Here is a 48,967-nt window from a genome sequence, read left to right as displayed (position 1 = left end):
AGCGCCGTAAGGTTTCCATCCCGATGCGTCCCGACCACGGTCACCAGATGGTGGATGACTTGAAGAAGAAAACCAACCCGGGGTACTCCTGCATCGGCCGTCTGAGAGGATTGGCAGAGTTGAGAGGACTGGAAATGGGAATTGCTAAATCACTATATGATTAGGAAAGGCTCAATACATAATGTAGCTTCTTAAAATAAAATAAGCCGTTGTGAAAAACAACGGCTTATTTTTTTACTTGTGTCGGAATGAGGCGACTTGCAACCTGATTTTCTTCTTTTTCTTCTATTTTGCTGATGTTTGTGTAAATTGTATGTTTATCAGTGTGTTATAAAAACGGTATCAACAAAGAGAAACAAAGATAAAACAAATAAAATAAAGATTTTGCGGAACAAAAACGGAACAAATGTAGGAATTGTTCCGCTAATCATGTATCTTTGCTTTTGGATTTAAAAGTGAAGAACATGGCAAATATAAAATTTCTCATCCGTGATATGGATGCTGACAATGAGCAAACCATATACATAACTTCCCGCTTTGGTAGAAATGAAAAGCTCATGTATGCCACACCATTGAAAATTGAACCTTTGTTTTGGGATGAAAAGAAAGAGTGTGTTAAAAAATCAAAGTATTGTGTTAATAAGGACGAGATTAATGTAGCCCTTAAAAGTATTGAAGGGAAAATAAACTCTTTCATTGCGGAAGCAACAACAAAAGGTGAACCAATTACTAAAGACAGCATTAGAAATTTTCTTGATATTCACTTCGGAAAGAAAGTAGCGGCTGCACATGATTTTCATTCGTTCTTTGAGGAGTTTATCCGGTTATGTGATACAAGAGTAAGCCCACGTAGAGGCGGTCAGACTATCGACTATAAAACAAAACGTGAGTACGCCCGTACCTATTACTACATTCAAGAATACGAGAAGAAAAGGAAAATACGGTTGGAGTTCCGAAGTATAAATCAATCTTTCTTCAATGATTTTGTTGCTTTCTTGCAAGAACTAGGATTGAGTACTAATACTATTTGGCACAAAACAGTAAGCCTTAAGGCTGTAATGAAAGCAGCTAATGAGCAGGAACTAACAGATAACACTAAATATCAACTATTCAAAAATGTATCAGAGGAGAGCCAGGCTATCGCATTGAGTGAGGATGAACTCGATACGCTTGCATCTTTTGATTTTTCGCATTCTCTCCGATTGGAACGAACACGGGATTTGTTTCTCGTTGGTTGTTGGACTGGATTACGGTTCTCTGATTTTACACGTATTAGAGAAGAAAATATAAAAGACGGGATGATAACCATTCAGCAACAGAAAACGAATGAGTTTGTAACCATTCCTTTGCATCCGGTATTCTTACGTATTTGGGAGAAGTATAACGGCAATCTTCCAGGTAATATAAGCAATCAGAAATTCAACGATAATTTGAAAGATGTATGTCGGGAAGCTGGGCTAACGGAGCATGTGATGAAATCAATAACCAAAGGTGGCAAAAAGCAAACTACTATTTATGAAAAGTGGCAACTTGTTTCATCTCATACAGCCCGGAGAAGTTTTGCTACCAACTTGTATAAGTCAGGTTTCCCAAGTATAAGCATTATGCAGATAACTGGACATAAAACAGAAAGTAGTTTCTTGAAATATATTAAGGTGACGAAAGAGGAACACGCTAAGATGCTGATGATGCACTGGCAGAAGAATGGTAATTTATTAAAAATCGTATGATATGGAGAATATAAGAAGATACATTGAAACTGTTTATGGAGAATTTAAATCATTTGAACAACTAGCAGCAATTAGAGAAGAATGCATTTGCTTAATTGCCAATAAGCTATTGACTATGGATAGTACAAACAAGGAATTATATGCAAAGATGATTTCAAAATATCTTGATTCGATGCATAATTATTGTTCTATAAATGAAACGTATGTGACCAGCAATGATAGATTTGTCAGATTAAAAAATAGGCTTAATGAAATAAACGATTTTGATGAAAGCAATACAATATCGGATGAAGAAGATATTGTGCTTCATTTAGATAATGAGATTGATGTAATGGTGGAGTTTATTCTTGAGATAGAGGATTTGTTTAACTCTTGCGATTTATCTTTGAATGACCATTTTACGGCTTTACAAGTTCCATCCGATATGATACAGCGAAAAGCAAAAGACGTACAATCTCAAAAAGTATTAAGAAAAAAACTACCATCCGCAAAGGCAACTGAACAAGTAGACGTAATAACAACTCTATTAAATAACTGCAATATAAAGTATTCGAACGATAAAGATTTGTCTGAATTTATTTCGTGGTTGTGTGGTGGCAGTGCTGAATCAATACGGCAAAATGGTATAATAAAGAATACCGGATATAATAATGAAGAAGTCTTAAAAGAAAAGTTTGCATCCATCGGCATAACCTACGACAAAGGGAAAATAAATAATGAGTAAATAAAGCAAAGTTGTAATATTACACGGCATATTACACGAAAATAATCACTATATTTTTGCATCCATAAGAAATAAAAACAAGAAACTTATGGATGCAAATTTTTTATCCCCTAATTCAATGTTAATTCAAGGCGCAACAATGAGTGACCTTGAAAACATGATGAGCCGCATTCTTGATAAGAAGCTGGCTAATATAATAGAATCTACTCCCAAAGTAGAGGACTTTCCGAAAGACACACTGTATAAACGTAAAGATGCAGCCATACGGTTGCAAATTTCCTTACCTACCTTAGACGCATGGACGAGAGCCGGCATTATTAATGGCCGCCGGATAGGTACACGCATTTACTACACAGAGAAGGATATTAACGATGCTCTGAAAAAGGTGTGTAAATAATGGAGGGCGTGACTATGAAAGAAAAGAAAAAGGTAGCCTCATCGACTACCAATCTCCCCAACTACGAGGGTAAAGATACTAATTCTTCCCGAAATATCAGGGCTGTCAGAAAACTATTTTTATCAGGTGGGAAGTTTACAGCCAGGCGGATTAATGAACTGGTAGGCTTTAATGATGCCCGTAAGGCTATTTCTGAATTACGCCATAAGGAAGGCATGAACATCCAGGATATTCGGTTGTCAAACGGTTGCAAATTATACTGGCTGGCAGAGAAAGGGGGACACAATGAATGAAGAAAGTAAAATCTCCCAAATAAAACTGTTATCAGAGTGTTTTGCGGAATCCCCTAAAACCATGTATCAGGCCGAGCGGGAAACAGGTGTAAGGATTGCCAATATTTGTCGTTTTATAGACAAGATGAAGAAAAGCGGCAATATCCGTAAGGTATCATCCGGTAAATGTCCCATATCACACAGGAAAGCCGGATTTTATACGAGTAACCGGGAATACTTCAAAGACGATAAACAGCCTTCACTTTTTTGTGATTTCTGGAACGGTATAAAATTAAAGCCATGAACATAAGTGTAAATAACAAAACTTTGTCCGATGTGCTTGTATTACCTATTGACGGGCTTTCAGCAAATGCACAAGAGATAATTAGGGAAGTGTCGGAAGTGTATCAGTGCAGCCGTGATATAGTACTGGCTGCAATGTTTAGTGCGGTCGGTGTAGCAGTCGGCAAAAAAATAAGGATTTCCGATAACAAGTATTTTAACTATCCGTGTCTTTGGGCGTGTGCAGTCGCCCCGTCCGGTTCTAACAAGTCCACCCCTGTACGCTTCATTCTGCAACCTTTAAAGGATAGGGACGCAAACGAATACAAGGCATACAGGGAAGAGCTGAAGGTTTTCAAGGATTCAAAGGATGAGCATAAGGAAAGACCGATATTCAGGCAGTTGCTTTTAAGCGATTCCACACCCGAAGCGAGGAACCAGGTATTATCTACCAGCCATAACGGAATATTGCTTTACAGGGACGAAATAAAGGGCTTTCTTGACGATATAGGACGATATAACAAGAGTGGCGAGGTAAGCCAGTTATTATCGGTCTTTGATTCTGATAACATTGTAATAAACCGAAAGTCAGATGATACGCTATTAGTCGAAGAGCCATTTATGGGTGTTTTAGGAACAATCCAGCCTGACGTACTTGCGGACACATTCGGCAACGACCTGCTTATGAACAACGGCTTTAATCAAAGGTGGCTATTCGTTTACCCGGATGAAAATCCGTCTGCAATGTATTCGGAGAAGTCTATCAGCAAAGAGGTACGGGAAGCATGGAGCAGTTACATTAATGCTTTATTGGATGCAGATTTCAAGGCTGGTGGATGCGATACGGTCTATATCATTGATGAGGCAAAACGTCTCTATATCGAATACTATAACGAATTACAGGTAAAGAAGCAAAGTACGGATGATAGCTACATGTGTGCCGTATATTCAAAACTGCAAATCATAGTGGAACGCTGGGCTTTGATAACACACCTGTTAGGAGATAATACGGGTATGAGCCGTATTTTGCCGAAAGAAATGGAGTATTCAATCAGATGTATGGGTTACTTCGAGAGATGTGCAGAAAAGGTGTATATGAAGCTGACGGAAAACAGAAAACAGCCGGAAGCGAAAACAATGGGTAAAGAGGAAATGATAGCCAATGTTTACCATTTGACTAACCCGGTCAGTCAAAGCGCTGTTGCTGATGCGATTGGGGTTTCAAAGCAATACATATCAAAATGCCTAAAGAAATATCCTAAGTTGACAGGTTGTCGGTTGACAGATACTGAAAGTGTTGATATACAACAAGATATAAACAAAACTGCGTCAACCTTGTAACTTGTGGTTTTTCAAAAGCTTAAACATAGAGATAGACTGATAAAATTGCATAAATACCTATAAATTAAAAGTTTAACAGTAACAATCCGACAACCGGTCAACCGTCTACTAATTTTTATAAGATTATGAAGAAAGATATTTTTGATGTAGAGATTTCCGTTTATAACGGTGTGAAAGATGTGTATGGCACAACGTGCAAACTCCGTGATTTCCTTTTTAGCAAGAAGCACGTTTCGGAGATTGAACGCCTGCGGTCTTTGCCGACAAAGGAAGAAAAGAACGAGGTAAAGAAGCGTTTGCCTATGGCTTGCATAAGTGGGTTATTCCAGCCGACACGGAAAGCGGAAAAACTTGTAAGACATTCCGGGCTTATCTGCGTGGATATTGACCGAAAGGATAATTTACATATAGATAACTGGGACGAAATAAAGCAGGAGCTTTGCAAGTTGAAAGAAATAGCCTATATCAGTCTTTCGGTAAGCGGCAACGGCTATTTTGTCATTATTCCGTTGAAATACCCCCACGCACATAAAGGGCAATTCGAGAAGCTGAAACAGGACTTTGCACGGATAGGTATCATTATAGACCCTGCTTGCGGTGATGTAACCCGAATGCGCTGTTTGTCCTATGATGCGGAACCTTATATCAATGTTGAGGCAATCCCCTACGATGGATATTACAAAGAGCCACGTCCGACAAACAGTTATCAATATTCAGGCGGTGATAACGTATTGGATAAGGTGGCAAAGTGCTGTGAGAAGATAGGAGCCAACGGAATAGACATCACAGGCGATTACAAGGACTGGTTTACGGTCGGTTGTGCGTTGGCTTCATTGGGTGAAAGCGGCCGTTCCTTCTTCCATATATGCAGCAGACAGAACACAAAGTATAAATACGCTGAAACCGACAAGAAGTTTTCCAACCTATTGCGTACTGGTAAGCGTATCGGAATCGGCTCTTTCTTCGAGATATGCAAGGATTACGGGATAACCTACAAAGATGCTTAGGAATGGAAGTAGAAATCATACACGGTCAAATTGTTGCCAAAGCCAACCACTACCAAGCCGTACCGGGTAAATTCGGAAAAAAACGAATAATCAAAGACGAAGTAATCCGGGCTTATGAGCACTCTTTTATGGAACAGTGCAAGGTGTACCGGAACAGACGCATTGCAACCCGTTTCCGGTTGTTTGTCCGGGTATTCCACAGTTCGGCAAAGTTCGACCTTGACAACTCGCTAAAACGCTCCTCGATTGCTTGCAAATGGTAGGCGCAATCACTGATGATAAACTATGCTTCCAGATAGAGGCAGAGAAGAAATTAGACAAATACCGCCCACGCATCGAATTTGCAATACTGGAAGTAAACGAGCAAAAACAACTGTTTAATAATCCAATAATATGAGTATGAGACATAAGAAGTTTATAGAACGTAACGAACGTTATGATATTGTACAGTGGAAGTTTAAGGGGATACCTATAACCTTTCGTTTTTGGAAAAATGGCAGCCAGATAGCCGAGATAAAGGTTGATGAGAACTTTGCCAAAGCCAACGGTTATGAGTCAGTAGAAGATATGGCGGAAAAGACTATCGGTCAGGCAAAGTTCAATGAGATGTTCGGGGGTGTTCCCGAATGGATTAGAACCGATGCAGAGGGAAATTTCATATTCGTAGGGATGAATCCTATATTATTTAACTAAATACTTATTTATTAATAATTTAAATTTTATTTCATGGAAAAGATTAGAAAAAACGGACTGGAGAAAGTAATCAACCGTCATAAGGCGGAATGCAGCAAAATTCAGCCTATTGTAAACACGATGCTTGAAACCGGTTTTCTGTTCACGACCGATGAACTGAAAGATTTGGCATCCGTATGTTCCAAACTGTACAAACAGGCTGAAAATATGGCTAAGGAAGAAGCGGCACGCTCGAAGGTCAAATTTCGGAGTAATGCAGATTATACCGAAACTCTGGAATATCTAAATGATGCTGTCTCACGGAATGCAGACGCATTGAGAAAAGCGTTGCTTTACCACACGCAGAACCCGTTGGAAATTAAGGCATACGAGGTCACGGACGGAGTTGTACAGGTCTCTTCCCGTTGGATTGAGGAGAAAGATGCGGAATATACCATCTTGCCGACAGAGAACAGAGAGCAGGCGAAACTGCTTGTGGATAATGTCCGGCAGGCAATTGACGAACTTAACGCATTTGTCAGTCACAACCGTTTCTTCGGTAAGGGTATCAGTACATCACTGGATTCTCGGAGATGTCTTTGCTGGCTCGATGGAGACGGCAATTTCCACGAGGAAAAAGAAAACTATGAATTTATTTAAAACCAACAAAAAAATGACACAAGAAGAACGAAAGAAATTCGATGCCTTTCAACGGCAATTGAATGAAAGCCCGGTTAATAGAATCAACTTCTTTGCCGGGATGGATGAAAAGTGTGCGATTGCAAACACCCCCTATGAACAATGGGCTTTGCGGTCGGAATATGAGAACAAAGCCATTTGCAAACATCTGGGCATTGAATATCGAAAGGAGGATTTTGCGGTATCGGCAAAAGGACTTGCAAAGCAGTGGGCGGGCGGATTGCCAGACATGGAATAGTAAGATAACGATGTTGGCTTATTGCATTTCGGGTGGGTTTTCCATAATAGGAAAGTCTGCCCGAACCATTGGTTAGGGTGTTTATGTATATGTACATGAAGAAAAACCGATATTCGCTAAGTATTTAGGCAGAAATTTGAGATATGGCAACATTTATAGATTACATACCAAGAATTACATTATCAAACTTAAAGGAGTTGATAAAACGGCAATCAGAAACGGATGCAACGTTGTGTGCACGTTTCACTCTCAAAGGCATTCAATATACCACCGTTGTTTTCTTGAATAAGAATGAAATGCTTTTTTATTGGGACTATGAAGGAGAGCACAGAAAGGTAAGTGTTTCTCTCTGTTCAGAACCGAGCAATTTAGGGAAAGGGCAGGTTTGGTATTTCCTTTGCCCCTATACCGGACGTAAATGCCGGACACTATTCCTTAACGGCAAGGTGATAGCCAGCAGATATGCTTTCTGTCATGTTTACAGCTATCAAAACGAGAGCAGAATAAACCGGCTTCTTTCCAGCTTTAGTAAAAACGATAGTCCAGAACGCAAGTACGGCAAGAAAACGTACAAAGGAAAAGTAACCCCTTACGGTAAGAGAGTTAGTAAGTACTACTCCAAGCTACACCGTTTTAATGTCATGCTGGAGAACTGGATGCTTCCCCGAAAACAGCTTGAAATCAAGTTGAAGGAGTAAAAAGATGTAGCGAAATGGGGAGAAAACAGAAAAACAAAGCGTAACGAACGCTCTATCAGCTAATTCGCTACGCTTTGCCCAAATTTACTTTTTTGCTATGTGTTTATTTTAATATTAATTTTCATTATACCGTTTCTCCAAGAATTGACAAATAACGCTGTAAAGATACCTTTTCCGCTTCCGCTACGAGTATTTGAAAGCCTTCCGGGTGTTTCTCTGTATGCGAGGCTTCCAAAGCCTTGTAATAGCTTAATTTTGCATCATCAGAGCCTTTGAGGTTTACCAGTGTATAACCTTTGCGCAATAAGTACAAGTTCATAAGCAGCCGGGATGTGCGTCCGTTTCCGTCTATGAACGGATGTATGCGCACTAACTCATCGTGAAGGTAGGCGGCAATAAGAACCGGATGTGTTCCCTTTGTTTCAAGTTCTCGGAACCTTAATATGAAATCCTCCATCAGCTTTTCAAGCAAATACGGCTGGGGTGGAATATGGGTACTACCGGAAATCATTACGGGAACGGTACGATACCGTCCGGCATTTTCCCGGTTGATGCCATGAAGCACAAGGGCATGTATTTCTTTAATGGTACGTTCGCTTATCTCTATGTCGCTTTTGGCAAAATCACGGATATAGTCTATTGCTTCTGCATGGTTTATTGCCTCCAGATGTTCACGCATTGATTTTCCGGCAATGGTGACACCTTCGTTCACTACAAGTTCTGTTTCCTGGAGTGTGAGCGTATTCCCCTCGATACGGTTGCTTTCGTAGGTGTATTCAATATTGTAGGCTTCCTCAATCTTTTGCAGGGCATCAGAGGGCAAAGGGCGCAATCCGGACAGCCTTTCTTTCAACGTGTCGCAATCGTGTAGCAAACAGGTCAATTCCTCGTTCATATTCATTCTACTTTGATATTAATATTTTTACCACAGTGGGGGCAAGTTATTGAAAGCCCATTACTTTTAAAAAGTTCAGACATTTCAACATTAAGAACATTTGCTATTTTATTTAATGTTTCATAAGTAGGGTTTCCATTATCGCCCAAAGCACGGCTAAGACTTGTTTGTGTCGTCCCTATTTGCTCGGCAAGGTTACTAATAGTAATACCTTTCTCTTTTAATAGTTCTTTAATTCTTGATTCCATAACAATATATCTTATAAGTTATGTAGCAAAGATATTGTTTTTATCTACAATATATATCATTTGAGATATAAATAAAAGTTAAATATAGCATTAAAGATATATTTTATATCTATTTTTTCTTTGCTATTTATATCTTTAACGCTATATTTGCACAAGAAAAAGAACATAAAAGCTATAAGATATGAAACGCTACAACTTAAGCAAGATAATGAAAGAAGCCCATCAGATTAAGAAGTACATGAAACTGTATTCACTCGCTCATGGAGTAAAGAATTGGGCGGACTGCCTTAAACTTGCCTGGGTTAACGAAAAGAAGCGTGCGTCTGATGAGGACACGAAAAACACAGAAAAAGAAGCGATGGAAGCTTCTTTAGCCAAACCTGCAAGACGCAGCGCTTATGATGATTTATCAATCCCGACATCCGCTTACTATACCAATAACAATAAAGGGCGTTTCGGCTCTCATTACGTAGGTGATTAACTTAATACATTATATCATGGAAGAAAACAGACAACTTGTAGGCAATATTTGCGCCTCTATTGAAGAACTTGGTAATGTGATAGTAGATAACGTAGCTGCATCACACAAAGATTATGAAATAATGATTGCTTCTTTGGATAGGTCAATAGCTGAAATGAAGAAGAGATTAGGAAATGTATTGCCACATAAACAAGCATAGATACACGTTGAGGTTCGACCAGCGAAATCACGTTATGACGTCCCGCCAGTAATACGGCTGGCGGGCAGATGGCAGAAATAACGACTAAAACAAATATTCATCTATTATGGAAATCAGTACAGCAATGATGCAACACATCCTCCGATTGACGGAAGGATATACGGATTTATTGAACGAACTTAAGGAAGTCAAGGCGGAACTTGCAGAACTCAAAGGAGCAAAGTCCAAGAAGCCGACAATTCATGAAACCAAATACCCACACATGAGTATAATAACAAGAAGATGATTGTATAAGGCGGGGAATACTTTAAAAGTAACCTACATAAATAAACATAAAGACATGGAAACGAATTTATCGGCTTTTGAAATTTTGGGTGATAGCATGGATGACGGTACACGCCGTAGCTTTGCCCCCGGAGATAAATTAATTGTTGAACCTTTTAATATCAATGATTTCAAAGATAGCATAGGCAGCGATTTAGGTAGTTTTTGGGTGATTCAGATTGGAACAAGCATTTTAGTACGACAAATCGTAGAGTATGCCAATGATACGATAAAATGCCATTCCTTAAACCCTAACGGGCAATATCCTGATGTTCTTATCAAGATTGAAGATATAACTAAGATATATAGGGTTATCCAGAAACAAGAAAAAGCTGTTCATTATGGACTATGATGTAGGAGTATTGTACATCATAGTCCAAACTAAAAAATTTTAGTTTGACTAATTTAAGCAACGCCCGAAGCTGTAAGAGGGCAACTAAATATACCAGCATGAACGAAGATAAAGTTTTGACAATGGCAAAAAGTACGCTAAAGCTGGCGAACATCATCCGTTACGAGGGCGGACACAAGATTATAGATGTAAGCCTATTGCGTACAATCCCAGATAGCGAACTTATGAGGTATCGCAATGTAGGCAAAGCCACGATTGAGAAGATACAGGAAATAAGAAAGTCACTTGATTGGCTATAATACGAAAACGCAAAGAGAGGGAGTTTCAGAGATGAGGTTCCCTTCCTTAATATCACAAATTAGGTGGTTACGGCTGTTTTCTTGTTATTATTCTCATTATCAACGTTTAATATAGGATGTAACCTGTAACCACGTAACCTCTTAGTATTTTTAAGAAGTCCAATACCATAACGAATTAGGTTGACGAGAAAAATGTTATATTACACTGATAAACAATATATTATATCATAGTCAACCGTCAACCTGTCAACCTCTACTATAATTTTATGTATTGCGCTTTGTTTTGGTGTAATACATTTTGTATCTGTTTTAAGTGCGACCGCACCCCGGCAACCTGGGGACTTATTTAGATATTCTTTTTTTTTTACCCACCGTTGAAGATAAAAAAAGGGGCATCTTTATCCGGATGTCCCTAATTGGATTTAAAAGCTATATCGGACACTTCCGAAAGCATTTGTTGCAAAGATAGGGAGAAAGAGGTAAACCCAGACAGAAATACCTATTATTTTTATTTATTGCAGATTTAGCGGAACAAAAACGGAACAAAAAGGCTTAACTTATTGTAAGTCAAGCCTTGTGTGTCGGAATGAGGCGACTCGAACGCCCGACCCCTACGTCCCGAACGTAGTGCGCTACCAACTGCGCTACATTCCGATACCTTTTTCGAAAAGTGGTGCCACCAGGAATCGAACCGGGGACACAAGGATTTTCAGTCCTTTGCTCTACCAACTGAGCTATGGCACCTTTTCCGTTTGCGGGTGCAAAGATAAAGATATTTTTTTATACTACAAGGCTTTTTGAGGAAAAATATTAGAAAAATCCCCTTTGTAGCTTTTAAAACAAGAACAAAGGGGATATTTGTATTATTTATGAGTATAGATTTCTACGTAATTGTTTAATCTATATTCGGATTGATACTGTGCCAGTCTTTAATGGGTGGCAATACGCCCATTCCTATAACTTCATCGCGTAGTTTACAGAGGTGGGTGTAACTTTCTTTCAGTTTAGCCTCTTCTTCGGGAGTACCTTTCAGCTCTTTGTAGTGCACACCGTCCTTATTGATTTCGGTTTCCATAGCCATCATGATATGGTCGAAACCGTGACTGTGCACATATGTGCCTGCCGGCCAGCGGAAAGGCTTTCCACCCATGGCGGCAGCAATCATTTCTATGGAAATGTACGCAGGGCTTTGGAAAGAAGAACGACCGCGCAAAGCGATAATGTTAGCGCCGCCTTTGGTAACTTTGGTCTGTATTTCTGCCCATTCTTCCTTTGTCAGGGCAGGAGTGCCGATGATATCCAGCAACGGTTTCCCATCTATTTTGGCGGTAGAAGCATATACAGCCATTTGTTCACCATGTCCGCCATATGTACGGCAGTTCTCTATCTTATCGGGAGCAATGCCGAAATGTTTGGAAAGTTCGCTACGCAGGCGGGTACTGTCAAGGGCTGCCAGTGTTGTAACCTGAGATGGCTTCAATCCTGAGTACAATAATGTAATCAGGCCGGTAATATCGGCTGGGTTAAAGATGACAACCACGTGCTTCACATCCGGGCAGTAAGCTTTCACGTTCTTACCGAATTCTTCGGCAATGGCGGCATTGCCTTTTAGCAAATCCTCACGGGTCATACCTGCTTTACGGGCTGCACCACCGGAAGACACTACATATTTGGCATCGGTCAGAGCCTCTTTAATGTCGGATGTAAATGTCAGGTTCAGGCCTTCGAATCCGCAGTGGAATATTTCTTCCGCCACACCTTCCAGACCGGGAGCATAAGGGTCGTATAAACAGATGTTCGGGGTAAGGTGCATCATGATTGCAGTCTGTGCCATGTTGGAGCCGATCATACCGGCTGCACCTACAATGGTCAGCTTTTCGTTTGTAATAAATTCCATAATTATATTATTTAAAGGTGAGTAATAAACACTTTTGTCGATTGTTACGTTACAAAGATAACCGTTTTCCGGAGGAGTTGTTTATATAAAAAAGTTATCTTTTAGAGCGAAAAGTTATTCCTTATCTTTATATAAGGTAGGATGCGGCTCGGCAGTACCTGCACTCAAAAGCGGGCTTTTGGCTTGGTATTGCGCTCACCTTTCGCTATCTTTGCGCAGGATGCCGGAATAGGCTGTGTTCTATTGCGTATCGTTCTTGTTATAAATATTACGAAATATAATTTGTATGAGTATAGAGTTAGGAAAGTTCAATACTTTGAGGGTGGTGAAAGAGGTTGATTTCGGCATGTATCTGGATGGTGGTGAAGAAGGAGAAATTCTGCTTCCGTCGCGTTATGTGCCCGAAAACTGCAAGCCGGGAGATGAACTGACTGTGTTTATCTACCTGGATAACGAGGAACGGTTGGTAGCTACCACACTGACACCATTAGTACAGGTCGGTGAGTTTGCCTGTTTGGAAGTGGCATGGATAAATCAATACGGCGCTTTCCTCAACTGGGGATTAATGAAAGATTTGTTTGTTCCTTTCCGTGAACAGAAAATGAAGATGCAGGTTGGGAAGCAATATGTAATCCATGCTCATCTGGATGACGAGAGTTACCGGATTGTAGCCTCTGCCAAAGTGGACCGTTATCTTTCGAAAGAAAAAGCGCCTTATGAACCCGGTCAGGAAGTCAGCATACTTATCTGGCAGAAGACTGATTTAGGTTTTAAGGCTATTATTGAGAACCGATATAGCGGTTTGCTGTATGAAAGCGAGATATTTCAACCCCTGCATACAGGCATGACATTGAAGGCTTATGTAAAGCAGGTTCGCGAGGATGGTAAGATTGACCTGATACTTCAGAAACCGGGGCAGGGCAAGGTGGAAGACTTTGCTGCTACCTTATTGGATTATATCCGTGAGCAGGGCGGACACATCACTTTGCATGACAAGAGCCCTGCCGAAGAGATTTACGATACATTCGGTGTCAGCAAGAAAACCTTTAAAAAAGCAGTTGGCGATTTATACAAAAAACATGTGGTATCGCTGCAGGAAAATGGGATTGAACTGGTAAAAAAACTCTAATCCCTACCTGCAATAGGGTTTTCCCTATAACATATTAGAGAGAAACAGAAGGATGGGGGAAAATATTCCCCTATTTTTGTTTTTACTAAAATGATGGAATATAAACTTGTAAAGAACGCTGCCATGAAACGAATATTATTTATGTTATTTGCCGTAATAATGAGTACTGTTGTCTGCCATGCGGCCATGAGCAACAGTAAAGTGCGTAAAGAAACACGCTTTCTTACGGATAAGATGGCTTATGAACTGAATCTGAATACGGCTCAGTATAATGATGTATATGAAATTAATTATGACTTTATTTCAGGTGTACGTTATCTGATGGATGATGTGCTGAGGGGTGAAGAATGGGCGTTGAATCGGTATTACGATTATCTGGATATACGCAATGACGATTTACGCTGGGTATTGAGCCGCAGACAGTATTCCCGTTTCATGCAGGCTGCCTACTTCTTCCGTCCGATTTATGTGAGTGGCGGGCATTGGTCTTTCCGGATTTATGTTACTTATACCAATCCGAATCATTTCTACTATCCGCGTCCTTATCATTATCGTACTTACTGTGGCGGACATAACCGTGTTCATTATCATAATGTGAGCTATTACCGGGGCAGACATAACTATCCTACCTATAACGGCTCTTTCCGTATCCGTGATAATAAATCGTACCATACGAGCCGGCGTTCGGATTTCGGTTCGGTTCATATCCGTCCCAATTCCGGTACGCGCCCTAACGTGGAACAGTCCAATCGCCGTCCTGCTACCAACAGTCCGGTACGCCGTTCCGATACTAAGAAGGAAGTAAATGCTCCTAAACGCGGGCAGAGTATTCAGAAGGAAAACGAAAGCATAAGACGACGCAGCAACTCTTCTTCATCCTCTACGCGTACAACACGTTCTTCTTCCCGTTCGTCAGAAAGAGGTAAAGAAGCGTCAAGACGAAATTAAACGCTTATCCATATGTATTTAACTGATAAACGGGGGATACTTCAATATATCTGATGATTTCTTTCAGGCACGGAATTCACGGAAAAAGAAGTAAAGAAAATCTGTGTTTTCCGTGTAGTCCGTGCCTGAAAAGAAAATAAATAAAAAAGTGTTCATCTCCTTACAAACACACAACAACCAAAATTGTATTTATTCGATAGGCTCTCCTTTATAAAAGTCCAGTATCTTGGTACGGAACAGGTACTCGTATTTGGCTTGTAGTTCATCGGATTGTGCTTTCATCAGGTTCTGCTTGGCCTCATTGTATTCTACGGCGTTCGCTTTCCCGTTTTCGTATTTCTCGCTCATCAGCTTAAACGATGCTTCGCTTGCCGAGGCTGCCGCGCTGCTGCTTGTGTACTTGCTTTCGGATGCTGCCGCATTGTACCATGCCTGCTGAATTTCTTTGTAGAGGTCTTTCTTGGCATTATCCAGTTGCAAGGAGTAGTTTTCACGTTGCAGACGGGCTGTACGTACCCGGTTGCGTGTAGCCAGTCTGTTAAAGATGGGGACACTCAGATTAAAACCGATGTATTTGTTGAAATTATCACTCATTTGCTGGCTGAAAGTGCGGTTGATTGTCGAATAATAATTCGTACCGAGACTCCCGCTGAGAGTCAGTTGCGGATAGTAACCGCTTTGGGCGATTCGGATACTGTGTTTACTTCCTTCCAGACGATACTGTGCAGCTTGTATTGAGGCCTTGCAACCTAATGCTAACTGATATATTTCGTCCGGAGAAGCCAATGGGATAAGTTCTATTGTTGCGGCAGGATTTTCCAAGAGGAAACCTTCCGGTGTTTCCAGTTCGATAAGCTGGCTGAGGTCGAGCAATGCCAGTTGATAGTTATTGCCCGTCTGTACCGCATTCATCTCATCCTGCGCTACACGTGCTTTGGCTTCGGCAACTTCTGCCGGAGAGGCTTTCCCTACTTCTGCCAGCCGCTCTATGCGGTTGCATTGTTCTTTGCTCAGCTCTACTTGTCCTAAAGAAACCCGGTGCAGTTCTTCGTTGAACAGTACCTGTAAGTAGGCTGAGGCTATATTGATGGAGATATCTTCTTTGGCTTTCTCCAAGTCGGCAAGAGCGGCTTTTAGGTTTAATTTGGCTAAGGCATACTGGTTGGGTATCTCGAGTCCGGTAAACAGTGGAATACTGGTGGAAACGGACATATTTGTACCGTGACTGCCTGTGTTGACATATACGGTGGAGTAATCACCGGTACTCTCGTCCTTGATAGCGGTCTGCGTGCGTCCCCAGTTCCAGTTTTGTCCGGCACTGGCATTAAGGTTCGGCAGTCGTGCCCATTTGGCGGTATTCACTTCAACATTGCTTTGTTCGGCTGCATTGGCTGTCCGACGGATGTCGATATTATGCTCGATGGCGTAGTCTATACATTGCCGTAGCGACCAGCGGTCTTGCGCCTGAACTTGTATGCAAGCCAGAACGGTCATATATATAAGTATCTTTTTCTTCATGGCGTTTTTGCTTCTTTTAAGTATAACGGTTATTTATCTTTTTTCTCGGCGCCACGCACTTTGTCTTTGGCAGTCAGGCCGCTTTTGACGGCAATTTTGATACCGTCGCTCATGCCTACTTCTATCTGTTGGCGTTTGAACTTCTGTTGAGGTACACTGTCGGTCAGTACATATACAAAGGTGCTGTCTCCACTGAACTCAACCGTACTTTCCGGCAGAGCGAGCGTCTTGAGGGCACGTTCCAGCACAATTTCCGCATTGGCGGAATAGCCGGAACGGATTTGTACGCTGTCCGGCGCCTGGATGGCCGCTTTGATTTCGAATTGGTTGGCTCCGTTTTCTTCTACGCCTTTCGGAGATATGTATTCCAGTACGGCATTGAACGAGAGGTTTTGCAATGCACCGATAGTCAGCTTTACCGGCATGCCTTCGTGTACGCGGCCTACCTCGGTCTCATCCAGGTTGCCCCGGAAGATGAGGTCATTCATATTGGCAACCGTGGCGATTGTTGTTCCGTCGTTGAACGTATTGCTCATGATAACGGAGTTGCCGACTTTGATAGGTACGTCCAGAATCAGTCCGGTAATGGTGGAACGAATCAATGTGCTGCTGAATGAAGCGCTGTTCTTGGTGATACCTTCCTTTACGATTTCCAGATTGTCTTTGGCTGTTTGCAATTCCTCCCGTGCCTGTTTTACGTTCACTTCCCCTTTTTCGTATTCTTCGTTACTGATGAGTTTGTCATTAAACAACTTCTCGACACGGGCAAAGTCCGTTTCGGCTTGTTTGGCATTGATTTCTGCCAGACGGACGCGGCTTTCGGCAGAGTTCAGCGTGCCCAGTTCGGGGATAACCTTTACTTTGGCAATCACTTCGCCTTGCTTGACGCTTTGTCCGGCTTCTTTATATACTTCGGAAATGATACCGGATATTTGCGGCTTGATAAGCACTTCATCTCTGGGCTCCACTTTTCCGGTGGCTACGGTTGTCTTTTCCAAATCGGCTGTTTCCGGAACGATGGTCTCATATACCTTTACAGTGGGCTGGGATTTCCGGTACAAAAACACGAATGTCCAGATAAATATGGCAGCTACTACCGCCAGTGATGCGATTTTCAGATACTTCTTTGTTTTCATCTTTATTGTATTATTGTTTTATTTTTCTATCGTTTTATCAGTCTGTCACCTTGCCGTTTTTTACTCATCCCTTATCGCTTCGATAGGTTTGATGGCCATTGCGCGGTAAGCAGGTGCCAGTCCTGCCAGCATCCCTAATGCAATGAGAAGGGCGCAAGTGCCGATAGCCAGTCCGAAGGAGACTTGATAATGGGTCTTGATGACTCCGGGATCATTCGCTGCGCTTTCCAGTATTTGCAGTATAAGTACGGCAAAAGAGATACCTGCCATGCCGGCTACGGTAGTCAGTACCATACTTTCCGAAAGGATTTGTTGCAGAATATCTTTGGGACGGGCACCGATGGCACGCCGTATGCCTATTTCCGTAGTGCGTTCCTTTACCGTTACCATCATGATATTGGATACGCCGATAGCTCCGGCAAACAAGGTTCCCAAGCCCACCATCCAGATAAGGATGCGGGTACCTGTCATCAGTGTGTCCATCATGGAAAACATGGCTTCTGCATTGAGGAACATGATTGCCTGTTTGTCGTCCGGCGAGATGTAATGGGCGGCTTTGATGCGATGTTCTATTTCCGGTTCTACGTCCTTAACCTTCACTCCCGGCTTCATGATAAAACAGACTACATCTATCCTTTGTCCCAGATTATATGTCTGCTGCATCGTTGTGAAGGGTAGGGTAACCGCTTCCGAAGCCTGTCCCTGTATGTTCACATTACCCTCGGAAGAGCACATGCCGATAACACGGTAATAAATGCCGTTTACCCTGATATATTTTCCGCAAGGGTCCTCACCCGGCTTGAAGAGGCTTTCGTACACGCGTTTGCCAATGACGCATACCTTGCGCGCCTCACGTATATCCACGTCATTGATAAAGCGGCCGTACGTCATTTCCTGATGTTCTATCTGTTCGTATTCGGGGTATAGACCTTTGACGCTGCATTCGTATTTGTTTTCTCCGTAAACGGCTGTCTGTCCCCATAAGGCAAATGAAGGAGTGGCCGTTTTTATTCCGTCGATGCTGCGTACCCGTTCCACATCTTCCATTTCCAGGTCCCACCAGCGTCCTTTACGAAATCCTTTGTAGGCCTCGCTTGTCTTTTGCGCTGCAATAAATCCGGAGTTTGTAGCGAACCCTTCAAATTGCGCTTTCATTTGTTCCTGCATGCCTTGTCCGCCGCCAATAAGTGCCACAAGCATGAAGATGCCCCAGAATACACCGAACGCCGTCAGCAGACTGCGTGTCTTGTTTCTTGTTATCGTAACGAGGATTTCCTCGCATGTATCCATGTCTATTCTCATAATCGTTTAATCTGCTCTAAGTGCTTCGATAGGACTGATGCTTACCGCCTTTTTAGCTGGGAAGAATCCGGCAAGCGTACCTGCGACAATCAGGGTCAATGTAGCCTGTATGGCAATGCCGATATCCACTGTGGGGTCCGAGAACATCCTGGCTTGAAACATACCCGCATCCGCTGTTTGTGTGCCGAAGGCGGAATTCATCCATTCCGTTACTCCGATGCCTGCCACCATGCCGATGTAGCCGAAAAAAGTGGTAATCGTAACGCTTTCCACAATAATCAGCCGAAGGATGGAAAAAGGCTTTGCACCCAGCGCTTTGCGTATGCCGAACTCGCGTGTGCGTTCCTTGACGGTAATCAGCATGATATTCGATACGCCTACGATGCCGCTCAGCAGGGTAAAAATACCTATCACCCAAATGGCGGTACGCAGCAAGCCGGCTACGTTCTGTGTTTGTATGTATTGTGTAAAGCGGTTCCATATCCATATTGCGCCTTCATCTTCCGGGTTGAAACGGTGGTTGGCGGCAATGACTTTACGGTACTCTTTCTCAAAGGTTTCGTTGGCCGCTTCGCTCGTCAGATTTTTGGTGGTGAAGATGATGTTGTTGAGTTTATCGCCTTTGTTATAGATGGTTTGCATGGTGGAGAAGGGGATAAAGGCCAGGCTGCTTTGGTCTCCCTGGTCTTCGTACAATCCGACTACCCGGTAGGCTACACCGCCTGCATTGACAAATTGGCCGACTGGTTCCGTACGTGACTTTCCGAAAAGAATTTCTGCCGACTTTTTATGAAGAATGATAACTTTCCGCCGTTCTTTCACATCGTTCCGGTTGATAAAGCGTCCGCTTGCGGTCTTGATGGCTTCGGACTCTACGTAGTTCGGGTGTACGCCCATCAGCGAGATATTGATGTATTCTTGTCCGAAGCTGATGTTTACATCTCCCTGCCGCAGGGTGGCGCCGGCAGTGATGATATTGTCGGGAAAGTATTTTTCGGTTGCGGCGAGGTCTTTGTTTTCCAGTTGGATACGCCGTCCTTCTTTCAAGCCTTCGTACGATTGGGTGGTCCAGCCACCGCCCAGGCGGATGGAGTTCAATGCGCGTTCGGATGCGTTTTGTTCGAAAGCATGGATGATGCCGTTGCCTGCTCCCAGCAGTACGATAAGCATAAAGATGCCCCACGCCACTGCAAAACCGGTGAGGAGCGTGCGCAACTTGTTACGCTTGATTGTACCGTATATTTCTTGCCAAAGGTCTATCATGATTACTGTAAGTGATGTTATAAAGCGATAGGAGATTAATGTAATGACGCGGCAGTGTCCGTTATTTCATGAAACCGTCCTTGCCGAATGGCGATGCGTCGTGATTCAGGTTCTCTTCAATGCTTCCTATCACACCGTCTTTAATGTGGATAATCTTGTCTGTCTGATTGGCAACGCCGCTCTCGTGGGTTACGACCACGATGGTCATGCCCGTTTCATGCAAGTCTTTCAGAATTTGCATGACCTCTACGGAAGTCTTGCTGTCGAGAGCACCGGTCGGTTCGTCGGCAAGGATAATCTGGGGGCGGGTAATCAATGCACGGGCAATGGCTACACGCTGCTTCTGTCCGCCGGACATTTCGTTGGGCATGTGGTGAGCCCACTCTTTCAGCCCCAGGCGTTCCAGATATTCCAACGCCATAGCGTTACGCTTCCGGCGGCTTACTCCTTGATAGAAGAGAGGAAGAGCCACATTCTCTACCGCATCCTTGAAGGAAATCAGATTGAATGATTGGAAGATAAAGCCAATCATACGGTTGCGGTATTCGGCGGCTTTGTTTTCGCTCAGGTTCTTGATAAGCGTACCGTTCAGGTAATATTCTCCTGTATCGTAGTTGTCCAGAATGCCTAAGATGTTGAGGAGCGTGGATTTTCCGGAGCCTGACGCTCCCATAATAGAGACGAACTCTCCTTTTCGGATATCAAGGTCGATGCCTTTGAGTACGTGTAGCGGTGCTCCGTTATTATAGGTCTTGTTGATGTCTTTCAGTTGTATCACGTTTTTCCTGTTTATAGCTTTGTTCTTATTGATTTTAACTATTAGACGCAGCAATGTGACGAAAAGTTGCAATTGACGTGAAGTTTTTTAAAAAAAGATTTTGCAGTGTCGTTTTTCTTTGTGTAATTTGTAACCATTAATGTTATAACTAACCCTTTAAACAAAAAAGTAAATATCATGAATTCAAACATGGAAAAACCCTATGTAGTGGGGATTGACATAGGCGGAACGAACACCGTCTTTGGTATCGTAGATGCACGTGGCACTATTCTTGCAAGTGGTTCCATCAAGACGGGAGCTTATGATGAGGCAGACAATTACGTAGACGAAGTATGCAAGAATCTTCTTCCGCTGATTATCGCAAATGGCGGTGTTGATAAAATAAAAGGTATCGGTATCGGTGCTCCTAACGGCAACTATTATAGCGGTACAATCGAGTTTGCCCCGAATCTTCCGTGGAAAGGAGTAATTCCTTTGGCAGCCATGTTTGAAGAACGTTTGGGCATCCCTACGGCACTGACCAATGACGCCAATGCCGCCGCTATCGGTGAAATGACCTACGGTGCTGCACGCGGTATGAAAGATTTCATCATGATAACGCTGGGTACGGGTGTAGGCAGCGGTATCGTTATCAACGGACAAATGGTATACGGACACGACGGTTTTGCCGGAGAGTTGGGACACACTATCATACGTCGCGAAAACGGTCGTCTCTGCGGATGCGGTCGCCACGGCTGTCTGGAAACTTACTGTTCGGCTACCGGTGTGGCGCGTACTGCACGTGAGTTCCTTACTGCACGTACCGAACCGAGTTTGTTGCGTTCCATTCCGGCCGAAAACATCACCTCTAAGGATGTGTACGATGCAGCCGTTCAAGGTGACAAGCTGGCACAGGATATTTTTGACTTTACCGGTACTATTCTGGGAGAGGCTATTGCAGACTTCATTGCTTTCTCCAGTCCCGAAGCAATTATTCTGTTCGGTGGGTTGGCTAAGTCCGGAGATTACATCTTCAAGCCTATCCAGAAAGCTATTGATGACAATATCCTGATGATTTACAAGGGCAAGGCCAAATTGATGATGTCCGAACTGAAAGACTCTGATGCTGCTGTGCTGGGAGCCAGTGCGTTGGGCTGGGAGTTGAGAGATATTAAATAAGCTCAGTCTTTGATTGAAAATATAGCCACCCTGCCGGAATATGATTTCACGGCTGGGCGGTATTTTTTTGGGATATACACTAAATAAAGTTTTCAACCGTATCAAACTTTTTTTCACTATAATGAAAAATCTTTGTTAATCCCACGAAAAAAGAAAATGCTTGTAGAAAATGCAGGTTTGTTTGTACTCCTTTTGCTTTTCGCATTTTTTATTCATATGGGATAGCGGGCGAAGGGACATTTGTCCGTTCCGTAAGACGAATAATTCCATTCCGTGGGATGAGGTATTTGAGACATTAAAAAAGGGAAACCGAATCAATCGGCTTCCCTTTTTTATTTAGAAATAGGAGTTTGGGATTAACCGTTAACTCTTTTTTCTTTAATTCTTGCTTTCTTACCGGTAAGAGCACGCAGGTAGTACAATTTAGCGCGACGAACTTTACCCACTTTGTTCACTTCGATGCTGTCGATAGCCGGTGATTCAATCGGGAAAATACGTTCTACACCTACAGTACCAGACATCTTACGTACAGTAAAACGCTTCTTCTCTCCATGTCCGGCAATCTTGATAACAACGCCACGGTACAACTGTACACGTTCTTTGTTACCTTCGACGATACGATATGCTACTGTAACAGTGTCACCTGCCTTGAAGCTCGGGTGTTGTTTGCCGGTAGCAAATGCTTCTTCTGCAATTTTAATTAAATCCATTGTTCTTATTATTAAATTGTTTGATCGTTACAACGCAACATACCAGGCTTCTCACTCGGTGTCCTGACAGCGATTGCGCGAAAGCGGTGCAAAGGTAGAGTTTTTCTTTTGATTGACAAAGAGATGTACTCTTTTTCTTTTTTGCCGGATGGAAAGAAATGCCGTTCCTCTTTGGGATTACAGCAAAAGAAAAGTATATTTGTAGCAATTTAAAAATGGATGAATATGAAGAAATGTTATTTGAAAATCGTCTCAGGAACAGCGTTGGCAGTGATGTTTTTGTTTGCATCTTGCCATTCGGCCTACGAAGTGACAAAAGCCGAAGGGCGCATGCAGCCGATAGACTCTACCTATGATGTTGCTCCCGATGCGGAAGCCATGGCGTTGCTTGCCCCCTACAAGGCGAAGATAGACAGTATGATGTACCGGGTAGTGGGCACTGCCGAGATGTCTATGGATAAAGGAGCTCCCGAAAGCCTCCTTTCCAATCTGGTGGCCGATGTGCTGCGCGGAGCGGCTGCGCAGGTGCTTGGAAAACCTGCCGATATGGGGCTTGTGAATATGGGTGGATTGCGGAACGTGCTGACGGAAGGCCCCATTACTTGCGGCAACATCTACGAAATACTGCCGTTCGAGAACTCACTTTGTGTCGTGACTTTGAAAGGTGTTTATCTGAAGCAACTGTTTGAGAGCATTGCGGCACGCGGCGGCGAAGGAGTCAGCGGCGTGAACTTGCGGATTACCAAAAGCGGAAAGTTGCTCGGGGCTACTGTAGCCGGCAAGCCGGTTGTCGACGACAAACTGTACACGGTTGCCACTATCGATTATCTGGCTGACGGCAATAGCGATATGACCGCCCTGATTCAGGCCGAAAAGAGAGATTGTCCGCCGGGTGCGACCTTGCGCGGTCTGTTTATGGACTATGTAGAGCAACAGACGGCAGCAGGCAAGAAGATTACTTCGCGCATGGAAGGACGAATCACCGTGGAAGATTAAGAACAGAAAACTAAAAAAGAGAATTCGATGAAACGTATATCTATATATTGCCTGCTGATGTTCTGCGCATTGCTGACAGCATCGGCACAGCAGACCAAGCAATTGGTCATTCTGCACACAAGTGACACTCATAGCCGTATCGAACCGATTGACCTGCACGCTGCCGACCCGTATGCAGGGGCGGGCGGTGTGGTACGCCGCGCTACTTTTCTGAAAGATTTCCGTACCAAGAATCCGGATGTACTGCTCTTTGACTGCGGCGACATTTCGCAAGGTACTCCCTATTACAATCTTTTCCGGGGCGAGGTGGAAGTCCGGATGATGAACCTTATGGGCTATGATGCCATGACTATCGGTAATCATGAGTTTGACTTCGGGCTGGATAATATGGCGCGTTTGTTCCGTATGGCCCACTTTCCGGTGGTATGTGCCAATTACGATGTCACCGGAACAGTTCTTGAGGGACTGGTGAAACCTTATGTAGTCCTGGAACGCGGAGGTATGAAAATCGGAGTGTTCGGGGTGAGTCCCAAGATGGAAGGGCTGGTACAGGCCGATAAGTGTGAAGGCATTGTATACAACGACCCTATTGTTGCGGCGCAGGAAGTAACCGACCTTTTGCGGACCAAGGAAGGGTGTGATGTCGTTATCTGTCTTTCCCATCTCGGCTTCCGTCTTAAGAATGAAGTTTGCGATGAGAAGCTGGCAGCGGCAACCAGGGGAATTGATGTAATATTGGGCGGTCATTCCCATACTTTTATGGAGAAACCGGCTTTCTGCCTGAATGCGGAGGGCAAGAGTATTCCGGTATTGCACACCGGGAGAAGCGGCATTTTTGTAGGAGAATTGGATTTGACACTGACGAAGGAATAGCGGATGAAAAGGCTGTTACTGTTTATACTGGTTATAATGGGATGTTGCGGGCGTTTTGCTTCGGATGCGAAACGTTGTCCGGCGACACCTGCTGTTGTTCCCCCCGTGGAGCCGTTGCTGGTGAGGTCGGCAGTGGATGATGTGCGATGCAGGCAGTGGGTGGATTCGGTTTTGGGCACACTCAGCCTGAAAGAGCGGATAGGACAGCTTTTTATCTATACAATCGCCCCCTATCAGGACAAGGGCAACAAGGAGTTGCTGCGCAAGGTTGTCGAGGATTATAAAGTCGGCGGTTTGCTGTTTTCCGGCGGACTGATGCAAAACCAGGCCATGCTGACGAATGAAGCGCAACGCATGGCGGATATTCCTCTGCTGATTACGTTCGATGGTGAGTGGGGACTTTCCATGCGTCTGCGGGGTACACCCGTCTTTCCGAAGAATATGGTACTGGGATGTATACAGAACGATACCCTGCTCTATGAGTATGGCAGGGAAATGGCAAGGCAGTGCCGGGAACTTGGTGTACAGGTGAATTTTGCTCCGGTGGCGGATGTTAACATCAATTCGAAGAATCCGGTTATCAACACCCGCTCTTTCGGTGAAAATCCGGTGAACGTTGCCAATAAGGTTATCGCCTATGCCAGAGGTTTGGAAGACGGCGGAGTACTCTCGGTATCCAAACATTTTCCGGGGCATGGGGATACGGACGTGGATTCGCATAAATCGCTTCCGGTTTTACCGTTCACGCGCGAGCGTTTGGACAGTGTCGAGTTGTATCCTTTTAGAAAAGCTGTTCAGGCAGGGGTAGGCGGCATTATGGTGGGGCATTTGGAAGTGCCTGCTTTTGAGGCGCAGCGCGGATTGCCTTCTTCCCTTTCCCGCAATGTGGTTTATGACTTGCTGACACGCGAATTGCAGTTCCGGGGACTTGTCTTCACAGATGCTTTGGCTATGAAGGGAGTTTCCAAACATGAGTCGCTCTGCTTGAAAGCATTGCAGGCGGGGCATGACTTATTGCTCGTTCCCCGGCGTATAAAAGAAGAAGTGGATGCCATACTGGCTGCCGTAAAGCACGGTGAGTTGACGGAACAGGCGGTGGAGGAGAAATGCAGAAAGGTATTGACTTATAAATATGCACTTGGGCTGAATAAGAAGCCTCTTGTTCGTCTTTCCGGATTGGGAACCCGAATTAATACACCCTATACGCGGGATTTGATTCGTCGTTTGAATCTGGCGGCTGTTACCGTGCTGGGCAATGCGACGAAAGTGCTGCCACTGGATCCGGCGATTAAAGACGTTGCGGTGTTGAATGTCGGGGAAGCAGCGAAGCTACGGCCTTTTATCAAGCAGCTTTCCGAATATACGCATCCGGTAGAGTTCCAATTGGGAAAAGATTTACCGGTGGCAGGACGTAAGGCTTTGAGAGATAAACTGTCCGAGTATAAACGTATTCTGGTATGTGTTACCGAGCATCGTCTGGCGGCTTATCAGTCTTTCTTTGCGGAGTTTGCTCCGGATGTTCCGGTGGTGTATGTGTGCTTTATTCCCGGCAAGCAACTGCCACAGATACGTCAGGGTATATCGGCAGCCGAAGCGGTGGTATTGGCGCATTCTTCGAATGATGACGTACAGCGGCAGGTGGCCGGGATACTTTATGCGGATGCCGTGGCTGACGGCCGGCTTTCGGCAAGTATCGGCAGTTTGTTTGCTGCCGGAGAAGGGGTAACCTTAAGTCCGCAGACAAAGTCTCATTTCATTCCCGAAGAGCATGGCTTGGATTCCCGCTTATTGGCACGGATTGATACGATTGCTCGGGAAGGCATACAGGAAGGGGCCTATCCGGGATGTCAGGTAGTGGTTTTGAAGGACGGGAAAGAGATGTATAATAAGGCTTTCGGTACTTATACATATATAACCGGAAATAAGGAAGCAGTTCCGGTGACACCGGCATCCGTATATGACGTTGCATCTTTGACGAAAACGACAGCTACCTTATTGGCCGTAATGAAGCTTTATGATAAAGGCCGTTTAAGCCTGACAGACCGTGTGTCTGATTATCTTCCCTACCTGCAGGATACGGATAAACGCAATATAACGGTCAGGGAACTGCTGTTCCACCAGTCGGGATTGCCTTCCACCTTGCTGTTCTATCAGGATGCCATTGATGAGGATAGTTACGAGGGTACATTATTTAAGGCACGACCGGATAAACTGTATCCTGTCCGTATCGGGCGGCAGACGTGGGCTAACCCGAATTTCCGTTTCCGTCCGGGGCTGACATCGAAAGTACGTACAGCCGAATATACTTTGCAGGTCTGTGACAGTCTTTGGTTGAATAAGTCCTTTAAAAAGGAGTATCTCCAAAAGATAGCGGATGCGCCTTTGAGGGATAAACGGTATCGTTATAGCTGTGTGGGCTTCATTCTGCTGCAGCAGGTGGTTGAGGCGCGTGCGGGAATGCCTATGGATGAGTTTCTTGCTCAAGAGTTTTATACTCCGATGGGGCTGAAGCGTACCGGGTATCTTCCGTTACGGTTCTTGTCTAAAGAGGAGATTGTGCCTTCGTCCGTTGACCCTTTCCTGCGGAAAACAGTTTTGCAAGGATTTGTACACGATGAATCGGCCGCTTTTCAAGGCGGTGTTTCCGGCAATGCGGGATTGTTCTCTACGGCTGAGGAAGTGGCGCAGATTTATCAGATGCTGCTGAATGGCGGTGAGTTGAACGGAAAACGTTATTTAAGCAAGGAGACGTGCAGGCTCTTTACCACTACGGTTGCCAAGGGATGCCGCCGTGGTTTGGGATTCGATAAGCCGGATGTGCAGAATCCTGCGAAAAGTCCCTGCGCCCTTTCCGCTCCGGCATCGGTATACGGACATACGGGCTTTACCGGAACTTGTGCATGGGTAGACCCGGATAACGGCTTGGTGTATGTATTCCTCAGCAACCGTATTTATCCGGAGGTGTGGAATGCAAAATTGCTGAAATCGGATATTCGGGAAAGAATACAGGAAGCGATATATCGGGCTGTGTTGAAGTAAGGTAATCGCATCAGAATAAAAAAAGGAGATGCCGGCTAACTTGAAATCGTTAGGCAGCATCTCTTTTTTTTGAAACAATTAATTTATTCTGTTAAGTTTTAGGTGTGTATGTCAGAATGCAATACCGATACGCAGACCTAAGTTGTTCATACCGTCCACACTGTAAGTGAAGAGGTCGCCTTTGTTGGTCCCGTAGCTGTAATAGGCTGCGAAGTGCAGGCCCGGACCGTAAGCCCACGGGTAAACGTTGAAACCGATTTCCGGAGATACGTAGAATCCCCATGTATCTTTATTGGCTTCAAATACATTGAAAGTGGACTTCAACTGTGCATACTGGGTACCGAGTTTTACGCCCACATACGGTTGGAATGCACCGCCACGGTTCCACGCATAACGTGTGGCAAGACCGAAAGGCAACTGGAATACGGTATGCTGCTGGTCGGTATTCAAACTGCCGCTCGTACCGACCGGCAAGGTCTGACGGCTGAAATATTCATGGTTGCTATGATAAGCCAGGAAGCCTCCCAAAGCAAAGTTGGACGTCAGGAAGTAACCGCCTTCAAAGTTCATGCCCCATCCGCTGCCTTTGTCGGCAAAGTGGTTGTTTAAGGGGAAATTGAACTGCCAGTCGATGTTGGCATAACCGTTATCGGTCATCTGTGCCTTTGCCGGCATGGCGAAGACAAGGGCGAGGGCGGCGATTGCGAATGCCCTCAAGGATATATATTTCAATGTTTTCATACTTGTTCTTGTTTTATAAATTCAACAATAGCTTTCTATCGGGATAGAAGAAGCCGGTAGTTTATCTCGGCTGGGCACTCATTCTGTTAAGATAGGCAGATTGTGTAAAAGCCTGGTTCACGCCTTCCACTGCCATCTTGGTGTTGAAAGAGGTCGAGCCGCTCAATAACCCGCTCATGTAGCTGGTCCACAGCACGGGAAGTTTTTCCTTTTCGCCTTGGGGAGCGTCGAGGTTCAGCAATTCGGTGATGAAGGAACCGGTACTATAAGCATAGTTTACGGCATACGGATAGTACCATCCGCCCCAGTTACCCCAGTAAGGAGCATCCCAATAGCCCGGGTAGTTCCACCACCATTCGGGGCGTCCGTAGTCCGTAAAGTAGTAAGTGCTCTTTACGTAACTCACTTGCAAACCGAGGTCGGCGTCTTCGCGATTGTCTGTACGGACATAACCGCGGTTGTCCATATTGGCAACGTATGCGCTGAGGATTTCCTGTGCACTTTCGTCTTTCCAATATTCGGCGTCTTTACTGTTGCCGATAACAAGGATGCTATCCGGTAAGTAATAGGTTTCGAAAGCTTTGAAGTCTGCTTTCGTGTCATAATTGGTATAAACCAGATACTTGCTGTCCAGCTTATCCATGTCGGGGTCTTTTTCGCAAGATACGAATGCTATTGCGAAGACCGCTAATAATAAGGGAATAAATTTCTTCATACTTCTATAATGTTTAGGTTAAATATAAATTCCTGCCCTATTGGTACCTTAGGCTTTTGGAGAAAGAACAAGATAAAAAATAAAAGGTTCAAAAATAGATGTGTTAAATGTGCGGTGGGCTATCAAAGAAACTGGTCTGTTTTCTTTTTATTCAGATGGGTATGAATGGCTTTTCAGACTATCATTGCCAGTTCGTTGGCATAACTGTGCCATAGATATGGCATTATTGTGCCAACGAATAGGCATTATTGTGCCAATTAAGTGGCACAATAATAATTCAAGGCAGTGGAATTGATTGGTTTTAAATAACCGTTACTGCTTTGGGACTTTTATCGTAATAAACAGATAGTTAATAGATACTCTGTGCATAAAACGTAGTAGTTTGGTCTGTAAAATACGGTTGATTGTTTTTTTTAAGCAAATTGCTATGAGAGATATATTGAGAAAAATATGAGAGATACAGGTCAATGGAATCATCTTTACTATGAATGTTTAAAGTTTACTACTCTTATGAAAATAGCGATTCCTTTCAATGGTTTTTCGTGAGAAAAGCCATACCTTAGAGACACTTTTAATAATGGATATTGAAATGTTGGATTTAAAGCAGCTTACAGTAGACGTGTGCCGTATTGCAACTGAGGCGGGACACTTTTTGAAAGAAGAACGCAAAAATTTCCGTCGTGAATGTGTTGAGGAGAAACATGCACATGATTATGTATCTTATGTAGACAAGGAGTCTGAAGTACGTGTAGTGAAAGCTCTTTCCACTTTACTTCCCGAAGCAGGTTTCATAACGGAAGAAGGGTCGGTCACTTACCGGGACGAACCTTATTTCTGGGTGATTGATCCGTTGGACGGTACTACGAACTATATTCATGATGAAGCTCCTTATTGTGTGAGCATTGCTTTGCGCAACCGTACCGGGCTTTTATTGGGAGTTGTATATGAAGTTTGTCGGGACGAATGTTTTTATGCATGGAAAGGTGGAAAGGCCTTTATGAATGGTAAGGCGATTCATGTTTCGGATATCCGGGATGTAAAAGATGCGTTTGTCATTACCGAGCTGCCTTATAATCATCTGCAATATAAGCGGACGGCTCTTCATTTGATAGACCGGCTTTATGGAATGGTAGGCGGCATTCGGATGAACGGTTCAGCCGCTGCGGCTATTTGTTATGTGGCCATGGGGCGTTTTGATGCTTGGACGGAAGCTTTTATCGGAAAATGGGATTATTCTGCGGCAGCTTTGATTGTGCAGGAAGCGGGAGGAAAAGTTACTAATTTCTATGGTGAGGACCACTTTATAGAGGGACATCATATCATTGCAACGAACGGGTACCTGCATCCGTTGTTTCAGGAACTGTTGGCGGAGGTCCCCCCGTTGGATATGTAGGAGAAACGGTCTGCTTATTACTCCTTGCTACTATTATGAAACACACACTTCTTCTTATAAAAGACCAGCTCCATTCATTTTTATCTTTATTGTTTCCCTGTTGTTGCATAGTTTGCGGCAGGCCGCTGTCAAAGGGTGAAGAATGTCTTTGTACTATATGTAATTTCTTCTACCGGAAAGGGAGTGATTTCCGGTAGATTCTTCATCAGCTGAAGTATGGGGGAAAGAAAGAGATCGGAACAGTCATGGGAAGATATATGGCTGCTGAGTTATTGGATTCGGATTTCTTCGAGGGAGCTGATGTGAATAATCCCCATACCATTGCATAAAAAGAAACAGCAGTTCCGTGGCTATAACCAAAGTGAATGTACAGCACGGGGTATTGCGGCTGTGATGGGTATTGCCGTATGTGTGGAATCGGTAGCCCGCCGGAAGAATACGGAGACACAGACACGCAAATCTGTATTCGAGTGCTGGGAGAATGTGGATGGAATTTTTGAATTGAATCATGTGGATTCTCTGGTCGGAAAGCATATTCTGATTGTGGATGATGTATTGATAACAGGGGATACCACTGTTGCGTGTGCTTCGCGGCTGGCGGAGGTGAAGGAGTGCGGATTAGTGTGCTGACACTGGCGCTGGCGGATTGATTATTCTTGATCAGGGAAAATACTTAAATTCCACTTGTTTTTCCATTCAATGCTTATCAATACTTATGGATTAATTTCTGGCAAATTTCCCCCATATTCTTAAATTAATATTCATTAACTTATTTGCTGTAATACTTTTTAATATCTATCGTGTATTCCCTAATAGATATTGAACTATAAACATTAAAGACTAATATTATGGAAAAAGATTCTCCTTTTTCATGCACCGGTAGAAGGTGTATTGTAGCTCTAATGTGCATATTTGTCACAGCTCTTGTTTATGCACAGCAGCAAAAAATATCGGTTAGTATCAAAGAGCTTCCTCTTAAAGAAGCTATCAGTCAGATAGCGGAGAAGGCTTCGATGAATGTAGCCTATAGTAAAGAATTTGTGGATACGAATAGGAAAGTGTCATTGGAGATAAAAGACACAGAGGTGAACAGAGCACTGACTCTTTTGCTGAAAGGGACTAACATCGGATTCCGTTTTCTGGATGACAGTATTTTATTTTATAATAAAGAATATCAAAATAAAACAGAACCTGTCGAGCCGCAGGAGAGTAGGAATGAACTATATGTGAAAGGTAAGGTAACTGACGAGAATGCGGAAGCGATTATCGGGGCTACCGTATCGGTAAAAGGAGCAACTACAGGTACAATCACCGATATCAATGGTCAGTATTCCATCAAAGTGCCTTATGGAAGCACTCTTCGCTATTCATACGTGGGCTACCGTGAAGAAAGTGTCGTGGCGAAAGAAACGACAGTAAATGTGGTGATGAAAGAGGATGCTGTCAGCCTGGAAGATGTAGTCGTTGTAGGTTATGGTGTGCAAAAGAAGGTAAATGTAACAGGTGCCGTATCTATGGTCAAAGCGGAGGCTATCGAGAATAGACCTATTACTAACGTAACTACGGGCTTGCAAGGATTGCTTCCCGGAGTTAGTATCGTTGCCTCTTCGGGACAGCCGGGTGCTGTGCCCAATATCAACATTCGTGGTACAGGAACCATCAATAGTAGTACAGCGCCTTTAATTTTGATTGATGGGGTAGCCGGAGGAGACATCAACTTATTGAATCCTTCGGATATCGAAAGCGTATCAGTGTTGAAAGATGCCGCGTCATCTGCTATTTATGGAGCGCGTGCCGCCAACGGTGTTATTCTTGTAACGACTAAAAAAGGAGAAAAGAAAGAACGGGTAGAATTCCAATATAACGGATATGCCGGCTTCCAGACTCCTACAGCATTGCCCGAACTTGTCAACGGAAGGGAGTATATGGAACTTTCCAATGAAGCTATGAGTGCTGCCGGATTTTCCAAACCCTATACACAGGAGGCTTTCGATAAATATGATTCGGGACTGTATCCTAACGAATATTCCAATACTGACTGGGTTGATGAAATATACAAAAGCCGGGCTTTTCAGACGGGACATAATGTGAGTGCACGGGGTGGAAGCGAGAAAACCGGATTTTTCATGTCGTATGGTTACTTGGATCAGGATGGACTGGTTGTAGGTGACGGATACAGTTCAAAAAGACATAATGCGCGTATCAGTGTAAACACGGAGGTGCATGATCGTCTGAAACTGACCGGGCAGATGAGTTATGTCGATTTCTATAAGAAGGACTTAGGCTATAGCGGCACATCAGGAGTGTTCCGCCTGTCACAGCGTATGTCTCCGTTACTACCCGTCAAGTGGCAGGTTCCTGATGAGAATGGTCGGATGGTAGATAGTGAGAACTGGTCGTACGGTTCGGTACGTAATCCCTTGCAGGTAGCCTATGAGTCGGGAACGGAAGAACGGAAAACCCGGGTACTCAATGGAATATTCAATGCAGATCTTAAAATTATAGACGGACTGAACGCTGGTATGCAGTATTCTGCTAATATATATACCCGTCAGGTGGATGAGTTTAATCCGAAGATGTTGTCTTATTATTCGGACGGTAGTCCGTTGAAAGCAAATGAAGATGCCAAGGACTATATCTCACAAAGCCATCTCGATGTTATGACCCAGACGTTGCAGTTCACCTTGAACTTTAATAAAACAATGGGGCGCCATGAGTTGGGAACATTGTTGGGATTTTCGCAAGAATGGGAAAGCAGAAGCACGCTGGGTGCTACGCGTGATAATGTGATGGTTGAGGATATTCACGTTATTAGTGCCGGTATGATTAATTTTATGAATAGCGGAACAAAAGATGAGTGGGCTTTGCGTTCTTACTTTGGGCGTGTCAACTATGCTTTTGACGGCAAATACCTGTTTGAAGCCAATCTGCGTGCCGACGGAACTTCAAGGTTTGCCAAGGGCAATCGTTGGGGATATTTTCCGTCATTCTCGGTAGGATGGAACTTTTCACGTGAAAAATTCATGGAATTCGCTACTCCGGTATTGAGCTCGGGTAAGCTGCGTGCTTCCTGGGGTGAGTTGGGAAATCAAAACATTCCCGGTAATTACTATCCTTATTTGTCGCCTATCATAACCGAAGAGTCCTATCCTATCGGAGCTTCTAATACACCTGTTATGGGGCTTTGGCAAAACAAGATCGGTAATCCCGACATCAAGTGGGAAACCATCCGCATGCTTAATTTCGGAATGGATCTTAGTTTTTTGAACAATAGACTGAATGTGGACTTCGATTGGTATAAGAAAGAAAATATCGATGCATTGGTTCGTCCCGATGTCCCGGCTATTGTCGGGGTTCCCAGTAGTAATGTAGGTTATGTCAACCTTGGTAAGATTGATGTCAAAGGGTGGGAACTTAATCTGTCATGGCGTGATAAGATCGGAAATGTAAATTACAATCTCGGGTTCAATCTGTCGGACGCCCGTAATAAGGTTACCGATTTGGGTGGGACTCCGGAGTCTCTGACCAGTACGGCTTCCGGTTCGTATCGTCGGGTAGGTGATCCGATAGGTGCTTTCTATGGTTATCTGACCGATGGGCTGGCACAAGTGTATGACTTCGAATCGGTGAATACAACTACAGGTAAGTATCAGAAACCTAAGTTTCCTCTTGTTGCATCACAGAACGGCATTGTACAGCCCGGAGACATTAAGTACCGGGACATCAGTGGTCCTGACGGCGCTCCTGACGGGGTAGTTGATGACTACGATAAAGTGGTGTTCGGTGATAGAGATCCTCATTATACTTATGCAATCAAAGGTGGTTTGGAATGGAAAGGCATAGACTTCAGTTTCTATTTGCAAGGAGTAGGCAAAGTTGCCGGTTACCTTGAGGATGAGGCTCGGCATGCGTTTATCAATGACTACTCGATCCCTAAAAAAGAGCATCTTGATAGATGGACGCCTATGAATCCAAATGCTTCTTATCCAAGGCTTTATCAGTCGCAGGAGCACAATAGGCTCTTCAGTGATTACTGGAAAGAGGATGCATCGTACTTGCGCCTGAAGAATATTCAGATAGGTTATCGTTTTCCTGCCCGAATGGTGGCACCTCTTGGCATTAATAGTCTTAGAGTATATGCTTCGGCAGATAACTTGTTTACTAAAACCGATTACTTCGGAGCTTATGACCCTGAAGTGAGGACCACCAGCGGAGATGTCTATCCGCAAGTAAAAACCTATGTTTTTGGATTATCAGTAACATTCTAACCTATTAAACGACCATAAAGATGAAATACTCAAAATACTTTTTAATCATTGCTTTATTTGGTATAGTTACCTCATGTAGCGATTTTCTGGATAGAACGAATCCTAACGAGCCGGACAATGTAACATTCTGGGTAAATGAAGATCAGCTTGAAAATGCCTTGCCTCCCTGTTACGAAGCTTTGCAAAAAGACTATCTCGTGAATTGGACCGAATCGACGGCCGAAACTGTTATGTGGGGGAATATTACCAGTGGACTGAGTAAGGTTTCGGGAGGCAAGCACTCTTATACTGACGGCTTTCCTTTCACTACTTATTGGACAGGAGCGTATAGTTATATTTATCGCTGCAATAATTTTCTGGACAATTATAATAAAGCGCAGGTAGCTCAAAGTAAGAAAGACGTTTATGCCGCAGAAGTAAAAACCATCCGGGCGCTTATGTACTTTTACCTCACGACATTTTGGGGGGATGTTCCCTGGGTAGGAGAAGTCATCCAGCCCGAAGATGCATATATCGAACGTACTCCTAGAGAGAAAGTCATTGATCTGCTCGTCGAGGATTTGAAATGGGCGGCAGAGCGCATGCCTGAAGAAAGATATACAGGAGACAAGCTGGGAAGACTCGACCGCTGGGGCGCTTTGGCTATATTGGCACGTATTGCCTTGCAAAACGAAAGGTGGGAACTGGCTGCAAAAACGAGTGAATATATCATCGAAAACAGTCCCTATGGCCTGTATGAATATGAAAAACTGTTCCATCACGAAGGGGATGTCGAGAATGATCCGAAAAATATCGAAGCCATCGTATATAGCCTTTTTGTACCCGAAATCCGTACGCAAAGTCTGCCCAATGAAACTTGCAGTCCGACAGACTACATACGTCTCAATCCGACAAAGTCGTTAGTGGATGCTTATCTGTGTACAGACGGTAAGCCGGCAAAAACCGGACTGGAATATTATAAAAAGACCGGTGTGCAGACCTCATCGTTATACAAGTCGCCTGAAGAGCATTATGTGGATTACTTCCGGAACAGAGATCCTAGAATGAAGATGACTTTATATGCTCCGGGTGACAAATGGCCGGGAGGAGATGACGGTGACCCTGATGCGGATAAGGCCAACGAGACATTTAATTTGCCTCGTTTTGCTTCATTGCAAAATAATAACCGTGTGGGGGCAAATAGCCGTACAGGCTTCTATCTGAAAAAGTATAACGATATTGATTTGGCCGGTTCGAGTGTAGACGGACATGGGAATCTTAATGTCATCCGTTTTGCCGAAATCTTGCTGATTTATGCCGAAGCCACTTTCGAACTGCAAGGCAAGAATCTGACACAAGCACAGATTGACTACTCCATCAACAGGCTTAGAGATCGTGTGAATATGCATCGTATGAACCTTGACGAACTTAGCGCATGGGGGATGGATCTCGAAACCGAATTGAGAAGAGAACGTCGCATTGAGTTGGCAGGTGAAGGAACTAGATATGCCGATGTGATGCGCTGGCGTGAAGGCGAACTCCGCTTTGGACGTGCCATCACCGGTCCTAGCCTGAAAGTTTGTATGAATGATTTGGGCGCCAACCCATATCCCGATACCGGAGTAGATGAGTTTGGTGATGTTATCTACGAAAAGTCTACCGCGGAAGGCGGCGCGCGTTACTTCGACGCAACGAAACATTATTTGTGGCCCGTGCCTAATCCCGAGCGTCAGAAGAATCCTCTGTTAGGACAAAATCCGGGCTGGGAAAAGTAATCATTAAAAAATAGAAACCATGTATTCAATGAAGAAATATTTATTATTGTTTTTATGCCTGACTTTGGGTGTTGCCTATGCGCAAGATACTCTACGGTTGCGGGTAATGACCTATAATTTGAGATTTGGCGAACTGGCATCTTTAGAGGAACTAGCTCATCATATCAAATCCTTCAAGCCTGATTTTGTGGCGCTTCAGGAAGTGGATAGCAAAACAGACCGTAAGCGTACCCCGCATCAGAAGGGGAAGGATTTTATATCCGAACTTGCCTATCATACAGGGATGTTTGGGCTTTACGGAAAGACGATTGACTATTCTACCGGTTATTACGGTATTGGGATGTTAAGTAAATATCCATATATTTCTGTACAAAAGATAATGCTGCCCCATCCGGTCAAAGAGCATGAGAGGCGGGCCATGCTGGAGGGATTATTCGAAATGGGTAATGATACCATTGTTTTTACCTCTACGCATCTGGACGTCAACTCTCAAGAAACAAGGGCGGAGCAAATAAAATTTATTACCGGGCATTTCAAAAATTATAAATATCCTATAATTTTGGGAGGTGATTTCAACGCGCGTCATTACTCCGAGGCAATACGTGGTATGGATAGTTGGTTTGCTGCGAGTAACGATGATTTCGGGATGCCGGCATGGAAACCTGTGATTAAGATCGATTACTTGTTTGCATACCCGCAAAAAGGATGGCGTGTGATTAGTACGCAAACTGTTCAGTCGCTTTTGTCAGACCATTTACCGATTATTACGGAACTGGAATATGTGAAGGAAGCATCGAAGAAAAAATATTGATACTCACTTATAACATTTATGATTTTCTATGATACATACAATAATCAAGTATTTACTGATTTCAACAACGCTTTTTTTCTGCTCATGCCACAAGCCTAAGACGGATATTATCACCCCCGCCAAACAGTTAATAGAACGTCAGATTGGGGAAAGAGCACAGTCTATCCACTTTGAATATATCGAACCATCCGATGGTAAAGATATATTCGAAGTGATAGCAAGCGACGGCCGGCTTACCCTAAGGGGAAGTAGCTCCGTTGCTATCTGTTACGCTTTTCATACGTACATGAAAGAGGCCTGCAAGAGTATGAAAACATGGAGCGGTGAACATATAACGTCGGTGATGCCGTGGCCTGATTATGAATTGTATGAACAGGTGTCCCCTTATGAGTTGCGCTATTTTCTTAATGTTTGTACATTCGGCTACACTACCCCTTACTGGGACTGGGAGCGTTGGGAGAAGGAAATTGACAGGATGGCTCTTTATGGGGTAAATATGCCCTTGGCTACCGTGGCTAGCGAGGCCATTGCGGAACGGGTATGGCTGCGTATGGGATTGGCTAAAGAAGAAATCCGTGAATTTTTCACTGCCCCTGCACACCTTCCCTGGCATCGCATGGGCAATCTGAACAAGTGGGACGGTCCCTTATCTGATGCCTGGCAGCAGAACCAAATCATTTTGCAGCATCAAATCCTGACCCGTATGCGCGAGTTGGGTATGCAGCCCATAGCACCTGCGTTTGCAGGTTTCGTGCCAGAAGCATTCGTACAGAAACATCCCGATACGCAATTCCGACACATGCGGTGGGGTGGTTTTGATGAAGAGTACAATGCCTATGTATTGCCACCGGATTCGCCTTTCTTCGAAGAGATAGGCAAACTGTTTGTCGAAGAGTGGGAAAAAGAGTTTGGAGAAAATACGTATTATCTCTCGGATAGTTTTAATGAGATGGAACTGCCTATCGATAAGGAAGATAAAGAAGCGAAATATAAGTTATTGGCCGAGTATGGAGAAACGATCTATAAATCAATTGCAGCCGGAAACCCGGATGCCGTTTGGGTTACACAGGGATGGACATTCGGATATCAACATTCATTCTGGGATAAAGAATCGCTTAAAGCCCTGTTGAGCAATGTACCTGATGATAAAATGATTATCATTGATTTGGGCAATGATTATCCGAAATGGGTATGGAACACCGAACAAACATGGAAAGTACATGATGGATTTTACGGAAAGAAATGGATATTCAGCTATGTACCCAACTTTGGCGGGAAAAACACCATGACAGGAGACTTGGACATGTATGCAAGCTCCTCGGTCAAAGCGTTACGTGCAGCTAATAAAGGTAACTTGATTGGGTTCGGTTCTGCCCCTGAAGGACTCGAAAACAATGAGGTTGTTTACGAATTGTTGGCCGATATGGGATGGTCATCAGATAGTATCGATCTGGACGATTGGATGAAGATGTACTGTGAGGCCCGTTATGGGGGATATCCCGATGCCATGGAGGAAGCTTGGAAACTCTTTCGGAAGACAGCATATAGTTCTTTGTATTCATACCCCCGTTTTACCTGGCAAACTGTAATTCCCGATCAACGGCGGATCAGTAAAATCGACCTTAGTGATGATTATTTGCAAGCTATACGTTTGTATGCTAGTTGCGCTGACGAACTGAAAAGCTCTGAATTATACAGAAACGACCTCATAGAGTTTGTTTCGTATTATGTAGCGGCTAAAGCTGAGAATTTTTATAAGCAGGCCCTAAAAGATGATTTGGAGAATCGTGTTCTCGCAGCGAAACGTAATCTGCAACAAACTGTTGATTTGTTGATGGACGTTGACAGGCTGTTGGCTTCTCATCCTTTATATCGATTAGAAGAATGGGTGGAACTTGCGCGCAATAGCGGAACAACTCTTCAGGAAAAAGATGCTTATGAAGCAAATGCCAAACGCTTGATTACAAGTTGGGGTGGTATCCAGGAGGATTATGCCGCCCGTTTCTGGAGCGGACTGATTAAAGACTACTATATCCCTCGTATACAGCTCTATTTCACAAAAAACCGGGATAAAATCCGGGAATGGGAGGAGCAATGGATTACATCTCCCTGGAGCAACAGTACGACTCCGTTTGATGACCCGGTTAAGGCTGCATTGAATTTAATAGAGAAAACAAATAAGTGATAGCTTTTATGAAAAAGATTGTATTGGCATTCGACTCGTTTAAAGGTTCGGTCGGTTCTTTCGAGATAGCAAAAGCTGCCGAAAAAGCGATTCAGGAGGAATTACCCGACTGTCAGATTATACGTTTCCCCATAGCTGATGGCGGCGAAGGGACTACAGAAGCTCTATGCTCTGCCCTTCATGCTCAAACGGTGTCATGTCGGGTGCATGATCCATTCATGAAGCCAATTGAAGTATCGTATGGCATCGTAAACAATGGTGCGATGGCTATTATCGAAATGGCCTCGGCCTGCGGTCTGCCATTGATTGATTCAAATCGAAGAAATCCCATGAAGACTACGACTTATGGAGTTGGAGAAATGGTTGCTGACGCATTAAAACGCGGGTGTCGGGAATTCATTATCGGGATCGGCGGAAGTGCTACGAATGATGCGGGAATAGGTATGCTGAAGGCTTTAGGTGCACGTTTCTTAGATAGTGGAAACGGTGAGTTGGAGCCTGTCGGCGAAAATCTGATAAAAGTCCATCAAATAGATATTTTCCAATTAAATCCGGCATTGAAGGATAGTAAATTTATGATTGCCTGTGATGTTAGTAATCCATTTTTTGGAGAAGAGGGTGCGGCCTATGTATATGCTCCCCAAAAAGGGGCAAATAGTTTGCAAGTGATAGAGTTGGACAATGGGTTGCGGCATTATGCACAGGTGATAAAGGAATATACAAATATGGATATATCGCAGCTTCCCGGTGCCGGAGCTGCCGGAGGAATGGGAGGTGGCCTGCTTCCGTTTTTGAATGCAGAATTGCAATCCGGAATAGAAGTTATATTGAAAACGCTTCGTTTCGAGGAGGTCGTTCGACAGGCAGATCTGATACTGACTGGAGAGGGGAAACTGGATCGCCAGACTGGTATGGGAAAGGCACTGGACGGAATTTTACGTGTCGGTGAGAAATGTCAGGTTCCGGTGATAGCGTTTGGGGGAGCAGTCGAAGCCACCGAAGCGCTTAATAGGATGGGGTTTACTGCCGTACTGCCTATTCAACCTTTTCCGGTAACACTTGAAGAGGCGATGCAACCGGAGTTTACGAAAGAAAACATAGAGAGAACGGTACGACAGGTGGTGAGAATCATAAAACAATTTACTAAATAATACTCAATGACAGCGATAGGCGCATTAATCGGGCTTTCATTATCCATACTGTTAATCATAAGAAAGCTTTCTCCGACATACAGTCTGATTATCGGAGCGGTAGTCGGAGGGTTGTTGGGAGGACTATCTTTGAATGAGACCGTTACGGTGATGACCGAAGGGGTGAAAGAGGTCACCCCGGCGGTATTGCGGATTCTGACAGCCGGAGTCTTGTCAGGCATATTGATACAAACCGGAGCTACCACGGTCATCTCCAATGCGATTATAAACAAAATGGGTGAAAAACGGGTATTTATGGCATTGGCACTCGCAACGATGTTGCTTTGTACGGTAGGCGTCTTTATTGATGTGGCAGTGATAACCGTTGCGCCGGTGGCTCTTTCGATAGGCAAGCGTCTAAACCTGTCTCCATCTGTATTGCTTATTGCTATGATCGGGGGAGGTAAATGTGGAAATATCATATCACCTAACCCGAACACCATTATAGCAGCCGGAAATTTTAATGCAGATCTATCGGCTGTAATGTTTGCCAATATTTTACCGGCAGTGATCGGTTTGTTTTTCACTGTTTTCGTTATTGTTCGTCTAATGCCTCAATCGGTAAAAAACAAAAAAACAATGATGCAAACAGAGGATAAAGAGGAAGAGAGAAATCTTCCTTCGTTAAGAACCAGTCTGATTGCTCCTGTTGTTACGATTGTTTTATTGGCATTACGTCCTGCGGTAGGAATTAATATCGATCCTTTGATAGCTTTGCCGGTCGGTGGGTTATGTGGTGCTATCTGTATGAAACAATGGAAAAATATTCTTCCGAGTATAGCATATGGGCTGCAAAAGATGTCTGTGGTAGCTATTCTGTTGATAGGAACTGGAACTATTGCCGGCATCATAAAGAACTCTTCTTTGAAAGATTGGATTCTTACAGGATTGGATCATGCTCATATGAGTGATGTATTGATTGCTCCTATATCAGGCGCGTTGATGTCGGCGGCTACCGCATCGACAACAGCCGGAGCGACACTGGCTTCTTCTTCGTTCGCTGAAACGATATTGGCTATAGGTATTTCTGCGGTTTGGGGAGCGGCTATGATTAATTCCGGAGCTACAGTTCTTGACCATTTGCCACATGGCTCGTTCTTTCATGCGACAGGAGGGGTATGTGAACTTAACTTTAAGGAACGTCTGAAGCTGATACCTTATGAATCGCTTATAGGGATAGTGTTAGCTGCCGGAACAGCTATTTTATATATAATAAGTAATTAAAAGAAGCAGGCATTATGAATCCGAACAAACGGTTACTTTCGCTTGATGTACTTCGGGGTATTACTGTTGCCGGGATGATCTTGGTCAACAACACCGGAAAGTGTGGCTATAACTATGCTGTGTTCGCACATGCCAAGTGGGATGGCTTTTCGCCGGCTGATCTGGTATTTCCGATGTTTATGTTCCTGATGGGTATTTCGACCTACATCTCCTTGTGTAAGTATAACTTCCAGTATCGACCGGCGATTGCGAAAATCATAAAAAGAAGTCTCTTGTTAATATTGATCGGTCTGGTTATAGAGTGGTTCCTTACAGCAATAGATAGTGCTAACTATTTTGATTTGAGTCGGCTCCGGTTGATGGGTGTTATGCAACGGCTTGGGATTTGTTATGGCATTACAGCCTTATTGGCTATAAAAATACCGCATAAGTGGTTTATGCCATTAGCCATCGTTTTGCTGGCTGCCTACTTTATATTTCAGTTATTTGGAAACGGATTTGAGAAAAGTGCGGATAATATCATCGGGATGATTGATTCGGCTATTTTAGGATCTAACCACATGTATCTTCAGGGCCGCCAGTTTGTCGATCCCGAGGGGATACTTAGTACGATTCCCGCTGTGTCTCAAGTAATGATCGGTTTTGTTTGCGGAAAGATAATCATCGATATTAAAGATAATGACTGCCGGATGCTGAATCTATTCCTTATAGGTACTACGCTGTTGTTTGCCGGCTATTTGTTAAGCTATGCCTGTCCTTTGAACAAACGTTTGTGGTCTCCTTCGTTTGTTTTGCTTACTTGTGGGATTGCGGCATTGTCATTGGCATTGCTGCTTTATATCATTGATGTGAAGCAGAATAAAAAGTGGTTTTCGTTTTTCGAAGCATTTGGAGCGAATCCGCTTGTAATTTATGTGTTTAGTTGCATAGTCGGAGGATTGCTTGTGCATTGGCATATCCATACGGCTGTATTCAACAATTTGTTTAACCCGTTATTCGGAAATTACTTCGGTTCATTTATGTACGGTGTATTTTTCCTGTTGTTCAATGGGCTGTTGGGATATGTTTTGTTAAAAAGAAAAATCTATATAAAATTATAAATCAGAATGAAAAGAAAAAGTGTATACACATGTTTGGTTATGCTACTTATGTCGTTGGTTCTTCAGGCTAAAGACAAAGATGTAGCTGTTGCGGAAGCATTATTGAAACGTTTGCTGCCGTCATATATCGAGAGTTTTCAATTTCAAAAGTTGAAAGGAGAGAAAGACTGCTTTACGATAGAGTCCGTAAAAGATAAAATTGTAATCGGTGGAAACAACGCCAATTCAATGGCGATGGGACTGAACCATTACTTGAAATATTACTGTCTCACTACAGTGTCATGGTATGCGGATATAGCCGTTGAAATCCCTGAAGAATTGCCGATGGTTGGTGAGAAAGTTGTTTCGGAAGCGAGAGTGGATACTCGTTTTTTCCTGAATTACTGCACGTATGGTTACACGATGCCTTGGTGGCAATGGAAAGAATGGGAGCGCTTTATTGACTGGATGGCCCTTAATGGTATAAATATGCCTTTGGCAATTACCGGACAAGAAGCTGTGTGGTATAAAGTCTGGTCGAAAATGGGAATGTCGGACATCGAAATACGCTCTTACTTCACGGGACCGCCGTATCTGCCCTGGCATCGGATGGCTAACATAGATCGCTGGAATGGTCCGTTACCGATGGAATGGTTGGAACACCAGGTAAGCTTGCAGAAAAAAATACTCGCACGTGAGCGTGAATTGAATATGAAGCCCGTATTACCAGCCTTTGCCGGACATGTACCTGCCGATTTAAAACGGATTTATCCCGAGGCTGATATTCAACATTTGGGCAAATGGGCCGGCTTTGCTGATGCATACCGTTGTAACTTTCTGAACCCTAACGATGCTTTGTTTGCGAAAATTCAGAAACTATTTCTTGATGAACAAAAAAAACTTTTCGGAACCGATCATATTTATGGTTTAGATCCTTTCAACGAGGTTGACCCACCCAGTTTCGAACCTGAATATTTGCGGAAGATAGCATCGGATATGTACGCTACATTGACGGCTGCCGATCCCAAAGCCCAATGGATGCAAATGACGTGGATGTTTTATTTTGATAAAGATAAATGGACTTCCGAGCGAATGAAGGCTTTGTTGACAGGAGTGCCACAGAATAAAATGATATTACTTGATTATCATTGTGAAAATGTTGAATTATGGAAAAGAACAGAGCATTTTCATGATCAGCCCTATATTTGGTGTTATCTGGGCAATTTCGGGGGAAACACAACTTTGACAGGTAACGTCAAAGAAAGTGGCGCACGACTTGAGAATGCTTTCATGAACGGTGGAGGTAACCTTAAAGGAATCGGCTCTACGCTGGAAGGATTGGACGTGGTGCAATTTCCCTACGAATACATTCTTGAGAAAGCATGGAATCTGAATGTAGATGATAATAAATGGATTGAATGTCTGGCTGACAGACATGTGGGATGCGTGTCGCAGCCTGTACGCGATGCTTGGAAACTATTATTCAATGACATTTATGTACAGGTGCCGCGCACATTGGGTACTTTACCCGGGTATCGCCCTGAATTGAATAAAAACAGTGAAAAACGGACAAGTAATGTGTATAGTAATGTTGAGTTATTAGAGGTTTGGCGAAAACTGAACGAAGCGCCTTCTGACCGGAGAGATGCTTTTCGCTTGGATTTGATTACTGTAGGCAGACAGGTGCTTGGAAACTACTTTCTTGATGTGAAAATGGAGTTTGATAGGATGGTTGAAGCCAAAGATTATCAGGCTTTGAAAGCTTGCGGCGAGAAAATGAAAGAGATATTGAATGACTTGGATAAGCTGAATGCCTTTCATCCTTACTGTTCGCTGGATAAATGGATTGATGATGCACGGAAGATGGGAGATTCCCCTCAATTGAAAGACTATTATGAAAAGAATGCCCGCAACTTGATTACTACCTGGGGGGGGAGCCTGAACGATTATGCCAGTCGTTCGTGGGCGGGACTGATAAGTGATTATTATTCAAAACGCTGGGAGGTGTATATCAATACATTCATCAATGCGGTCGGGGAAGGTGTAACGGTCGATCAGAAACAACTTGAAAATAAATTAAAGGAAATAGAGGAAAGCTGGGTGAATGCAACTGAGCGGAAAAATACTCGAAAAGATGTTCATTCAACAACTGGCGGATTATTATCATTTTCAGCTTTTTTATTCAGTAAATATCAAAGACTGGTGAAATAAAGAAGAGGCCTGTTTCATTTATTGCTCGCGAATCATGCTATATCAGAAAGAATTAATATATTTGAAAATAAAGACTTGAGATGATAAGTTTTTATTTTTATATTTAAAATAATTAAGATGTTCCGGAAATACTCACAGGATGAAGCCCAAGCTTTGGTTAAGGCTCTGAAAGGGGGGAACCAGCTGGCATTTAGTATTGTATACAAGATGTATGCGGCGCAGACCTTTTCTTTAGCATTTAAATATTTGCAGAATAAGGAATTGGCTGAAGATGCTGTGCAGAACTTATTCTTAAAACTCTGGCTGAAAAAAGAAGAAATCGACGAGACAAAACCTATAAACAGATACCTTTTTACGATGTTGAAGAATGATCTGCTCAATACGTTGAGAGATTCAAAGAAAAATATCTATTTACTTGAGGATTGTCTTTCAATGGTTTTAGAATTGGAAGACGATTCTCAAAACGAAAACCTTAAACAAGAACAAATGAACATCATACAGCAAGCTCTTGGACAACTTTCGCCGCAACGCCGCAAGGTTTTTGAAATGAAAGTTTCGGGAAAATACTCCAATCAGGAAATAGCCGATAAACTCAATCTTTCAATAAATACAATTAAATTTCAATATAGTCAATCTTTAAAACAGATTCGCTCGACAGTGGGAGAGCTTAGCCTGCTGTTGGTGTATTTTATTATATAATGTGATCCTATCACTTTTTGCTGATATAGAACGTTCTTTTGAATTAACACGGTTTAACGTAGCCTGTATAATACTTTTTTGTAACAGTGTGTATTATTAGTAGATATTGAAATATGAAATTAAAAAAGAAACATACAAGTCAGAACTTTGAAATAGTTGATAGCATCGGGAAATATATGGATGACGATATTCAGAGGATAATAGAAGGTAAGCAGCTCGAATTAGGCGACAGAGAACTGCCTCCTTTTGATGAATATCGCATTTATAAGAATATTCAGGAAGCTGTGATGCAGGAAGAAAAACGAAAGAACAGGAGAATCAGAATGCCGTTGTTCTTTAAGTGGGCGGTGGCTTGTATTATTGCTTTGTTTGCAGTAGGTGCAGGATATAATTTCTATCAAAGTCGTTGTGAGGCAAACCTTGTTTATCGTGAGGTCTGTGCTGTGAGAGGTGAAAAGTTACTTGTATTACTTCCTGATGGTAGCCGGGTGTGGTTAAATGCCGATACTAAATTGACTTATCCGGAGCAGTTTGCAAAATACAACAGGGATGTTACGCTGGAAGGAGAGGCTTATTTTGAAATAGCAAAAAATAAAAAATCCCCTTTTCAAGTATTTGCCGAGAATGTAAAAATACAAGTGACAGGAACATGTTTCAATGTAAAAGCATATCCTTCAGATAAGGTAATCAAAACTACACTCGACGAAGGAAGTATAAATATCGGGCATATACGAAGTCGTAGACCTATGCAGCAAATACTTCCTGGACAAACTGCAGTTTATGAAAAAAGAAGTAATGTAATAAAAATAAAAACTGATAGATATCATGATGATGCTTCGAGTTGGAAGGGGAACCAACTTACTTTCAGAAATGCATCACTGAAAGAAGTGCTTACAACACTCCAGCGGCATTTTGATATAGAAATTGCAGTTAAAAACGAAAAGATTGCTTCGTTTACGTACAACTTTGTTTGTAAAGGGAACGATTTGAACTATGTGTTGGAGGTGATGCAATCCATCACGCCGGTTAGCTTTAAAAAAATATCGGAATATACATATACCGTTGAATAAGTCAACTTAATCTAATAATAAAAAATAAATTTATGAGAGCACTTTTAAAACCCGTTGTATGGGTATGCCTTTTCTTCTTTGCGTATCAAAGTACGTATGCGCAGGCTCTTAAAATAATGAGCTATAATTGTCGAATGTCCGGAGAGATGACTGGTTACTCGGTGAAAGAGTACGCTGTATTTATCAGGAAATACAATCCGGATGTTGTAATGTTACAAGAAATAGATTACAACACAAAAAGGAATAAAAAACAAGATTTCACCACGCAACTGGCTGCGGAGTTGGGATTGTTTTCCGTATTCGGGAAAGCGATGGATACTGGCGGTGGAGAATATGGAGTGGCCATACTTTCAAAATATCCTTTCGTTTATATCAATAACAAAACTTTTGAAGGAATAGACGGAGCCAAAGAACCCCGTACGCTATTATATGTAGATATTCAGGAACCGGGAACTTCAGACGTAATCAGGATAGGGACGACTCACCTGGATCATTCGACAGATCTGATAAGGAGTGCAATGGCCGAACAGATTAATGAGCGGATTGGTACGGGAGACATCCCGACACTGCTGGGAGGAGATTTTAATGCCCGACACGATTCTAATGTGATTTGTGAAGTAATGAAGAACTGGCAGAGAATCTGCGATGATACATTCACCTACCCGGCAGATCAGCCGACAATCAAGATTGATTATATATTCGGGCTTCCACAGAATAAGTGGAAAGTGAAGTCGTTTAAAGTTTTATCCAATCCGGAAGTTTCTGACCACAGGGCTTTGTTTGCTGAAGTTGAATTTGTAAAATGAATGAAAAATGAAATCAAACTATCTATATCTGCTGTTTATATGTGTTATTTCTTGCCTGTTTGTTTCGTGTAGTGACGAGGATAATAAGGGAGAAGAAATTCCGGAATGGAACCGGTTCAGAACAACGAACGTCTTGGTTTATGCGCATTTGTCTGAGCAAAATTTATTTAGCTCTTGTAGTTATAAAGAGGTGGCGTCATCTATCAGAAATACTACTCATTCAGTGGCATTGTTGGACAGGACAAATGCTGTCTATGGACAAACCGCAATCATAAATACGGGTACGGAGGCTGCTAGAGAGAGTAAGAAAGTGCCGGTGTTTGTGCCTGGCAGCTATAATAGCGAAGAAAAAAAGATAATCGGTAGTACAGTGCTTTTTCCTTCCACTATTTCCGAGATGACGCAATATGAAGTGGAAAACGATTGCAGATATCTTGAAACAAAAACAGAAGCAGTGAATGGAATAGATATGCTCTTCTGTTCTGTATCATTGAACAGCGAAGACTTGATAGCTCCGGCTGTCGACGTTTTCAAGAAAAAGGTAAGTGAACAGACTGTTCTGGTAGGCACTGTCAAGCGTGCACTGTTGTCCAATCTTGAGTCGGAAATTACTTCTAATTTAACTTCTGGTACCTATTCTTTCGTAGAAGTGGAAAATAGAAATAGAGACTCCGAGTATTGTATATTTGTTTTAACTTCACACAAGTGGGCTTTTAGGGGGGTAACCGAAACAAGTGTAAGCGGAGACTTACATTGTTTTCAATTGCAAATCGAATCTTTAAAATAAAAAATGAATGGCTATGAAACAATATATCAAAAACACCATAATCCTGATGTTTGCCCTGCTATGGGGCTTGTCGTTGACAAGTTGTAGTGATAGTGAAGCCGATTATTCGGATGATAGCGCATATCCGCCACCCACAATAGAACTCACTTCTCCTGCCGAGATAGATGCGGTAGAATATAACTCGACGGTGACTGTATCTGCCAGAAGTTTTTCTGCTGTGGGTATACATAGTATATATGCCACTTTATTGAAGGTAGGGGATAGTGGAGAGTATGAAGAGGTAAATGCGGCACAGCGTCAACGTCTAAAGAGGGATATTCAGTAAATGTCCCTAAAAAATAAGATGGCATATGAAGATGATAGGACATGACCACTTCATATGCCATTCTTATTGCCATTTTTCGGTGCTTTCTCACATAATTCTATCCG

Annotated in this window: 47 protein-coding genes, 2 tRNA genes and 2 pseudogenes; 38 read left to right on the top strand and 13 right to left on the bottom strand. The window is 43.2% G+C overall.

Translation table 11 applies throughout. The annotated features are described in order from the left end of the window. The 12 genes from H8S52_RS13510 to H8S52_RS13455 all read left to right on the top strand — a co-directional run. Positions 1–164 (top strand): mannonate dehydratase (locus tag H8S52_RS13510; protein WP_186910000.1); only part of this gene is annotated, 164 nt, incomplete at its 5' end. A 300-nt stretch (positions 165–464) separates the two neighbouring features. Further along, a complete protein-coding gene (locus tag H8S52_RS13505; RefSeq protein ID WP_186909999.1) occupies positions 465–1,730 on the top strand; it encodes a site-specific integrase in 1,266 nt (421 codons plus the stop codon). 1 nt (position 1,731) lies between these two features. After that, positions 1,732–2,454 carry a hypothetical protein gene (locus tag H8S52_RS13500; protein WP_186909998.1) on the top strand — a complete coding sequence of 241 codons (723 nt, stop codon included), beginning with the start codon at positions 1,732–1,734 and terminating at the stop codon, positions 2,452–2,454. A 139-nt stretch (positions 2,455–2,593) separates the two neighbouring features. After that, positions 2,594–2,851 (top strand): helix-turn-helix domain-containing protein, encoded by a 258-nt coding sequence (locus H8S52_RS13495; protein WP_255470067.1) that lies wholly within the window; start codon positions 2,594–2,596, stop codon positions 2,849–2,851. Between the two features lie 14 nt (positions 2,852–2,865). Further along, entirely contained in the window at positions 2,866–3,144 is a 279-nt protein-coding gene (locus tag H8S52_RS13490; protein ID WP_186909996.1) for a hypothetical protein, read from the top strand. 279 nt (positions 3,145–3,423) lie between these two features. Next, entirely contained in the window at positions 3,424–4,746 is a 1,323-nt protein-coding gene (locus H8S52_RS13485) for a DUF3987 domain-containing protein (RefSeq protein ID WP_117917943.1), read from the top strand. Between the two features lie 125 nt (positions 4,747–4,871). Next, on the top strand, positions 4,872–5,753 hold the full coding sequence (locus tag H8S52_RS13480; protein ID WP_074713758.1) for a BT4734/BF3469 family protein: 882 nt from the start codon (positions 4,872–4,874) through the stop codon (positions 5,751–5,753). Between the two features lie 2 nt (positions 5,754–5,755). Further along, positions 5,756–6,016: a hypothetical protein gene (locus tag H8S52_RS13475; protein ID WP_229101078.1), complete on the top strand. Its 261-nt coding sequence runs from the start codon at positions 5,756–5,758 to the stop codon at positions 6,014–6,016. Between the two features lie 130 nt (positions 6,017–6,146). Next, positions 6,147–6,446 (top strand): hypothetical protein, encoded by a 300-nt coding sequence (locus tag H8S52_RS13470; RefSeq protein ID WP_255470065.1) that lies wholly within the window; start codon positions 6,147–6,149, stop codon positions 6,444–6,446. Between the two features lie 33 nt (positions 6,447–6,479). Next, on the top strand, positions 6,480–7,085 hold the full coding sequence (locus H8S52_RS13465; protein ID WP_186909995.1) for a hypothetical protein: 606 nt from the start codon (positions 6,480–6,482) through the stop codon (positions 7,083–7,085). Beyond that, entirely contained in the window at positions 7,072–7,362 is a 291-nt protein-coding gene (locus H8S52_RS13460; RefSeq protein ID WP_255470064.1) for a hypothetical protein, read from the top strand. The genes H8S52_RS13465 and H8S52_RS13460 overlap by 14 nt, the downstream gene beginning before the upstream one ends. A 143-nt stretch (positions 7,363–7,505) precedes the next feature. Then, the gene (locus H8S52_RS13455; RefSeq protein WP_186909994.1) at positions 7,506–8,060 is read left to right on the top strand and encodes a hypothetical protein; all 555 of its coding nucleotides are present in this window, start codon (positions 7,506–7,508) and stop codon (positions 8,058–8,060) included. Positions 8,061–8,184: 124 nt separating this feature from the next. On the opposite strand, the gene H8S52_RS13450 is transcribed toward H8S52_RS13455, so the two are convergent. Together H8S52_RS13450 and H8S52_RS13445 are read right to left on the bottom strand one after the other, a co-directional pair. Further along, positions 8,185–8,955 carry a Fic family protein gene (locus tag H8S52_RS13450; RefSeq protein WP_117917948.1) on the bottom strand — a complete coding sequence of 257 codons (771 nt, stop codon included), beginning with the start codon at positions 8,953–8,955 and terminating at the stop codon, positions 8,185–8,187. A 2-nt stretch (positions 8,956–8,957) separates the two neighbouring features. After that, positions 8,958–9,203, bottom strand: a complete 246-nt coding sequence (locus H8S52_RS13445; RefSeq protein ID WP_186909993.1) for a helix-turn-helix domain-containing protein — start codon at positions 9,201–9,203, stop codon at positions 8,958–8,960. A 181-nt stretch (positions 9,204–9,384) separates the two neighbouring features. On the opposite strand from H8S52_RS13445, the gene H8S52_RS13440 reads away from it, so the two are divergent. The 5 genes from H8S52_RS13440 to H8S52_RS13420 all read left to right on the top strand — a co-directional run bounded on the left by H8S52_RS13440 (position 9,385) and on the right by H8S52_RS13420 (position 10,858). Further along, a complete protein-coding gene (locus H8S52_RS13440) occupies positions 9,385–9,684 on the top strand; it encodes a hypothetical protein (protein WP_186909992.1) in 300 nt (99 codons plus the stop codon). 16 nt (positions 9,685–9,700) lie between these two features. Beyond that, a complete protein-coding gene (locus H8S52_RS13435; RefSeq protein ID WP_186909991.1) occupies positions 9,701–9,883 on the top strand; it encodes a hypothetical protein in 183 nt (60 codons plus the stop codon). A 106-nt stretch (positions 9,884–9,989) separates the two neighbouring features. Then, a complete protein-coding gene (locus H8S52_RS13430) occupies positions 9,990–10,169 on the top strand; it encodes a hypothetical protein (RefSeq protein ID WP_186909990.1) in 180 nt (59 codons plus the stop codon). 54 nt (positions 10,170–10,223) lie between these two features. Next, the gene (locus H8S52_RS13425; RefSeq protein ID WP_186909989.1) at positions 10,224–10,559 is read left to right on the top strand and encodes a S24 family peptidase; all 336 of its coding nucleotides are present in this window, start codon (positions 10,224–10,226) and stop codon (positions 10,557–10,559) included. Positions 10,560–10,681: 122 nt separating this feature from the next. After that, positions 10,682–10,858: a hypothetical protein gene (locus tag H8S52_RS13420; RefSeq protein ID WP_186909988.1), complete on the top strand. Its 177-nt coding sequence runs from the start codon at positions 10,682–10,684 to the stop codon at positions 10,856–10,858. A 581-nt stretch (positions 10,859–11,439) separates the two neighbouring features. Here the strand turns inward: H8S52_RS13420 and H8S52_RS13415 are convergent. From H8S52_RS13415 to H8S52_RS13405, 3 genes are all read right to left on the bottom strand, one after another. After that, positions 11,440–11,512: transfer RNA gene (locus H8S52_RS13415), tRNA-Pro, on the bottom strand. 17 nt (positions 11,513–11,529) lie between these two features. Beyond that, positions 11,530–11,602 (bottom strand) — tRNA-Phe (locus tag H8S52_RS13410). A gap of 151 nt (positions 11,603–11,753) precedes the next feature. Next, entirely contained in the window at positions 11,754–12,755 is a 1,002-nt protein-coding gene (locus H8S52_RS13405) for a malate dehydrogenase (protein WP_186909987.1), read from the bottom strand. Between the two features lie 286 nt (positions 12,756–13,041). On the opposite strand from H8S52_RS13405, the gene H8S52_RS13400 reads away from it, so the two are divergent. Further along, positions 13,042–13,884, top strand: a complete 843-nt coding sequence (locus tag H8S52_RS13400; RefSeq protein ID WP_186909986.1) for a S1 RNA-binding domain-containing protein — start codon at positions 13,042–13,044, stop codon at positions 13,882–13,884. Between the two features lie 123 nt (positions 13,885–14,007). Beyond that, positions 14,008–14,832, top strand: coding sequence for a hypothetical protein (locus H8S52_RS13395; protein WP_186909985.1), 825 nt, complete (start codon positions 14,008–14,010; stop codon positions 14,830–14,832). A 189-nt stretch (positions 14,833–15,021) separates the two neighbouring features. Here the strand turns inward: H8S52_RS13395 and H8S52_RS13390 are convergent, their stop codons facing one another. The 5 genes from H8S52_RS13390 to H8S52_RS13370 all read right to left on the bottom strand — a co-directional run bounded on the left by H8S52_RS13390 (position 15,022) and on the right by H8S52_RS13370 (position 20,829). Continuing rightward, positions 15,022–16,350, bottom strand: coding sequence for a TolC family protein (locus H8S52_RS13390; RefSeq protein WP_186909984.1), 1,329 nt, complete (start codon positions 16,348–16,350; stop codon positions 15,022–15,024). Positions 16,351–16,379: 29 nt separating this feature from the next. Further along, a complete protein-coding gene (locus H8S52_RS13385; RefSeq protein ID WP_005652429.1) occupies positions 16,380–17,486 on the bottom strand; it encodes an efflux RND transporter periplasmic adaptor subunit in 1,107 nt (368 codons plus the stop codon). A gap of 60 nt (positions 17,487–17,546) precedes the next feature. Beyond that, a complete protein-coding gene (locus H8S52_RS13380; protein WP_005652427.1) occupies positions 17,547–18,788 on the bottom strand; it encodes an ABC transporter permease in 1,242 nt (413 codons plus the stop codon). A 6-nt stretch (positions 18,789–18,794) separates the two neighbouring features. Next, entirely contained in the window at positions 18,795–20,051 is a 1,257-nt protein-coding gene (locus H8S52_RS13375) for an ABC transporter permease (protein WP_186909983.1), read from the bottom strand. 61 nt (positions 20,052–20,112) lie between these two features. Beyond that, complete coding sequence (locus H8S52_RS13370; protein WP_034535873.1) at positions 20,113–20,829, bottom strand: ABC transporter ATP-binding protein; 717 nt, start codon at positions 20,827–20,829, stop codon at positions 20,113–20,115. Between the two features lie 177 nt (positions 20,830–21,006). Here H8S52_RS13370 and H8S52_RS13365 point away from each other — a divergent pair, with 177 nt between their 5' ends. Further along, entirely contained in the window at positions 21,007–21,987 is a 981-nt protein-coding gene (locus tag H8S52_RS13365; protein ID WP_005652421.1) for an ROK family protein, read from the top strand. A 356-nt stretch (positions 21,988–22,343) separates the two neighbouring features. Here H8S52_RS13365 and rplS read toward each other — a convergent pair whose 3' ends face one another. Continuing rightward, a complete protein-coding gene (rplS, locus tag H8S52_RS13360) occupies positions 22,344–22,697 on the bottom strand; it encodes a 50S ribosomal protein L19 (RefSeq protein WP_005652416.1) in 354 nt (117 codons plus the stop codon). A 225-nt stretch (positions 22,698–22,922) separates the two neighbouring features. Here rplS and H8S52_RS13355 point away from each other — a divergent pair, with 225 nt between their 5' ends. The 3 genes from H8S52_RS13355 to H8S52_RS13345 are packed head-to-tail and all read left to right on the top strand — an operon-like array spanning position 22,923 to position 27,605. Further along, positions 22,923–23,693, top strand: a complete 771-nt coding sequence (locus tag H8S52_RS13355) for a 5'-nucleotidase C-terminal domain-containing protein (protein ID WP_117666961.1) — start codon at positions 22,923–22,925, stop codon at positions 23,691–23,693. A 27-nt stretch (positions 23,694–23,720) separates the two neighbouring features. Continuing rightward, positions 23,721–24,566, top strand: coding sequence for a bifunctional UDP-sugar hydrolase/5'-nucleotidase (locus H8S52_RS13350; protein ID WP_117741493.1), 846 nt, complete (start codon positions 23,721–23,723; stop codon positions 24,564–24,566). A 3-nt stretch (positions 24,567–24,569) separates the two neighbouring features. Further along, positions 24,570–27,605, top strand: a complete 3,036-nt coding sequence (locus H8S52_RS13345) for a glycoside hydrolase family 3 N-terminal domain-containing protein (protein ID WP_186909982.1) — start codon at positions 24,570–24,572, stop codon at positions 27,603–27,605. Between the two features lie 111 nt (positions 27,606–27,716). Here H8S52_RS13345 and H8S52_RS13340 read toward each other — a convergent pair whose 3' ends face one another. Further along, a complete protein-coding gene (locus H8S52_RS13340) occupies positions 27,717–28,346 on the bottom strand; it encodes an outer membrane beta-barrel protein (RefSeq protein WP_117955645.1) in 630 nt (209 codons plus the stop codon). Positions 28,347–28,407: 61 nt separating this feature from the next. Further along, positions 28,408–29,061: a DUF4136 domain-containing protein gene (locus H8S52_RS13335; RefSeq protein WP_117955643.1), complete on the bottom strand. Its 654-nt coding sequence runs from the start codon at positions 29,059–29,061 to the stop codon at positions 28,408–28,410. 589 nt (positions 29,062–29,650) lie between these two features. On the opposite strand from H8S52_RS13335, the gene H8S52_RS13330 reads away from it, so the two are divergent. The 15 genes and pseudogenes from H8S52_RS13330 to H8S52_RS13260 all read left to right on the top strand — a co-directional run. After that, positions 29,651–30,454, top strand: a complete 804-nt coding sequence (locus tag H8S52_RS13330) for an inositol monophosphatase family protein (protein WP_186909981.1) — start codon at positions 29,651–29,653, stop codon at positions 30,452–30,454. Positions 30,455–30,489: 35 nt separating this feature from the next. Continuing rightward, a pseudogene (locus H8S52_RS13325) lies at positions 30,490–31,104 on the top strand (ComF family protein). A 198-nt stretch (positions 31,105–31,302) separates the two neighbouring features. Then, a complete protein-coding gene (locus H8S52_RS13320) occupies positions 31,303–34,722 on the top strand; it encodes a TonB-dependent receptor (protein WP_186909980.1) in 3,420 nt (1,139 codons plus the stop codon). A gap of 20 nt (positions 34,723–34,742) precedes the next feature. After that, on the top strand, positions 34,743–36,476 hold the full coding sequence (locus H8S52_RS13315) for a RagB/SusD family nutrient uptake outer membrane protein (protein WP_186909979.1): 1,734 nt from the start codon (positions 34,743–34,745) through the stop codon (positions 36,474–36,476). A gap of 19 nt (positions 36,477–36,495) precedes the next feature. Next, positions 36,496–37,287: an endonuclease/exonuclease/phosphatase family protein gene (locus H8S52_RS13310; RefSeq protein ID WP_186909978.1), complete on the top strand. Its 792-nt coding sequence runs from the start codon at positions 36,496–36,498 to the stop codon at positions 37,285–37,287. Positions 37,288–37,315: 28 nt separating this feature from the next. Next, positions 37,316–39,472 (top strand): alpha-N-acetylglucosaminidase, encoded by a 2,157-nt coding sequence (locus H8S52_RS13305; protein ID WP_186909977.1) that lies wholly within the window; start codon positions 37,316–37,318, stop codon positions 39,470–39,472. Between the two features lie 8 nt (positions 39,473–39,480). After that, positions 39,481–40,623: a glycerate kinase gene (locus H8S52_RS13300; protein ID WP_186909976.1), complete on the top strand. Its 1,143-nt coding sequence runs from the start codon at positions 39,481–39,483 to the stop codon at positions 40,621–40,623. Between the two features lie 6 nt (positions 40,624–40,629). Then, positions 40,630–41,886, top strand: a complete 1,257-nt coding sequence (locus H8S52_RS13295; RefSeq protein ID WP_186909975.1) for a GntP family permease — start codon at positions 40,630–40,632, stop codon at positions 41,884–41,886. 14 nt (positions 41,887–41,900) lie between these two features. Further along, positions 41,901–42,986: an acyltransferase family protein gene (locus H8S52_RS13290; protein ID WP_186909974.1), complete on the top strand. Its 1,086-nt coding sequence runs from the start codon at positions 41,901–41,903 to the stop codon at positions 42,984–42,986. Positions 42,987–42,992: 6 nt separating this feature from the next. After that, on the top strand, positions 42,993–45,176 hold the full coding sequence (locus H8S52_RS13285) for an alpha-N-acetylglucosaminidase (RefSeq protein WP_186909973.1): 2,184 nt from the start codon (positions 42,993–42,995) through the stop codon (positions 45,174–45,176). A 117-nt stretch (positions 45,177–45,293) separates the two neighbouring features. Continuing rightward, positions 45,294–45,875, top strand: a complete 582-nt coding sequence (locus tag H8S52_RS13280) for an RNA polymerase sigma factor (RefSeq protein WP_186909972.1) — start codon at positions 45,294–45,296, stop codon at positions 45,873–45,875. A 113-nt stretch (positions 45,876–45,988) separates the two neighbouring features. Then, the gene (locus tag H8S52_RS13275; RefSeq protein ID WP_186909971.1) at positions 45,989–46,945 is read left to right on the top strand and encodes a FecR family protein; all 957 of its coding nucleotides are present in this window, start codon (positions 45,989–45,991) and stop codon (positions 46,943–46,945) included. Between the two features lie 32 nt (positions 46,946–46,977). After that, complete coding sequence (locus tag H8S52_RS13270) at positions 46,978–47,751, top strand: endonuclease/exonuclease/phosphatase family protein (protein WP_060386462.1); 774 nt, start codon at positions 46,978–46,980, stop codon at positions 47,749–47,751. A 7-nt stretch (positions 47,752–47,758) separates the two neighbouring features. Beyond that, on the top strand, positions 47,759–48,538 hold the full coding sequence (locus H8S52_RS13265; protein ID WP_186909970.1) for a hypothetical protein: 780 nt from the start codon (positions 47,759–47,761) through the stop codon (positions 48,536–48,538). 13 nt (positions 48,539–48,551) lie between these two features. After that, positions 48,552–48,854 (top strand): annotated as a pseudogene (locus H8S52_RS13260) (hypothetical protein); the annotation flags it as partial. Between the last annotated feature and the right edge of the window lie 113 nt (positions 48,855–48,967).

Source organism: Bacteroides sp. NSJ-48, from assembly GCF_014287405.1.
GTDB lineage: Bacteria > Bacteroidota > Bacteroidia > Bacteroidales > Bacteroidaceae > Bacteroides > Bacteroides stercoris.
This window is presented reverse-complemented; position numbering and strand designations above follow the sequence as displayed.

Coding starts and splice junctions, on each gene's coding strand:
- H8S52_RS13505 (WP_186909999.1), top strand. CDS start 465: ATGGCAAATATAAAATTTCTCATCCGTGATATGGATGCTGACAATGAG.
- H8S52_RS13500 (WP_186909998.1), top strand. CDS start 1,732: ATGGAGAATATAAGAAGATACATTGAAACTGTTTATGGAGAATTTAAA.
- H8S52_RS13495 (WP_255470067.1), top strand. CDS start 2,594: ATGAGTGACCTTGAAAACATGATGAGCCGCATTCTTGATAAGAAGCTG.
- H8S52_RS13490 (WP_186909996.1), top strand. CDS start 2,866: ATGAAAGAAAAGAAAAAGGTAGCCTCATCGACTACCAATCTCCCCAAC.
- H8S52_RS13485 (WP_117917943.1), top strand. CDS start 3,424: ATGAACATAAGTGTAAATAACAAAACTTTGTCCGATGTGCTTGTATTA.
- H8S52_RS13480 (WP_074713758.1), top strand. CDS start 4,872: ATGAAGAAAGATATTTTTGATGTAGAGATTTCCGTTTATAACGGTGTG.
- H8S52_RS13475 (WP_229101078.1), top strand. CDS start 5,756: ATGGAAGTAGAAATCATACACGGTCAAATTGTTGCCAAAGCCAACCAC.
- H8S52_RS13470 (WP_255470065.1), top strand. CDS start 6,147: ATGAGTATGAGACATAAGAAGTTTATAGAACGTAACGAACGTTATGAT.
- H8S52_RS13465 (WP_186909995.1), top strand. CDS start 6,480: ATGGAAAAGATTAGAAAAAACGGACTGGAGAAAGTAATCAACCGTCAT.
- H8S52_RS13460 (WP_255470064.1), top strand. CDS start 7,072: ATGAATTTATTTAAAACCAACAAAAAAATGACACAAGAAGAACGAAAG.
- H8S52_RS13455 (WP_186909994.1), top strand. CDS start 7,506: ATGGCAACATTTATAGATTACATACCAAGAATTACATTATCAAACTTA.
- H8S52_RS13450 (WP_117917948.1), bottom strand. CDS start 8,955: ATGAACGAGGAATTGACCTGTTTGCTACACGATTGCGACACGTTGAAA.
- H8S52_RS13445 (WP_186909993.1), bottom strand. CDS start 9,203: ATGGAATCAAGAATTAAAGAACTATTAAAAGAGAAAGGTATTACTATT.
- H8S52_RS13440 (WP_186909992.1), top strand. CDS start 9,385: ATGAAACGCTACAACTTAAGCAAGATAATGAAAGAAGCCCATCAGATT.
- H8S52_RS13435 (WP_186909991.1), top strand. CDS start 9,701: ATGGAAGAAAACAGACAACTTGTAGGCAATATTTGCGCCTCTATTGAA.
- H8S52_RS13430 (WP_186909990.1), top strand. CDS start 9,990: ATGGAAATCAGTACAGCAATGATGCAACACATCCTCCGATTGACGGAA.
- H8S52_RS13425 (WP_186909989.1), top strand. CDS start 10,224: ATGGAAACGAATTTATCGGCTTTTGAAATTTTGGGTGATAGCATGGAT.
- H8S52_RS13420 (WP_186909988.1), top strand. CDS start 10,682: ATGGCAAAAAGTACGCTAAAGCTGGCGAACATCATCCGTTACGAGGGC.
- H8S52_RS13405 (WP_186909987.1), bottom strand. CDS start 12,755: ATGGAATTTATTACAAACGAAAAGCTGACCATTGTAGGTGCAGCCGGT.
- H8S52_RS13400 (WP_186909986.1), top strand. CDS start 13,042: ATGAGTATAGAGTTAGGAAAGTTCAATACTTTGAGGGTGGTGAAAGAG.
- H8S52_RS13395 (WP_186909985.1), top strand. CDS start 14,008: ATGAAACGAATATTATTTATGTTATTTGCCGTAATAATGAGTACTGTT.
- H8S52_RS13390 (WP_186909984.1), bottom strand. CDS start 16,350: ATGAAGAAAAAGATACTTATATATATGACCGTTCTGGCTTGCATACAA.
- H8S52_RS13385 (WP_005652429.1), bottom strand. CDS start 17,486: ATGAAAACAAAGAAGTATCTGAAAATCGCATCACTGGCGGTAGTAGCT.
- H8S52_RS13380 (WP_005652427.1), bottom strand. CDS start 18,788: ATGAGAATAGACATGGATACATGCGAGGAAATCCTCGTTACGATAACA.
- H8S52_RS13375 (WP_186909983.1), bottom strand. CDS start 20,051: ATGATAGACCTTTGGCAAGAAATATACGGTACAATCAAGCGTAACAAG.
- H8S52_RS13365 (WP_005652421.1), top strand. CDS start 21,007: ATGAATTCAAACATGGAAAAACCCTATGTAGTGGGGATTGACATAGGC.
- rplS (WP_005652416.1), bottom strand. CDS start 22,697: ATGGATTTAATTAAAATTGCAGAAGAAGCATTTGCTACCGGCAAACAA.
- H8S52_RS13355 (WP_117666961.1), top strand. CDS start 22,923: ATGAAGAAATGTTATTTGAAAATCGTCTCAGGAACAGCGTTGGCAGTG.
- H8S52_RS13350 (WP_117741493.1), top strand. CDS start 23,721: ATGAAACGTATATCTATATATTGCCTGCTGATGTTCTGCGCATTGCTG.
- H8S52_RS13345 (WP_186909982.1), top strand. CDS start 24,570: ATGAAAAGGCTGTTACTGTTTATACTGGTTATAATGGGATGTTGCGGG.
- H8S52_RS13340 (WP_117955645.1), bottom strand. CDS start 28,346: ATGAAAACATTGAAATATATATCCTTGAGGGCATTCGCAATCGCCGCC.
- H8S52_RS13335 (WP_117955643.1), bottom strand. CDS start 29,061: ATGAAGAAATTTATTCCCTTATTATTAGCGGTCTTCGCAATAGCATTC.
- H8S52_RS13330 (WP_186909981.1), top strand. CDS start 29,651: ATGTTGGATTTAAAGCAGCTTACAGTAGACGTGTGCCGTATTGCAACT.
- H8S52_RS13320 (WP_186909980.1), top strand. CDS start 31,303: ATGGAAAAAGATTCTCCTTTTTCATGCACCGGTAGAAGGTGTATTGTA.
- H8S52_RS13315 (WP_186909979.1), top strand. CDS start 34,743: ATGAAATACTCAAAATACTTTTTAATCATTGCTTTATTTGGTATAGTT.
- H8S52_RS13310 (WP_186909978.1), top strand. CDS start 36,496: ATGTATTCAATGAAGAAATATTTATTATTGTTTTTATGCCTGACTTTG.
- H8S52_RS13305 (WP_186909977.1), top strand. CDS start 37,316: ATGATACATACAATAATCAAGTATTTACTGATTTCAACAACGCTTTTT.
- H8S52_RS13300 (WP_186909976.1), top strand. CDS start 39,481: ATGAAAAAGATTGTATTGGCATTCGACTCGTTTAAAGGTTCGGTCGGT.
- H8S52_RS13295 (WP_186909975.1), top strand. CDS start 40,630: ATGACAGCGATAGGCGCATTAATCGGGCTTTCATTATCCATACTGTTA.
- H8S52_RS13290 (WP_186909974.1), top strand. CDS start 41,901: ATGAATCCGAACAAACGGTTACTTTCGCTTGATGTACTTCGGGGTATT.
- H8S52_RS13285 (WP_186909973.1), top strand. CDS start 42,993: ATGAAAAGAAAAAGTGTATACACATGTTTGGTTATGCTACTTATGTCG.
- H8S52_RS13280 (WP_186909972.1), top strand. CDS start 45,294: ATGTTCCGGAAATACTCACAGGATGAAGCCCAAGCTTTGGTTAAGGCT.
- H8S52_RS13275 (WP_186909971.1), top strand. CDS start 45,989: ATGAAATTAAAAAAGAAACATACAAGTCAGAACTTTGAAATAGTTGAT.
- H8S52_RS13270 (WP_060386462.1), top strand. CDS start 46,978: ATGAGAGCACTTTTAAAACCCGTTGTATGGGTATGCCTTTTCTTCTTT.
- H8S52_RS13265 (WP_186909970.1), top strand. CDS start 47,759: ATGAAATCAAACTATCTATATCTGCTGTTTATATGTGTTATTTCTTGC.